Here is a 57671-nt window from a genome sequence, read left to right as displayed (position 1 = left end):
CGGGAACGCTCACTCCGTGGCACACGGTGGATCTGGCGGGCATCTGGCTCGAGACCGCGCGCGAGATCGACCCGGACGGCGCGCCGGACCTCGCCCAGCGGCTGCTGCGGGCCGACCGGGACCTGGCGGCCCGCTGCCGGGACACCCAGTGCTCGGCCACCCTCGACGAGGTGTTCCGCGCCGCGGAGGTGGTGCCGGACGGCACCGCGATCGCGGCCTACCGGCGGGCCTGGGAGGAGCACACCTATCTCGACCCGGAGGGGGCCGAACTGCTGCGCACGCTGCGCGAGCGGGACCTGGGCGTCGGCGTGCTGTCCAACACGCTGTGGTCGGCCGAATGGCACCACGAGATCTTCGAGCGGGACGGCGTCCATGACCTCATCGACGCCGCGGTGTACTCCAGCGAGGTGCCCTGGACCAAGCCCAACCCGCTCATCTTCGAGCTGATCGCCGAGCGGCTGGGCGCCGACAACCCCGGCGCGTGCGCCTTCGTCGGGGACCGGCTCTTCGAGGACATCTACGGTGCGCGGCAGGCCCGTATGCGCACGATCTGGGTGCCGCACAGCGAGATCCCCGACGAGGAGCTCGGGCCGGATTCGGCCGAGCCCGACGCCACCGCGCACACCCTCAAGGACGTGCTGACGGTGCTCGACTCCTGGGCGGCTCAGCAGCCGTCCCGCTGACCTCGTACGCCGTGTCCCACCCGGCTGGGACACGGCGGTTCGGGCCCGGCGGGGGCCCGAGGGGCGTCAGAGGTCCCACGCGCGGTCGGCGGCCCACTTCTCGAGGGTGTGCCAGCCCACTCCGGGGTGGTCGCGGTGCAGTCCGTCGATGTCCACGTCCAGCCCGGTCTCCTGGAAGTAGCGGAACATGGCGGCCAGGTCGTCCGAGTAGGTCTCGGCGACCGCCAGCGGCACCTCCTGGAAGCGGATCTGACGGCCGCTCGCGGCGCTGATCGCGGCGGCGATCTGTTCGGGGGTCCGCCACTGCGAGGCGATGTCGATCCGGCGCCCGGCGAACTCCGCCGGACGGGTCAGCGCCAGGGCCGCGAAGGCGCCGATGTCCCGCGCGGCGATCACCGGCAGCGGGCGCCCGGGCGGCATGGGCAGGGGGAAGACCCCCTCGCGGAGCGATCGCGTGGTCCAGCCGTTCGCGTAGTTCTCCATGAAGGCGCCCGGGCCGATCACCGTCCATGGCATATCGAGGGTGGCGAGGTGCCGCTCGATCCGCCACTTGCTCTCGAAGTGCGGGATGCCCGTGGACCGGTCGGCGTTGGCGGCCGAGGTGAAGACGGTGTGCCGCACCCCGGCGGCGGCAGCCGCGTCCAGCAGGGCGACCCCCTGGCGCACCTCGGCGGAGAGGTCGCTGCCGAACGGCGTGGACATCGCGAAGAGCACCGCGGTGCCGGCGAGCGCGGCCGCCAGCGAATCCTGGTCGTCGAAGTCGGCCCGGACCACATCCGCGCCGAGCGCCCGCAATTCGGCGGCGGCAGGCGAGGCGGGGTCGCGGGTGAGGGCGCGGACGGGGCGGCCGAGGCGGAGCAGCGCTCGGGCCGTGGCGCCGCCCTGGGCGCCGGTGGCACCGGTCACGGCCACCGGAAGCTGATCACTTATCTGTGTCACGCAGAGAAACATAGGACGCAGTGACTGCGTGACGCAAATAATTATGGCCTCGGCCCGGCCGTAAGATGTCTGCGCGGCGCAGCGGCCGCGCGGCGCATCCGTCCGCGGCCGGCACGAGACGCCCCATTTGGAGACGGAGAGGCGCGGGAGGCCCTGCCGATGGCACGCGAAGATCTGCTGGCGGAGCTGGGGCCGGAATCCCGGCGCTATATGGCCTCGTACATCCTGTTCAACCAGGCGGTGGCGGACCATCTGGGGATGCACCCCACCGATCTCCAGTGCCTCAACCTCCTCACGCTCGAGGACGGCCCGGTCACCACCGGGCGGATCGCCGAGCTGACCGGGCTGACCAGCGGCTCGGCCACCCGGCTGGTGGACCGGCTGGAGAAGGCCGGCCAGGTCACCCGCCGCCGGGACGAGAAGGACCGGCGGCGGGTCCTGGTGGAGGTGGTGCCGGGGGCGCTGGAGCGGTTCGGCGCCGTGTGGCGGGAGCTGGGCGCCGGCTGGGAGGAACTGTTCCACGAGGACGGCGAGGCCGATCTCGCCGTGCTGCTGCGGCATATGCGGCGGACCACCGAACTGGCGCGCCGCCAGATGACCCGGCTCGCCGAGCGGCCGCCCGTGACCTGACCCGACGGGGCCGCGGACTCTACTACAAACACCCCGTTGTTTCGGAGCATTGCCGGATTTCCCTCCCCAAGGCTGAACGGTGCGTAACCTCGTCGTCACTGGCGAAACGCCGCCGGTGCGACTCGGGCCACGCTGGAGGGGAGCCGCATGCCCGGAATCGACGAGTGTCTGCTCGAGGCCATGACCGTGCACGGCGCGCGGGGAGCGGCCGTGATCGAGTGGACCAGCGGGCTCGCGCTCGGCATGGTCGGCGAGACCCGGGGCGGCGACCCCGAGGCCACCGCCGCGGAGACCGCGGAACTGGCCCGCATGGCCGCCGAACAGACCGCGTTCGCCTCGCTCATGGCAGACAACACAGGCACAGACACGGACACGGACACGGAGGACGAGGCGGCCGGGGCGGCGCCCGTGGAAGACGTCATCGTCACCACCCGCACCTGCTACCACCTGCTGCGCTTCGTCGACACGGCCTTCGACAGCGGTGTCTTCCTCTATCTGTGGCTCGACCGCCAGGAGGGAAACCTGGCGTTCGCCCGGATGCGGCTGCGCGATCTGGCCCGGCGTCTGGCGCTCATATGACCTCCGGCAGAGCCCATCGCGCGCCCGGCCTCGCCGAACTCGCCGCCGAGCGGGCCAGTGGCGCCCTGCTGTGCGACGCGGGCACGGTGTATCTGACCGAGGGCCGGGTGATGCACGCCGAGAGCGCCGCGGCCCCCGGCATCGATGTGCTGCTGACCGTCTGCGGGCGGCTCACCGCCGACTCCTGGCGGGAGGCGGTGGACCGGAGGGAGGCGTTCGGCGGCGTCGGCCGGTGCCTCGTCGACACCGGCCGGCTGTCGCTCGCGGAGCTGGAGATCTGCCACCTGGGCGCGCTGTTCGACGCCGCGTACTTCGCGCTGGGCCCCGACAGCCGTCCGCGCGGCTTCTACCGGGGCGCGGCCCACTGGCTGGGCCCGGTGCGCCCGGTGGACGCGGGCGCCGTCGAGCGGGAGACCCTTCGCCGCCAGGAACTGCTCGCCGATCTGTGGCCGTATCCGCAGGTCGACCAGGAGCCCGTGGCGGCCCGCCGCTCCGACGCCCACGCCCCGCCGGTCACCCGCCGCCAGCGCGCGGTGCTGGCGCTCGCCGACGGCGTCCGCACCCCCGCCGCCATCGCCCGGGCCCTGGGGCGCCCCGCCTTCCACACCCTCATCGACATCCGGCGGCTGGCGGCCGCGGGACACGTCGAGACACCCCGGCCCCGCACTCCCCCGCCACCGACCCCGGGCCGCGGCCCCGCCGCGGCCGTCTTCGCCGACCCCGACATCACCCTGCTGCGCCGGCTCCGTGACGCCTTGGAGGCACACCTGTGATTCCCCCGACCGCCCGGCCCGCCCGGTGACCGGCCTCATGAGACGCACCCTGCGGCAGCGCACGGAGCGGCAGCGCACGGAAAGGAAGCAGCTGATGGCCGCCGAGCCCGAGGTGCTGGAGGAGCTCAGGCGGCTGCGGGCGCGCGTCGCCGATGTGACCGGGGCCCTGGCCGCCACCAGCGACGGCCTGGTGCTGGCGCACGACACGGCCGCCATCGAGCCCGAGGGGGTCGCCGCGCTGACCGCCGCGGCCCTCGGGGTGGCGCGGTCGATGGCGGAGGCCACCGGCCGGGGGGCCTTCCGCGAGCTGCTGGTACGGGGCGAGGACGGCTATGTCGCCACCTACGCCGCGGGTCCCGCGGCCGTCCTGACCGTGCTGGCGGACGGGCGCACCAACGTCGGCCGGCTCCATCTGGAGGCCCGTAGGGCGGGCGCGCGCGTCGCCGAACTGGTCGGCGACGCACTCGGCCAGGCCGAGCAGGCCTGACCACACGGTCCCCTCCCACCTTGGTTTCCCCCACCGCCGCGACAGCGGCACCATCCGGACACCACCCATCGAAAGGAACTGCCACGATCATGGCGAACACCCAGACCGCGCTCAAAGAGGCGATGACGAGCATCGAGGGCGCGCTCGGCGTCGCGCTGGTCGACTACTCCAGCGGTATGGCCCTGGGCACCCTGGGCGGAGGGAAGGAGCTCGACCTGACGGTGGCCGCCGCGGGCAACACGGATGTGGTGCGCGCCAAGGTGCGCACCATGGAGCAGCTCGGTCTCAAGGACAGCATCGAGGACATCCTGATCACCCTCGGCAGCCAGTACCACCTGATCCGGCTGTTGAAGGGGCGGGACAGCCAGGGGCTCTTCCTCTATCTGGCGCTGGACAAGAACCGGGCCAACCTGGCGATGGCCCGTCATCAACTGCGTAAGATCGAGGGCGACCTGGAGGTCTGACCCGAAAGCCCACCCGGCCTCCGGCCCGGAACCCGTCCCTCGGGCCGGCTGCCGGGTGGGTGGCCCGCCGAGGAGGAACACGCGTGAGCCGACAGCCCCAGGACGACCAGGTCGCCGCGGCCGCCGCCGCGCTCAAGGCCGCGGGGGTCGCCGACGCGGACGCCGCGCACTGCACACCCCTGACCGGCGGGACGTACAACACCGTGGTGCGCGTCGACCTCGACGACCGCCGGCAGTGGGTGGTGAAGGTCCCCCCGCCCGCACAGACCCCCGCACTCGGCTACGAGCGGGACATCCTGCGGGGCGAAGTGGTCTTCTACACCTCGGCGGCCCTGGCGGCGGACATCCCGGTGCCGGAGATCGTGCACAGCGAACTCGACCCGCACGCGGCCTGCGGGCCCTATCTGATCAGCACCCTCCGCCCCGGCGCACCGTGGCACCAGCTCTCCGGGGCGATCGGGGACGACGAGCGCCGCCGCCTCAGGGAGGAGCTCGGACGGCTGGTGGCCCGACTCCACACCGTGACGGGAACCGCCTTCGGCTACCCCGCCGAGCCGTTCGGCCCCCTGTCCGCGAGCTGGCGGGAGGCGTTCATCGCGATGACGGACGCGGTACTCGACGACGCCGAGCGGTACCGGGCGCCGCTCCCCGTGCCACCGGCCCAGGTCAGAAAGCTGTTCGCCGCGGCGGCGGGCGCACTCGACGACGTGGCCCGGCCCGCCCTGGTCCACTTCGACCTGTGGGACGGAAACCTGCTGCTCGACGGCGAGGCGGGGGCCCGGACCCTCAGCGGTGTCATCGACGGCGAGCGGATGTTCTGGGGCGACCCCGTGGCCGACTTCGTCTCGTTGGCGCTGCTCGGAAACCTGGAGGAGGACGCGGACTTCGTGGCCGGTTACGCGGAGGTCGCCGGCCCTCCGCGCTTCGACGCCTCCGTGCGGCTGCGGCTGGCGCTCTACCGCGCCTATCTCTATCTGATCATGCTGGTGGAGACGGTGCCCCGGGGATATCCCCCGGAGCAGTCGGCCCGCACCCACCGGCATGTGACACCACAACTCCTCGCGGCCCTGCGGGACATGGAGACGATCCGCGCCTGACGCCCGTACCGCCCCCGCGCCGCGTCGGCCCCGTGGCGCCGCCGTCACCGTCGGTGTCCGCCGCCACCGCATACCGCGGCGCCGTCCCAGGTGCGAGGCTGAGAGGAGACGCCTCTCCTTGGAGACCACCGCACCCGGGAGGAGGGCCCGGAGATGACGCACCACACCACCGAACACGAGGCCGGAACCCGCCCGAGCACCTTGGGCACGCAGAGTGAGGAGGACCGGCTGCGGCTGCTGGAGACGCATGTGCAGACCCTGGCCGACGCGGTCCGGGCGCTCGCCCAGGGCCTGGAGAACATCCCGACGCAGGACACCGCCGCCGCGGAGGCGGCGTCCCGCGGCGCCCGGCTGGCCCACGAGCTGCTGCTCTCGCAGAGCCTGTAGCCCCCCGTCCACCGCCGGGGTGTCCCCCGCGGGGCGCCCCGGCCCCTGGGGCGGCAACCTATCCGGCCGGAGCGGCGACGTAGAGCCGGGAGCCAGGACGGACCGGTGAAGGGATGGGCCCAGGTGAAGGTCAACAAAGCCGTGACGGTGCTGCTCGGCGCGGTGTCGATGGCGGCGGTGAGCGCGCCGCAGGCGTTATCCGCGACATCCCCGACATCCGCGGCGCCCGCGGCCGACGCGCGGCTGATCGTCGTGGCCGTCGGCGGGCACGACACGGGCGCGGGCACCCTCGAGGACCCGCTGGCCACCATTCAGGCGGCGGTGGACAGCAGCGGCCCCGGCGACACCATCGCGGTGCGTGGCGGCACCTACGAGCTGACCGACAACATCACCATCGCCACCTCCGGCAAGGCGGGCAGCCCCATCACGCTGACCAACTACTCCGGGGAGCACGTCGTCATCGACGGCGAGCGGCTGCCCGCCAGCCACACCCCCGTGGGCGGCTCCATCCCCCGGGCCGAGCGCGGCGCGATCCACCAGGAGGCGTCGTACTGGCGGATCCAGGGCCTGGAGATCATCCGCGGGCCGTACGGGATCTACTGCGCGGGCTGCAACGACAACGAGTTCACCGGGCTGACCACGCGCGACAACTACGAGTCCGGTTTCCAGCTCCAGGGCGCCTCCAGCCGCAACCTGATCACCAACCTCGACTCGTACGGCAACCACGACCCGCGCAAGAACGGCGAGAGCGCCGACGGCCTGGCCATCAAGGAGGGTCAGGGCGAGAGCAATCGGGTCCGCGGCGCCCGGCTGTGGAACAACGCGGACGACGGCTTCGACGCCTGGCAGTTCACCTCCGCGATCAGCATCGAGAACACGATCGCCTACGGAAACGGGTTCAACCGGTGGAACTTCCCCGACTTCACCGGTGACGGCAACGGCTTCAAGATGGGCGGCGGTGGCGACGTGGACCCGGCGGCCGACCACTCCCTGCGCAACTCCCTCGCCTTCCGCAACGCGGCGCACGGCATCACCGACAACGGCAACCCGGGCAACCTCGCCATCTCCCGCACCACCACCTACCGCAACGGCGGCAGCGGCTTCCGGACGGACCGGTCGCACGCCACGCTCGACGCGAACCTCTCCCTCCTGGACACCGAGCCGGTCCACCTCGGCAGCTCCACCTCCAAGGGCAACTCCTGGGATCTGGGCGGGGTGTGGAACGAGAGCTCGGTGCGGAGCACCGACCCGGCGACGATCACCGGTCCGCGCGCGGCGGACGGTTCGATCCCGTCCTCGCCCTTCCTCGTCCCCCGCGACGGCTCGGCCCTCGGCGCCCGCTTCTGACGCCGCGCGGACACCGGGCTTCGGCAATGCGTTAATCCGGCCCGCCACGGGGGACGAGTGTCCTTGGGGACGGACGGACCGGCCGGAGGCGGGGGGGGGACGGATGGAACACGGGGCGCGCAAGATCGAGCGGTCGGCGGACCCCGACGGAGCCTCCGACTGCCCGGTGCGGCGGGGCCCCGACGGGGTCTGGCAGGTGCGCGGATACCCGGAGGCGCGCGCCGTGTTGCGCGCCACCGGCACCGTGCAGGCCGGTCTCGGCATCGAGACCGTGGAGAACCTGCCGTCGGGGCTCCGGCGGCCGGTGCTCTACCGGGACGGCCCGGAACACCGTGAGCACCGACGGCAGACCGCCCGGTTCTTCACGCCCCGCCGCGTCGACGAGCGGTACCGCGAGGTCATGGTCCGGGCCGCGGAGGTGCAGATCGGCAGGGTCCGCGCCGCGGGGCGGGCCCATCTGGCCGATCTGAGCTTCCATCTGTCGATCGAAGTGGCCGCGTCCGTGATCGGTCTGACGGAGAGCCGGCCCGGCATCCGGCACCGGCTGGAGCGCTTCTTCCCCGAGAAGTTCGGGCGGCCGGGGCTGACCAGCCTGCACGGGATCTACTGGCTGCTGCGCCAGACCGCGAACTGGCTGCGGGTCTATCTGGCCGATGTGCGCCCGGCCGTGCGGGCCCGCCGCCGGCGGCGCCGGGACGACCTGATCTCCCATCTGCTGGACGAGGGGTGCTCGGCGGCCGAGATCCTCGGCGAGTGCCTCACCTTCGCCGCCGCGGGGATGGTCACCACCCGGGAGTTCATCAATGCGGCCGCCTGGCATCTGTTCACCGACGGCGCGCTGCTCGCGCGCTACCGGGGCGCGGACGAGGCCGGCCGGCTCGCGATCCTGCACGAGATCCTCCGGCTGGAGCCGGTCATCGGCCGGCTCCGCCGCCGTACTACCGCCCCGCTGGAGCTGGACGGCGGCGACAGCCCGGTGACGCTGCCGGCCGGGGCGCTGGTGGACGTGGACATCGAGCGCGCCAATGTCGACGCGCGCGCGATGGGCGGGCGGCCTGAGCGGATCTGCCCCGGCCGCCCCGTGTCCGAGGGCTCCGGTGCGGCCGGGCTGTCGTTCGGGGACGGCCCGCACAAGTGTCCCGGCGCCCATATCGCGATCCTGGAGACGGACATCTTCCTCAGCCGTCTGTTCGCCCTGCCGGGAATCCGGATGGCGGCCCCGCCGAAGGTCGGCTTCAAGGACGAGATCGCCGGCTACGAGCTGCGCGGCTGCGCCGTCGAGTGCCGAGTGTGAGACCGGCCCCGGCCCCGCCCCCACCTGAGCGTTTGCACTCAGATCGCCCCTCCGCCCACGCCTTGATCCAGAGCCTCCGGTGCCCTTGCCAATGTTTTGGCAAGCGTTGACAAGGTTGCGCAAGGGTGACGACCATGAAACATGTCGTTCACCTCCCCCACTCCGTCGCACCAGGAGCGGAGTCCCCATGACCCCCACCCTCACTGATGTGGCCAAGCGCGCCAATGTCGCGCTGTCCACGGCCTCCCGCGCGTTCAGCGACCCCAACCGGCTCGGACCGCAGACCCTGCGCAAGGTACTGACCGTCGCGCAGGAGCTGGGCTACGAGCCACCCGTGGCGCGCACGGCCGAGCCGACCGCCGACGCGGGCACCGCCACGGTCGCCGTCGTCGTACCCGACATCGCCAACCCCGTGTTCGGCGCCTTTGTGAAGGCCGCGCAGGGTGCGGGCTGGCGCCGCGGGCAGACCGTCGTGCTCGCCGACACCGACTTCGACCCGGACCACGAGCGCGAAGTCCTCGCCCATCTGCGCGAGCAGGCGGACGGGCTGATCGTGTGCTCGCCCCGGCTCGACGGCGAAGAGGTCCTCGACATCTGCGGCCGTACGCCCGCCGTGCTGGTCAACCGTGAGACCCCTGGCGCGGACTGTGTGCTGGCCGACGCCACCCAGGGCATGCGCCAGGCCGTCGAGTACCTGGCCGCGCTCGGCCATCGTCACATCGGCTACGTCCAGGGCATGCAGCGCTCCTGGTCCAACGCGCAGCGCGTGGAGCTGATCCGCGCGGAGAGCGAGCGGGCCGGGCTGGAGCTGACGCTGCTCGGCTGGCAGTCCGAGACGGTGGCGGGCGGGACCGCCGCCGCTGCCGGTGTGCTGGCCTCGGGCGCCTCCGCGGTGATCGCGCACAACGACCTGGTGGCGCTCGGGGTGGTCTCCGGCGCCCGGGCGCTGGGGGTGAGCGTCCCCGAGGAGCTGAGCGTGATCGGCGTCGACGACATCCCGTTCGCGGAGGTGTCGCAGCCGTCCCTGACCAGCATCGCGGTGCCGATGGTGCGGGCCGGTGCGCTCGCCCTGGAGCTGCTGGGCAAGGTCATCGGGGGCGAGCGGCAGACCCCGCGCACCCTGCGGCTGCCGACCCAGCTCATCGTGCGCGGCTCGACCGGCGCGGCCCGTACCCGGCCCGACGGGCACGGTGCCGTGGCGGGCCGCGCGAAAGCGGAAAGGAGCGGATCATGACCGCCGACACACTGACCGTGGTGGTCGTCGACCCCAATCTCGACCCGCTGCGCGCCGAGTTCGAGGCCGCGCTCCCGGACGGGGTGTCCGTCAGCTGGCCGGACGTCCGGGACGGCGCCGCGGTCGAGGCCGCCCTGAAGGCGGCGGATGTGCTGGTGTCGGGGAAGTGCGACCGCCGGAGGGCCGAGATCGCCACCCGGCTCCGCCTGGTCCACGCGGCGGGCGCCGGAACGGACGGGATCGACATCGCCGCGCTGCCCCCGGGGACCCAGGTCGCGAACACCTTCCACCACGAGGACTCGATCGCCGAGTACGCCGTCTCGGCCGCCATCCTGCTGCGCCGCGGCTTTCTGCGGCAGCACGAGGCGCTGCGCCACGCGCGGTGGGACTCCCCCGCGTACGACCCGCGCTCCCCCTGGGTGGACACGCTGGGCGCGGCGACGGTCGGGTTCATCGGCTTCGGGCACATCGGCGCGCGCTGCTGGCAGCGGTTCCGGGCGTTCGGCGCGCGGGGCGTGGCGGTCACCCGGCGCGGCGAGGTGGACGCGGCGGCCGAGGGGCTGGACTGGTCCGGGACCATCTGCGACCTCGGCTCACTGCTGGAGGGCTCCGACCTGGTGGTGGTGTCGGCGCCGCTCGCTCCCGAGACGACGGGGCTGATCGGCGCGGCCGAGCTGTCCCGGATGCGCCCGTCGGCGGTGCTGGTCAACGTCGGCCGCGGCCCGGTCGTGGACGAGGACGCGCTCTACCGCGCCCTGAGCGACCGCGCGATCGGCGGGGCCGCGCTCGACGTCTGGTACCGCTACCCGGCCGATGGACACTCCGCGGCCCCCAGCAGCCATCCCTTCGAAACGCTGGACAACGTGCTGATGACACCCCACTCCTCGGGCCTCACCCGCGAGACCTTCGCGCGCCGGGCCGAAGACATCGCCGCCAACATCGGCCGGCTGGCCGCGGGCGAGCCGCTGCGCAACGTCGTGGCGGTGGCGCCGTGAACCGCCCGATGGAGGCCGGGACGCCCGGGAGCGACACCATCGTCGCGGTCGATGTGCTGGTGACGAGCCCGGGCCGCAACTTCGTCGCGCTCAAGATCACCACCGCGGAGGGCCTGGTCGGCTGGGGCGACGCCACGCTCAACGGCCGTGAGCTCGCGGTCGCCTCGTATCTGCGCGACCATGTGGCTCCCCTGCTGATCGGCCGGGACCCGGCGCGGATCGAGGACACCTGGCAGTACCTCTACCGCGGGGCGTACTGGCGGCGCGGCCCGGTGACGATGACGTCCATCGGCGCGGTGGACCTCGCGCTGTGGGACATCAAGGGGAAGGCCACCGGCCAGCCCGTGTACCAACTGCTCGGCGGCGCGGTGCGGGACCGGATCCTGACCTACACCCACGCCACCGGCTGGGACCTCCCCGAGCTGCTCGACTCGGTCGACGCACGGCGCGAGCAGGGCTTTCTCGCGGTGCGGGCGCAGAGCGGCGTCCCCGGTCTGGACACGGTGTACGGGGTGACCAGGGGTGGCCCGGGGTACGAGCCGGCCGGGCGTGGCGCGGCCCCGGTGGAGGAGGTCTGGGACACCGACTCCTACCTCCGGCACGCCCCGCGTGTGCTCGCGGGGGTCCGCGCGCATGTGGGCCCCGAGCTGGCGCTGCTGCACGACGCCCACCACCGGCTCACCCCGGGCCAGGCGGCCCGGCTCGGGCGCGCGCTGGAGGAGGTGGACCTCTACTGGCTGGAGGACGTCACCCCCGCGGAGAACCAGGAGGTGTTGCGGCACGTCCGGCTCCACACCACCGTGCCGCTGGCGATCGGCGAGGTGTTCAACACCGTCTGGGAGTGCCAGACGCTGATCACCGAGCAGCTGATCGACTTCGTCCGGACCTGTGTGACCCACGCGGGCGGGATCAGCCATCTGCGGCGGATCGCGGCGCTCGCCGAGATCTGGCAGGTGCGGCTCGGCCCGCACGGGCCGTCCGATGTCTCGCCGGTGGCCCTCGCGGCGTCGCTGCACGTGGGCCTCGCCACCCCGAACTTCGCCATTCAGGAGTACATGGGCTACGAGCCGGTCGTGCACGAGGTGTTCCGCCACGCGTGGAGCTATGCCGACGGCCATCTGCACCCCGGTGACCGGCCCGGGCTCGGGGTCGAGGTCGACGAGGAGCTGGCCGCCCGGTTCCCGTACGAGCCCGCCTACCTGCCCGTCGCGCGGCGCCGCGACGGCTCGATGACGGACTGGTGACGATGCGATCGACGACTCTGCCCCGCCTCGGCCGGGCGACGGTTCCCCCGGCCGCGCCGGTTCTCGCCCGGCCACCGGCCGAGACCGGCATCGTGCACCTGGGCCTGGGCAACTTCCACCGCGCCCACCAGGCCGTCCACACCGCGGCGGCGCTGGCCCAGGCCGACGGCCCCTGGGGCATCCTCGGCGTCGCCGGCCGTTCCACCGACGTGGTGCGGGCGATGCACGAGCAGGACCTGCGCTACGCGGTCGTGGAGATCTCCCCCGGCCGCACCCGGGTCACCGTCCCCGCCGTGCACACCGGGGCGCTGGTGGCCGCGGAGCAGCCGGACGCCGTGCTCGACGCCCTGGCCGCGCCCGGCACGGCCGTCATCACCATGACGGTCACCGAGCACGGGTACACCTTCTCCCCGCGCACCCACGGGCTGGATCTCGACGCGCCCGCGGTCCGCGCCGATCTGCGCGGTGACGCGCCACCGCGCACCACCATCGGGCGGATCGTGCGGGGGCTACAGCGCCGCAGCCGGGGCCACGCGCGGCCGGTGACCGTCCTGAGCTGCGACAACCTGGTGGGCAACGGCGAGTTGACGAGGCGGCTGGTGCGCGAGTTCACCGAGGCGCTCCCGGCCGCCGAACGCGACGAGCTGGTGCCGTGGCTGGAGAGCTCGGTGGCGTTCCCCGGCTCCATGGTGGACCGGATCGTGCCCGCCACCACCGACGCCTACCGCGACGCGGTCGCGGCCCACCTCGGTGTGCGCGACGCCGTGCCGGTGCCGGCCGAGCCGTTCTCCATGTGGGTGATGGAGGACCGGTTCGCCGCCGGTCGTCCGCGCTGGGAGGCGGCCGGGGCCCTGTTCACGGCGGACGTCGAGCCGTACGAGCTGCTCAAGCTGCGGCTGCTCAACGGCACGCACTCGCTCATCGCCTATCTGGGCGCCCTGGACGGGCGGGACACCATCCCGGACGCGGTCGCCAGGCCGTTCATCGCCGAGGCGGCGCGGAGCGTGCTGTACGAGGAGTACCTGCCGAGCCTCACCGTGCCCGCCGACATCGATCTCGACGGCTACGTGGGCCAGTTGTTCGACCGCTGGGCCAACTCCGCGCTGGGCCACCGCACCCGGCAGGTCGGCTCGGACGGCTCGGTCAAGCTCCGCCAGCGGGTGCCCGACCCGGCCCTGCTCCAGCTGCGCGCCGGGCGGATGCCGCACCATCTGGCGCTGACGGTTGCCGCCTATCTGTGCTGTGTGGCGCCCCCGGCCGGCTTCTCGCCGGGCCCGCACGCCACCGCGATGGTGGATCCGGCCCGGGAGTCGCTCGCCGCGACCGCCGAACGGGTCCGCGCCTCGTCCGGGGCAGCCTTCGTCGAGGCCGTTCTGGAGGGCGGGCTGCTCGGCGACGGGCTGCCCGAACACCCCGCGTTCGCGGCGCGCACCGCCGAACTCATCGACATCATCGTGCGATTCGGCCCGGCCCCCGCGGCGGCCGAGGCCCTGCGGGCCACCGCCAAGGCCGTGGCCCCCCTTCCCGTCGAATCCGCGGGCCGCCCCGGCGCCTGAGCGGCGTCCCGCGGATCCTGATCGCCAGGGCCGGTCTCGCGGCTGAGCCGCAGGCCGGAACAGCGGCCCACCCCGCCCGTTCCCGGCCGCCGGCCCCTGGCCGGCGCCCTCGGCGAACCCTCGCATCCCCCTTCTCCGGCTCCCCGGGCCCCCGGCCCGGGGCCCGTCCCTCCCCCGTCCCCCTCACCCCTGCTCTGCCCTGCCCTGAAACCGCTCCGGAATTCGATCCGTTCAAGGAGGCATGGATCATGGACAACACCCCGCGCACCACCGCGCCCCCGCCCACGACGACCACCACCGCCCCGCCCGAGGAGACGCCCGCCGACCCGGGCGCGGTACGTCGTGCCGCCTGGGCCGGTCTGATCGGCACCGCCCTGGAACAGTACGACTTCGTCATCTACGGCACCGCCTCGGCCCTGATCTTCAGCGATCTCTTCTTCCCGAATGTGTCGGCCTCCGTCGGCATCCTCGCCAGCTTCAGCACCTACGCGGTCGGCTTCGCCGCCCGGCCGCTCGGCGGGCTGTTCTTCTCCCGCTACGGGGACCGCCTCGGCCGCAAGTGGGTGCTGGTGGCGACGCTGCTGCTGATGGGCGGCTCCACCCTGGCGATCGGCCTGCTGCCGACGTACGGCCAAGTGGGCCTGCTCGCCCCGATCCTGCTGCTGCTCTGCCGCATGGCGCAGGGCTTCGGCGCGGGCGCCGAGCAGTCGGGAGGCGCCACCCTGCTCACCGAGACGGCGGCCACCGGACGGCGCGGCAGACTGGCCTCCCTGGTGATGACCGGGGCCGCGCTGGGCACCGCGCTCGGCGCCGTGGCCTGGATCCTCGCCCAGCGGCTGTCGGACGACGCTCTGATGAGCTGGGGCTGGCGACTCGTCTTCGGCAGCAGCCTGCTGGTCACCGTGGCCGCCATGGTCATCCGGCGCAAGCTGCACGAGAGCCCCGTCTTCAAGGAGCTGAAGCAGCAGCACGAGCGGCCCGCGTCACCGGTGAAGGAGGTCTTCCGGCACGGCCGGAAGCCGACCCTCCTGGTGCTCTTCATGAACTTCGGAATCAGCACCCAGTCGTACACGTACCAGGTGTTCATGGCCTCGTACCTGGTGTCCTCGGTGGGCGTGGACAAGGAGTTCGTCCCGGAAGTGCTGCTGCTGGGCGCCCTGTGCGGCGGCGTCGCGGCGGTCTGCTTCGGCACGCTCTCGGACCGCTTCGGGCGGCGCCCCGTGTACTCCCTGATCGTCGGCGCCCTGGTGCTGCTGCCGACCCCCACCTTCGTCGCGCTGAACTCCGGCTCCAAGGTCGCGATCACCGTGGCCATCGTCATCGGCTTCATCCTGGCCTGCCAGGGCGCCGTCGGTGTGCAGATGAGCTACTTCCCCGAGCTGTTCGGAAACCGCTACCGCTACGCGGGGGTCACCCTGGGCCGCGAGTTCTCCTCGGTGATCGGCGGCGGGGTCGCGCCCCTGATCTGCTCCGCGCTGGTCACCGCCTTCTCGGGGTCCTGGATCCCGGTGGCCGTCTATATGTCGCTGGTCGCCGTGGTCAGCCTCATCACCACCCGGATGGCCCCGGAGACCCTGGACCGGGACCTCAACACCCCGCTCGACAGCACCGATCCGGCCGGGTCCGCCCCGCACAGCGCGCGCACAGAAAGGACCCATCTCTCCGACAGCTTGGCCGACTAGCGTCGCGGCCATGTCGGAACACCACTCGGCAAGCCCCGCGGCCCGCGCGGCGGGCGGATCCCCGGCCGCGACGGACGACGCCCTGGCGCGGGCCGCCGTGCGGGCCCTGGTCGCGCAGGCGGAGCTGACGCCCAAGCCCGGCCTCGCCGACGCCCGCGATCTCCAGGCCCGTTCGACCGGCACGGACCTGCTGGCGCTGCGCTGGTCGGCCAAGGCGCTGGCGCCCGCGTTCGCCGCCATGGCGGCGGCCGCCCGCCGCCCCGGCACGCCGGCGCGGGCGCTCCGCGAGGAGTTGGGCGCGATCGGCCGGGGAGCCGAGTGGACGATGTCCCGGGCCTGCGGCGGCCCGGCCGCGGGCCCGCACCGCGGGGCGCTCTGGGTGACGGGGCTGCTGGTCGCGGCCGCCGCCCTGGAGCCCGGCGCCCCGCCCCGCGAACTGCCCGCCACCGCCAAGCGGATCGCGGCCCACCCGGACCGGCGCGCCCCGCGCAGGCCCTCGCCGGGCTCGCATGTCTCGGCCACCTATGGCGCGGCGGGCGCGCGGGGCGAGGCGCGGGCCGGTTTTCCGCATGTACGCCGCGCCCTGGACGCCCTGTCCAGGGCGCGGGGTGCGGGGGCCACCGAGCCCCAGGCCCGCCTCGACGCGCTGGTCACCGTGATGAGCACGCTCCAGGACACCGGGCCGCTGTACCGCGCGGGCCCGCCCGGGCTCAGGCGGGTGCAGGACGGGGCGCACGCCGTGCTGGAGGCGGGCGGCGCGGCGACGGCCGAGGGCACGGCCGCCCTGGCCGCGCTGGACGCCGAGCTGCGCCAGCTGGGCGTGGCGCCCCGGGGCAGCGCGGCGGTGCTCGCCGGGGCGCTGTTCCTCGACGGCCTCCCGGCGCCACTGGCCCATCCCTCCAACACCCCTGTCTGATCGGACCTTTCAACCACTCATCGCTGCTGCATCCCGTCACCTGCGAATTCACCGCCTCCCTGAATTGCAATAGGTCGGAGGTCTTCCCTACCGTCGAGCCAGCCTGCACTATGCCCGGTAGTTCACAACCAGGTATGGGAGGCATGTACGTGACCTCAGCGACGGGGAACGGAATCTCTCGGCGAGGTGTGATCGGCACGGCCGCCGCCGTCGGGGCCGGAGGCTGGCTGACCGGATCCGGCACGGCGTGGGCCGCGCCCGAAGAAGCCGCCGACCGGCCCGGAACCACGCATGAGCGGTTGGTGAGAGCCGCCGCCATGCGCTGGCGCCGACTGCCGGGCGACTGGAAGGACGGCCCCTTCCTCGGCAACGGCCTGCTCGGCGCGCAGGTCTACCGGGGCGCCGCGCCCAACTCCGTGAAAATCATGGTCAGCCACGGTCAGGTGCAGGATCAACGGCCGCAGTGGCGCGCCCCGTACGGCTTCTCGCGGCTGCCCATCGGCCACTTCGACCTCACGCTCGCCGGCGAGGTCACCGATATCGACTGGACCCTCGACCTCTGGGACGCCGAGCTGCGCGGCACCGTCACCACGACGCGGGGCAGCGTCCGCTTCTCCATGCTGGTGCACAACTCCCGTACCGCGCTGCTGATCTCCACCCGGCCGAGCGCGGGCGAGCGGTCCGCGGCCTGGACGTTCACCTGGATGCCCGCCATCTCGCCCCGGCAGAAGGACCGGCCCGCGGACTACACGGGCAACCCCGACGCCCGCACCGGCTCCGCGGGCGACACCCACTACGTCCAGCAGCCCCTGGTCGCGGGCGGCGGATGGGCCACCGCCTGGCGCGAGCGGCGGGTGGGCACCGGCCGGCTGCTCGCCGCGCACATCGTCTACCGCTTCCCGGACGACCTGGACGGGACCACCGAGCTGGCCGTCGCGGAGGTGGCCCGTACGCTGGCCGCCGACCCGGACGAGCTGGTGCGCGGCCACCGCGACTGGTGGCACCGCTTCTACCGGCGCAGCCTGCTGTCCGTGCCCGACAAGCGGCTTCAGGACTTCTACTGGATCCAGCTCTACAAGGCCGCCTGCGCCACCCGGGCGGGCGGGCCCTCGATGTCCGAGTGGGGGCCGTGGTACCCGGAGACCGGCGGCAGCTGGACCGCGGTCTGGTGGAACCTCAACGTCCAGATCGCCACCTGGCTGATCCAGGGGTCCAACCACCTCGAACTCGACTCCGTCACCTCCACCTTCAAGGACTTCGAGAAGAACCTGCCGCTCTCGGTGCCCCCGGAGTACCAGGACGGTCAGACCTACGCTCTGGCCCACCCCTCCGACTGGACGCTGCGCCCCGGCGCCAAGACCGTCGGCATCCCCGGCACCTCCACCAAGACCGACAACAACGGCAATCTGATCTGGGCCATGCACAACATCTGGCTCAGCTACCGCCACACCATGGATGTGCGGATCGTCCGGGACGTCCTGTACCCGATCCTCGTCAAGGCGGTGAACTTCTACGACCACTTCCTGCACGAGGGCGGCGACGGCAAGCTGCATCTGCCGCTGACCCGGTCGCCCGAGTGGGCGGACGCCGAGGACTGCACCTACGACCTCTCGCTGCTCCGCTGGGGCTGCGCCACCCTCCTGGACTGTCTGCGCGTGCTCCGGACCGACCACCCGCGCGCCGGGCGCTGGCGGGAGATCCTCCGCCGTCTGGTGGACTACCCGCGCGACGCGACCGGGATCATGATCGGCGCGGCCAAGCCGCTCACCGAGTCCCACCGCCACTTCTCGCACATGCTGTGGCTCTATCCGCTGGGCGAGCTGGACTGGGACCGGGCGGGCGACCGGGACATCATGCGCACCACCTTCGACCACTGGGTCAAGGACCGTGCGCTGTGGGCGGGTTACAGCTACGGCGTCGCCTCCTCCATGGCCTCCCGGATGGAACGGCCCGAGGAGGCCCTGGACTTCCTGACCTTCTTCACCGGCGGCAACGTCATCAACAACGCCTGGATGACTGCGAACACCATGTATGTGGAGGGCGGCAACCTCGGCACCGAGAGCCCGCTGACGGCGGCCCAGTCGATCCTCGACATGGCCGTGCAGAGCCATGGCGGCGTCGTACGGGTCTTCCCCTCCATATCGCGGCGCTGGCCGGACGCCTCCGTCCAGTCCCTGCGCACCCAGGGCGCGTTCCTGGTGGACGCGGACCGCTCGGGCGGCCGGACGCGGTGGGTGCGCGTCCACAGCGAGGCGGGCGCGCCGCTGGTGCTGGCGCACGGCATCGAGGGCGCGGTCGACGTACGGGACGGGCGCGGGCGGCGGCTGCGGTACCGGGAGACGGCGCCCGGCCGCGTCGAGATCCCGCTCGGCCGGGACGAGACGGCGGTCGTCGTCCCGCGCGGCACCCACCCCGACCTGGACCCGCGCGAGGTGCCGGCCGTCGGCGACGCCGAGCCGTGGGGGCTGCCCGACTGAGCCGTGACGCGGCCGGGCGGGTGCGACAACTTCCTCCTCGTTCGGGGCAGTTATTCCGGACAGTTATGCCCACCCCGTGAAGGCGCGGGGTGGGCGGGCGGCTTACGATCCTTGCGAAGACGCGGTGCCGCGTCGATCAGCGCCCTGAAGGCCCTGAAACGCCCTGAAATCGAGGAGAACACACGTGACCGCTCAAGGGGTAGCAGCCCAGACCGGAAGCGGACCGGAGCCCCCCAGCACCCCCCTCAACCAGGGCAAACCGCATAGCGCCCGGATGTACGACTACTTCCTGGGCGGCAAGGACAACTACCAGGCCGACCGCCAGGCCGCCGCCAAGGTGCTCACCATGTGGCCGGGCGTCATGACCGCAGCCCGCACCAACCGCGCCTTCATGCACCGCGCGATCCGGTACCTCGCCGCCGAACACGGCATCCGCCAGTTCCTCGACATCGGCACCGGCATTCCGACCAGCCCCAACCTCCACGAGGTCGCCCAGTCGGTCGCCCCGGAGTCCCGGATCGTCTACGCCGACAACGACCCGATCGTCCTCGCCCACGCCCAGACCCTGCTCAGCAGCCACCCGCAGGGGCGCACCGCCTACGTCGACGCGAACGTCGCCGAGCCGGACACCGTCCTCAACGCCCCCGAGGTCGGCGAGGTGCTGGATCTGTCCCAGCCCGTCGCCCTGAGCCTGTGCGCGCTGCTGCACTTCGTCCCGGACGAGTGGGACCCGTACGCGATCGTGCAGCGGCTGCTCGAACCGCTCGCCCCCGGCTCGTATCTGGTGCTGAGCCACATCACGCCGGACTTCGACCCCGAGGCCACCCAGCGGACCGTGCAGATCTACCACAGCGGTGGCATCCAGGGGAAAATCCGCACCAGGGCCGAGGTGGAACGGTTCTTCACGGGGCTCGAGCTGGTCGAGCCGGGCATCGAGGTGCCGCACCGCTGGCGCCCCGAGCTCGCGGCCCCGGACGCCGGGACGGGCACCGGCGACGTGACCGACGAAGAGGTGTCCTTCTGGGTGGGAGTCGCCCGCAAGCCCGCCTCCTGACCCGCCGGGTCACTTCCGGTTCGCACCCGGCCGCCGGGGCGGCCGGGGCGCTTGCCTTCTGAAGATCCCTGCGCGTCAATGAGCCCGATGACCGACCGGGCGTCCGAGACGTCCGGAGACGCCGACATGGATCGGACGGGACGAGCGATGAGACGTACCACTCCCGGGTTACGCGCCACGGCCACCGCCGCCGCCTGCGCCGCGCTCCTCGCGGGGGCCGTGGCGCTGGCGCCCACGGCGGTGGCCGTGTCGCCGGACACCGCCACGGCCCCGTACGACTGCGGCACGCTCGGCGCCGCGGAGGTCACCCTCCACGCCGCCCAGAACGGCACCAGGGCCACCATCACGCCGGGCTCTCCGGATCTGACCACCCCGGTCGCGATCCCGGCGAACGCCGTCTCCGCCACCCTCCGGTTCGAGAAGAACGGCGGCCCGGACACGACCACGTTCACAGGCGCCTCCAGCCCGGCCATCCCCGCGGGTTCCCCGATCCAGTTCACGCTCGTCGGCACGGTGGCGCCCGGTGACAGTCTGGATTCCTACCTGGGCAGCGGCTCGCTGCGCATGTCGATCGCGGGCGTCCTGATCACCTGCAACGCACTGGCCAAGCAGTCGCCGGGCCCGTTCGTCTTCGACTGACGCCCGGCCCCCATGACTTGCGGCTTACGGCTTACGGCTTACGGTTTGTGGCCGACCGCCTCCGCGTAGAACGAGCGGTCCACGACCCGGTCCTCGGGCAGCGGGTCGCCCTCGGTCACCCCGGCCGCGGCGTAGGCCTTCTGGAGGCGGTCCACCGTGCCGTCGCGGATCTCCCAGTCCATGCGCAGCGACGGCACGGCGGCCAGCGTGTCCGGCTCGGTCTTGAGCGCCTCGCCGAGCTCGTTCACAAACTCCTTGTCCTTCTTGTAGTCCCCGGCGAAGTACGTGTTCACGGTGCGGATGTAGGCACGCAGGAAGGCCACTCCCGCGTCCGGGTCCCCGGTCAGCAGGTCGGGGCCGAAGAGCAGGCCGCCGAGCGGCTCGCCCCTCGGCTGGCCGCCGAGGAAGGCGTAACCGGCGTCGCCGTCCACCTCGCGCCACACCGGGTCGAGCAGCCACGCCGCGTCCACACCGCCGTTCTTCAGCGAGGTGAGGACCTCGGCGGGGCCGAGCTGCTGGAAGCGGACGCTGTCCACGTCGGCCTGGTGCCGGGCCAGCACCTTCTCCATCGGGTACATGATGACCGAGCCCTTGCCGATCAGGGTGCCGACGGTTCGGTCCTTGAGGCTGACCTCGTCCGCCGACCGGCCCTGCCGCAGCCTGACCCAGAATCCGCTCTTGGAGCCGGGCGCGGGTGAGAAGTTCCCGGCGACCCAGCGGATGTCGAAACCCTGCCGGATGCCGTTGAGCACCCCGGCCTCCGGCGCCGCGTACTGGACGTCGATGTCGCCCTTGGCCAGCAGGGGCAGCGCGTCGGGGGTGGGCAGCAGCTTCACCTCGACGTCGAGGTTCTCCTTGGTGAACTCGCCCTTGGCCAGGGCGATCTGGAGCGGCGCCAGATACTCGGCGTTCAGGGTGCTGGCGGAGACGACGACCTTCGTCTTCTTCTTGAGCGGTCGCGGCGCGGGCGCGCCGGGTTCGCAGCGGGCGGGCGCACGGGCCTCGGACCTCTCGGAGGGGTCGGTCCAGCCCTTGGCGCAGCCGGCGACGGGGGTGACCGGCCGGGGCTTGCGCTCGGCGCCGGGGCGCGGCGAGTCGGAGGTCTGGACGTCGCAGGCGGTCAGGGAGGCGAGGACGCCCAGCAGGGTCACGGCCGTGGCCAGGGTGCGGGCGAGGAAGGGTCCGGGTGCTGCCATGGGTGTGCCGCCTTCCGGTTCCGGTGAGGCCGGGGTGAAGTGGGGGTCGGGAACGGGGATCGGGTCCGGCGGTCAGGACTGGGGGCGGCCGCGGTCCCGCGGGGCCCAGGGGGTGAGCCGGCGGCCGACAAGGCGTACCAGCTCGGAGAAGACCACGCCGAGGACGGCCACGCAGACGATGCCGACGAACATCACGTCGTTCTGGAACAGCGCCCGTGAGTCGAAGATGAGATGGCCGAGGCCGTCGTCGGCGGCGATCTGTTCGGAGGCGACGATCACCAGGACCGCCACCCCGGCCGCGACCCGCATGCCCACCAGCACCTGCGGCAGCGAGGCGGGCAGCAGGACATGGCGGAACATCTGCCATGGACCGGCGCCGAAGACCTGCCCGGCCTCCCGGTACCCCTCGGCCACGCCCATCACGGCCGCCATCGTGGAGATCCAGACGAAGAAGAAGACGGTGGTGGCGACGAGCGCGATCTGCGGGCCCTCGCCGAGGCCGAACATATTGAGGAACACCGGCAGCAGCGCGAGCTTGGGCACGACGTACAACGCGTCGAGGAGGGGTTCGAGCGCCGCGCGGACGACGCGCACCGCGCCCATCAGCAGCCCGAAGACATAGCCCGCGGCCGTGCCGACCGCATAGCCGGCGATCACCCGCTGGAGCGTGGCCCACACGTCCGGCCACAGCTTGCCGTCGGCGGCGCGCTGCCAGCCGTCGGCCGCGATGGTGGACGGCGCGGGGTAGACCCGGGGGTCGATCCAGTGCCGGTACGCGGCGAGCTGCCACAGCAGGATCAGTACCGTGGGCACGGCGACGGCCAGGGAGATCTCCAGGGCGAGGCGGCGCCGATGGGCCCGGACCGGGTCGCGCTCCCGGGGCCCGGGGCGCCGCACCAGCACGGTCTCGGCGGGCCCGCCCGAGGACTCACCGGCCCCGGCGGCGCTGTCCGCGCCGAGCGCGGTCTCGCTGTTCATGAGCGCTTGCCCGCCGCCACCGCCGGCCCGGCGGCCCCGGTGCCCGCCCGCTGGACCTCGCCGCGCAGCAGCTCCCACAGCTCGGACTGGAGCGCGGCGAACTCCGGGGAGCGGCGCAGCCGCCCGGTGCGCGGGCGCTCGAACGGCGGGCGCCGCTCGGCGATCACCCGGCCTGGCCTGGCCGACATCACCACCACCCGGTCCCCGAGCACGATCGCCTCCTCCAGGCTGTGGGTGACGAACAGCGCGGTGGTGCGGGTCGCCTGGCACACCGCGAGCAGCTCGTCCTGGAGGATGGTGCGCAGCTGGGCGTCGAGCGCGGCGAACGGCTCGTCCATGAGCAGCAGTTCCGGCTCCACGGCGAGCGCGCGGGCGATGGCGACACGCTGCCGCATGCCGCCGGACAGCGTGGCCGGGTAGGCGTCGGCGAAGTCGGCGAGGCCCAGCCGGTCCAGCCAGTCCCGGGCCCGCGCGTCGGCGGCCTTGCGCGGCACCCGCTGGACGTCGAGGCCGAAGCGGACGTTGGCGAGCACCGTCTTCCAGTCGTAGATCCCGTAGTCCTGCGGGATCATCGCGGCCGGGTGGCGCCGGCCCGCGCGCACCTCGACCTCGCCCGCGCTGGGGCGGACGAGCCCGGCGACGATGCGCAGCAAGGTGGACTTGCCGCAGCCGGACGGGCCGACGATGCAGCAGAACTCTCCGTGGCGGACATTCAGGTCGAGTGGCCCGAGCGCGTGCACCCGCTCGCCCGAGTGCCCGAACGTGCGGGTCACCGCGCGGGCGCGCACCTTCGGCGCGGCCGTGGGTGTGGTGTGCGGTTCCACCCCGTGTCTCCTCCCGCTGTTTCCCAAGAGAAGATATGACGGCCCGTCAGATTCAGACAAGAGCCGGGACGTCACCGTCCCGGCGCGATGACCAGAACCGGCTCGGTGACCGTGAGCGGCTCCGCCGGGATGATCACCTTCGCCGGCATGAGCGGCCCGGTGGCCGGGAGCGGCTCCGGGCGCGCCTGTGGGAGCGACTCCGGGGGCGGCGGCTCGGTGGCCGTCCGGTGCGCGGCGCGGGTGAGCAGCACCACGCCGCGCCCGGCCACCACGGCGCCCAGGCCGGCCAGGGCGACCCCGGCGGGGCCGCCGTGGACGCGCTCGTCGAGCAGGACGAGTCCGATGGCCGCGGCGGCGAGCGGGTTGGCGAGGGTCAGGACGGCCAGGGGCCCGCCGAGGCCGCCGGTGTAGGCGGTCTGGGACAGCAGCAGCCCGGCCACGGCGAAGCCCGCGACGAGCCCGCCCACGACCGCGAACCGCCAGGTCAGGGCCAGTCCCGCGACCGTCAGGGTCTGGGTGAGCGCCGACGCGGCCCCGGAGGTGAGCCCCGAGGCGGCCGCGTGGCCGAGCCCCCGGCCGCGACGGCCGAGGGTGAGCAGCGCGGCCAGGGCCAGCACGACGGCGGCGACGGCGAGCGCGGCGACGGTGCCGAGCGTGGCGTCGGGGGCGCTGCCGCGCGCGGTGAGCGGCAGCAGGGCGCCGAGGCCGACGAGGGTGAGCGCGGTGCCGCGCCACTCGTCCGGGGTGGGGCGCCGCCCGGCGGCCCGGGCGCCGAGCGGTACGGCGGCGACGAGCGTGAGCGCGCCGAGGGGCTGGACGAGGGTGAGCGGCCCGAACTTCAGCGCCGCCACATGGAGCAGGGCCGCGCCGGAGTTGAGTCCGACGGTCGACCACCAGGCGCCCTGTGCCAGCAGTCGCCGCAGGCCGCCGCGGCCGGTGCGGGCAGCCAGGCGCTCCTGCGCGACGGCCGCGGTCGCGTAGGCGACGGCCGACAGGAGTGCGAGCGCGACGGCTATGAGGGTGGCGTTCACGGCATTACCCGGGCCCTTTGGTGTTGACGTACGTGCGATACATCCGCGTATCGATACGCCAGTGTATCGGCACAGAGGCGTATCGATACGCTCGTGTACCGTGTGTTGTGCCGCACAGTCACAGCGGGAGGAGAGTGCCGGGCCCATGGCATCGCCCACGACGGCGGACACCTCACGCCGCTCCAAGATCAGCGCCGAGCGCCAGCAGGAGATCTTCGACGCCGTCCTCGCCCTGCTGACCGAGGGCGGCTATGAGGCCCTCACCTTCGAGGGGGTCGCGGCCAGGGCCCGGGCGAGCAGGTCCACCCTCTACCGCCAGTGGAAGAGCAAGCCGCAGCTGGTCGCCGCCGCGCTGCGCCGCTGCGACCGGCGCATGGCGCTGGACGGCATCGACACCGGCACCCTCGTCGGCGATCTGCGCGAGACGGCGGGCGTCGTCGGGCGGATGTGCCACTCGGACACCACCCTGCTGTACGCGCTGGGCCATGCCGCGCTCAACGACCCGAGCCTGCTCCAGGCGCTGCACGACGCCCTGTTCTCCCGGGAGGTCTCGGTGATCGCGGCCATGGTCCGGCGCGCGGTCGAGCGCGGCGAAATCCCGGCCGACTGCGCGGCGGCCGAGTTCGTCCCCGCCCAGCTGATCGGTGTGATGCGGGTCAGACCGCTGCTGGACGGGGAGCCCGTCGACCGCGACTACCTCCTCCGCTTCCTCGACGCGTCGGTCTTCCCCGCGCTCGGGCTGTCCTGACCTGCCCCGTCCTCACCTGCCCCGTCCTCACCCATGTCCTGCAGCTCGAACCAGTCGAAGTCCGCCACGGCCCGGGTGCCGCCCAGGTCCTGGACGCAGACTCCGACGAAAGCGCCGGTGAACCGCAGCCGTTTCCCGTAGTCGTCGGAGAGCCTGGTCGCCTCCAGCACCGGGCCGACGTCCTGCCAGGACACCCCGTCAGGCGAGGCGGCGAAGCGCAGCTCCGGGCCGTCGAAGCGGGCGCGCAGATGCACCAGCGGCCAGTCGTCCACATCGAGTTCGGAGTGGGGCAGCTCGCCGTACGCGCCGTCGTCGGTGAGGACGACGCCGACCACCCGGCCCCTGCCCTCCACATGGGTCAGCCGCAGGTAGTAGTGGGTGGTGGTGTCGTACCAGCAGATCAGGCCCGCGAGCTGGCTGAAGTGGGAGGGGCGGAAGTCGACGACCGTCGTGGCCTCGCAGCGCACCGAGGTCAGACGCCGGGCGAGCAGGCTCTGGTCGTAGCGGGAGTGCGGGCTCTGGCGGCCGCGCAGCCGCAGATGGCCGGGGCGTTCGGTCAGGCTCAGCCACTGGGGGTTCGCGGGGGCCCGCAGGGTGTTCCAGTACGGGGCGAGGGTGGGCGCGTCGAAGTCGTCGCGGGCGGGCGGGACGGGCACCGGGGCCGGTGCGGCGCCTCGGGGGGCGGCCACCTCCAGGCTCGGCAGACGGCCGCCGTCCGCGAGCCGCAGCCAGCCGTCGTCAGTCCACGCCACCCGCTGGAGGCAGGTCTCCCGGCCGAGCACACAGCGGTCCCCGTCGCGGGTGCGCACCGGGCGCGAGGCCAGGTGGGCGAGAAACCACTCCCCCTCCGCCGTGCGCACCAGCTCGCCATGGCCGGCCTTCTGAAGCGGCCACTCGGGGGCGTCGCGAGTGGTCATCAGGGAGCCCGCCGGGTCGAGCTCATACGGCCCGGCCAGCTCGCGCGAGCGGGCCATCAGAATCCCGTGGTTCCAGCCGGTGCCCCCCTCGGCGAGCATCAGGTAGTACCAGCCGTCGCGGCGGTAGACATTGGGCCCCTCGATCAGCACCTCGTGGGTGAGGATCGTGCGCGGGGCGCCGATCAGGGCCTGCTTCCCGGGGTCGTACTCCTGGAGCAGGATGCCCGCGAAGGCGGGGTGTCCGTCGCGCGGGTCCCACTGGATGTTGAGCAGCCAGGTGCGCCCGTCCTCGTCGTGGAAGAGGGAGGGGTCGAAGCCGGAGGAGTTGAGGAACACCGGCTCCGACCACGGGCCGGAGATGTCCGGGGCGGTGACGAGATAATTGTCGACGTCCTTGTAGGGGTGTCCGATGGTGCGCACGATGCTGTACACCAGCCAGAACCGGCCGTCGTGGTACGAGAGCGAGGGCGCCCACACCCCGGCCGAGTCCGGGATTCCGCGCAGGTCGAGGAGGTCGGCGCGGTCCAGGATGTGGCCGGCCGGCTCCCAGTGGACGAGGTCGGTGGAGCGGTGCACGGGCACGCCCGGGAACCACTCGAAGGTGGAGGTGGCGAGGAAGTAGTCCGCACCGACGCGCACGATGCTGGGGTCCGGGTGGAATCCGGGCAGCACGGGGTTGCGGATGTGGCCCGCGGTCATACAGGTCCTTTCGTACGGCTTCGGCGGCGCCCTGTCGGCGCCGCGGTGATCAGCCCTTGACGGCGCCCTGCATCACACCGGCGACGATCTGCCGGGACAGCAGGAGGAAGACGAACAGCAGGGGCAGCACGCCGATGGCGGCGCCGGACAGGATGAGCGTGTAGTCCAGGGCATAGCCGCTGGCCAGCGAGGACAGCGCGGTCTGCACGGTCGGGGTGACCGAGGGGTCCAGGACGATCAGCGGCCACATGAAGTCGTTCCAGGTGGCCATGAAGGTGAACATGGCGAGCACGGCGGCCTGCGGGCGGATCGCGGGGAGCGCCACATGCCAGAACACGCCGAGTGTGGAGCAGCCGTCGACGCGGGCGGCCTCGACCAGCTCGTACGGCACGGACTCGTCGCAGGCCTGCCGCATCCAGAAGACGGCGAAGGCGTTGACGAGGGCCGGGACGATGACGGCTTTAAGGGTGGCGATCCAGCCGAGCTCCCCCATCAGCATATAGAGCGGGATCATGCCCAGCTGGGTGGGGAGCATCGCGGTGATCACCACCGCGACGAAGAGGGCGTTGCGCCCCCGGAACGGCAGTTTGGCGAAGGCGAATCCGGCGAGCGAGGACAGCAGGACACAGCACACCGTGACCGTGGTGGAGATGATCAGCGAGTTGCGCAGGGCCAGCCAGAAGTCGACGGTGTCGTAGACGCGCTGGATGTTGTGGAGCAGGTTGCCACCGGGGGTGAGGGTGAGCAGCGAGTCGCCGATGGCCGAGTTGTCGCGGGTGGGCAGGGCGAAGGAGTAGTAGAGCGGGAAGACGGAGGCGGCGAGCACCGCCACGAGCGTGGCGTAGACGAGGAATCCGGGGCGCCGGCCGCCGTCGGAACCGGCGCGCCGGCGGCGGCCGGTCGTGGGGTGGGTGGCGAGGGCCATGACGGCATCAGTCCTTCGAGGCGATGCGCCGCGACAGCGCGTAGTTGATGCCGGAGACGACGGCGATGAGCAGGAACATCACCCAGGCGAGGGTGGCCGCGTAGCCCGCGTTGAACTCGCGGAAGCCCTTTTCGTAGAGGTACATCATCAGCGTCTGGAACTGCCGGTCGCTGCCGCCGGTGCCGTCGGTGCCCTGGACGTCGAAGAGCTGGGGCTCGGTGAAGGTCTGCATGGCGCCGATGGTCGACATGACGACGGAGAAGATGATGGTGGGGCGGATGGAGGGCACGGTGATCGACCAGAACACGCGCCGCGGGGAGGCGCCGTCGAGCATCGCGGCCTCGTTGAGTTCGCGCGGCACCCCTTGCATGGCGGCGAGGAAGATCAGCGCGTAGTAACCGGCCCAGCGCCAGATGATGATGGTGGCGACGGCGGGAATCGCGGTCCAGCGGTTGGCCTGCCAGTCGACCCGGTCGATGCCGACCAGGCTCAGCACATCGTTGACGATGCCCGTGTGGAAGCCGTAGAGCTGCGCGAACACCAGGCTGACGGCGACCACGGACACGATGTGCGGCAGCACCACCCCGGCCCGCCAGACGGCGCTGGCGTTCAGTTTCCGGTTGAGCACACTGGCCAGCCACAGCGCCACGGCCAGCTGTACACCGGTGCCGAGCACCAGCAGCAGAGCGGTGTTGAGCAGCGCGTTCCAGAAGTACTCGTCGGCGAACAGGGCCTGGTAGTTGTGGAGTCCGGTCCAGCCCTGGTCGCCCTCGATGATCGCCCACTTGTGGAAGGAGATCCAGCCGGTGTACAGCAGCGGCCAGACCGCGAAGGCACCGAAGATCACGAAGAACGGGGCGATGAAGAGATACGGGGTGTAGCGCAGGTCGAAGCGGGTCAGTCGGGATCGCCAGGTGCGGCGTGGGGGGCGGCGCCCCGGGGCGGCGGCCGTGGTGGCCTCCGCCCCCGGGCGGGTCTCGGTGACCGTCATCAGGTCAGTCCCCCGCGACCTTCTTCGCGTCGGAGACGGCCTGGTTCCAGGCGTCCTCCGGCTTCTGCTTGCCCTGTTCGACGCGGAGCAGCGCGTTCATGAAGGCGGTGGCCACGTCGCTGTCCTTGGTGCCGCGGTAGATGGGCTCCATCTTGTCGACGGCATCGGCGAAGATCTTGCCGGTGGGGGCGTCGGAGAAGTACGCGTCCTTCTTCGCCTGCACCGCGGGGTCGTTGTAGACCGAAGGGTGGCTGGAGAGATAGCCCTTGGAGAGGAAGAGCCTCTTCTGGACCTTGGACGAGGTCAGCCACCGGGCGAGCTCGACCGCTTCCTTGGTGTGCTTGGTCTGCTTGGGCACCAGCAGATAGGAGCCGCCCCAGTTGCCGCCCTGCGGGGCCGCGGCCACCGACCACGTGCCCGAGTTGTCGGCGCCGGAGGCCTCCTTGGTGCGGTCGAGCTTCCAGGCGGGACAGACAGCGGTTGCTGCCTTGCCGGTCTTCAGGGCGTTGGCCATTTCCGGGGTGAAGGGCGGATAGCCGCCGCTGACCTTGCGCACGGACATGTTCGCGGCGGTCAGGAAGTCCTGCTTGAGGGAGGTGTTCCGGTCGGCCATGAAAGAGTCGTCGGATTCCGCGAAGAACGTCTCCTTGTGCTGGTTCTCCATCCCGACCCAGATGTCCCCGGTATTGGCGGTGAAGGAGGCGTCCTTCACCTTGGACCGGAATTTGTCACCGGTTTCGGTGAACTTGGCCCAGGTGGGCCAGAGTTGGCCGACCTGCTCGGGGTCGGTGGGCAGCCCGGCCTTCTTGAACAGGTCGGTGCGGTAGCAGATGCCGAGCCCGCCGAGGTCGGTGCGCAGGCCCAGCACGTACTTGCCGTTCTCGACCGTGCCGTAGTCGTACGCCCACTGCACCCACGGGTCGTCGGTGTTGTTGACGCCGTGGTCGGCGAGGTTGACGAAGCGCTGGTGGCTGGGGATGAACTTGCCGATGGTGTCGTCGCCGAGGCCCACCACGTCGGAGGCGCCGCGGTTCGCCGCGAGCTGGGTGACCAGCTTCTTCGGCAGGTCGTCGACGAGCACCTCGCGGATCTTGATGCCGGGGTGGCTCTTCTCGTACTCCTTGTAGAGATCCCGGTATCCGTAGTCGACCTGGGTGGTCACGGTCAGCGTGATCTTGCCATCCGAGTCGCCCGCGCCGCTCCCGCAGCCCGAAGCCGTGAGGGCCATGACCGCGGCTGTGGCCGCCACCCAAACCCTCCGGCCGGCGTGGTACTTCATGCCCTCACCTCTCTGCTTCCGTGTTCGGCATTGCCGCCCTTGCGAGTTCGGTATTTCGAAAGTTTCGGCGCTCGGAAATTCCGTGGATTCTTCTGTCCGGCGCGCCGTGTCCAGGCGGGCTCAATGTAGGAACCGGTTGTCATGCGGTCAATGTTTCGGTCGCGTAAGCGGCGCTATTCGAAACTTTCGGTGCGCATGGACCGGCCGGAGAGCCATGACGGGCGGGCCCCGCGGGGAAGGTTTTCCTCACACGGATCTTCGTCGACAGATCGGAACGGTTCGTATGAGTGGCACGACTCGGTCGCAGCAGTGGTACGCGGGCGACTCCCGCGACGCCTTCATCCACCGCGCCTGGATGCGCCGCGGGCTCCCCGACCACGCCTTCGACGGGCGGCCGCAGATCGTCATCTGCAACACCTGGTCGGATCTCACCCCCTGCAACGGCCACTTCCGGGAGATAGCCGAGCACGTCAAACGGGGCGTATGGGAGTCCGGAGGGGTGCCGCTGGAGCTGCCGGTGCCATCACTTGGCGAGACCCTGCTGCGCCCGACCGCGATGTTCTTCCGGGACCTCGCCGCGATGGTGGTCGAGGAGCTCATCCGGGGCAACCCGGTGGACGGTGTCGTCCTGCTCGGCGGCTGCGACAAGACGGTACCCTCGCTGCTCCTGGGCGCCGCCTCGGTGGATCTGCCCACGCTGATGGTGACCGGCGGCCCCATGCTCAACGGCTCCTGGAAGGGGCGCGCGCTGGGCTGTGGCACCGGGGTCTGGGAGATGAGCGAGGAGGTACGGGCCGGCCGGATGCCGCGCTCGGACCTGCGGCGCGCGGAGTCGGCGATGATCCGCAGCCGCGGACACTGCAACACCATGGGGACCGCGTCCACGATGGCCTGCGTCGCCGAGGCGCTGGGCATGACGCTGCCCGGGAACGCGGGGCTCCCGGCGCCGGACAGCCGGCTGCTCGAGCTGTCGCACGCGGCGGGCAACCGCATCGTCGAGATGGTCGCCGAGGACCTCCGCCCCAGCGCCGTGCTGACCCGCGAGGCCCTGCTGAACGCGGTGCGCGCGGTGGCCGCCATCGGCGGGTCCACCAACGCCGTCGTCCATCTGCTGGCCCTCGCCCGCCGGGTCGGCGCGGACTTCGGACTGGACGACATCGACCGCGCGGGCCGCGACATCCCGCTGCTCGCCGATGTGCAGCCCGCCGGGTCCCACCTCATGGAGGACTTCCACCGGGCCGGCGGCCTGGACGCGGTGCTCGGGCAGATCAGGGACCATCTCGAGGAGAGCGTCACCGTCTCCGGGCGCCCCCTGACCGATCAGATCTCCGGCCGCGCCAGCACCGACCTGGACGTCATCCGCACCGCGGACGAGCCGATCGCGCCCCAGGCCGGGCTCGCCGTGCTCCGCGGCAACCTCTGTCCCGACGGCGCGGTCATCAAGCCGGCCGCCGCGACGCCGGAGTTGCTGCGCCACCGGGGCCGCGCCGTGGTGTTCGACGGCATCGAGGACTTCCACGCCCGGATCGACGACCCCGAGCTCGCGGTGGACGCGTCCGATGTGCTGGTCCTGCGGGGGTGCGGCCCCCGCGGCTACCCGGGCATGCCCGAGGTGGGGAACATGCCGCTGCCCCGGAAGGTGCTGGAGACCGGTGTGCGGGACATGGTCCGGATCAGCGACGCCCGGATGAGCGGCACCGCCTTCGGCACCGTGGTGCTGCACATCGCCCCGGAGTCCGCGGCGGGCGGGCCGCTGGGGCTGGTCCGCACGGGCGACTGGATCGAGCTGGACGCGGAGCGGCGCGTGCTGCGGCTGGACGTGCCGGACGAGGAGCTCGCCGCACGGCAGCCCGTGACGGCCGCCGCCCCGCCCGCGGAGAGCGGCTGGGAGCGCGTCTACCGCGAACACGTCGAACAGGCCGACCAGGGCGCCGGGCTGGACTTCCTCGCCGGAACCCGCGGTTCCTTCGTCGCGCGGGAGTCGCACTGACCACCCTCGCACCGCGGTGAGCACGGCCTGGCGCCGGCGGCCGGGACGGATTGTCAGTGGCATCCGCAAAGCTGTTTCCCGGATGTGAGCAACCGTCTCGGCGCAGGCGCCAGGCTGGAGGTCGATGGTCGTGTACGCGGACACAACGACGTGGGAGCGGAGCAGTACGGTCCGGGTGGTGCCCCCCGTACGGCCGCGCAAGCTGGCGAAGGTCCCCTTCGTCGAGCTGGCGGAGGGCCGGTTGCAGGGGGTGGTCTCCAGCGGGTCGGACATCGCCCGGGTGTATGTCTCGTCGATCGCGGCGCGCACCCATGACTACAGCTGTAGTACGAACAACAACCGGCCCTGCGGCGGGCTGAACGGCGGGCCGTGCAAGCATCTGCGGGCGCTGGCCGACGAGGCGGTGCTCCAGTACGGGCTCGACCGCGTGGCCCGCTATCTGCACGTCGAGGTGGGCGAAGAAAACGGGGCCGGCGGAGGCGCGGACCTGATGAGCCGTCTGTCGGGCTCGCGCGAGTCCGCGCCGGCGGCCGTGGTGTTCAGCCGCTTCCTGCGCCACCTGGCCTATCTGGAGCTGCCGGACACCACGGCACCCGTCCCCGAACTGCACTGGTTCCCGGCCACGGAGGCGGTCGGCTGATGCTCGGTGTGCAGCTCGCGGCACTGCTCGACGCCGACCCGCCGGGGGTCTCGGAGGCGCTCGACCTGGTGGCCGGCTTCGACGACACCCTCGTCCACGGGCTCGCCCGGCTCGGCGAGGAGCGCGTGGCGGCGCTGACCGCCCTGGCCGGCGCCGTGGCGGCGTCCCCCCTGGGTCCGGCGGTGGCCGAGGCGGCGGCGAAGGTCGCCGTCGGATCCGTCACGGACGACCATCTGGCGGCCCTCGCGGGCGCGCGCACCGCCCTCTTCGGCGCGGTGCACGACGCCCGGCTGGCCGACCTCGACACCGCCCTCGGGCGCACCAGAGAGGCCTGGCCGGAGCCGCCCGCGGCGGCCCCGGAGGGGCTGGGCCCGCTCGTCGGCGCTCGGTCCTGGCTCCGTGAGCTGGCCATCGCCGGATGGCGGGGCGTCGGCCACGACCTGATATCCGCGGCGGACCAGACCATCGAGGCCCTGCTGGCCGAGCCGGAGCTGCGGCGCCCGGCGGTGCTCCTGGACGGCCTGGCTGCGGAGTTGCGTGCCTCGTCCCCGATCGCGACGGCGGAGCGGCTGCCCGCGCGGCGCTGGGCCGACCTCTGGGCCCGCGCCCTCACGCTGTCCTGGGACGACGGGCGGGGCGGCCTCGCTCCGCCGGCGGAGTCGGTGTCGGGGCGTCTGCTGATCCTCGGGGTGGACGTCCACGAGCACGGCACCGCCGTACAGGCGCAGGTGCACGCGGTCCTGGAGCCCGTGGGCGGCGCTCCGGCGCGCCTGGTGCGCACGAGCGTGGTCGCCGCGAAGGTCGACACGATCGTCGGCCCGGCTGTGTGGCGTCTGCTGCACGGCCATCCCCAGCTGATGGCCGCGCTGGCGGAGCACCGCGCCCTGGAGGTCACCGATCTGCCCCTGCTGGCCGGTGGCGACCTGGTGTGGCACGACGACCGGGCCAGCGCGGGCGAGCCCGCCGACCCCTTCGCCACCGCCCGGATCCAGCTCGCCGACGCACTCGCGCCCCCGGTGCCGCCGCTGGAGCGCCATCCGGTGCGCATCGCCGAACCCGTGCTGCTGGAGGGGTACACCACGGACGGAAGCGTGCTGGAGCTGGACGGGCGCACCCTCCCGCTCGATCTGGACCGGCTGCCCGCCTGCGGGCCGCTCACGCCCGCGCTGGTGGCCGACTCCTCGGCCTGTGTCGGCCTGCTCCGGTGGGACGGCGGCCGCTGGGCGCTTCAGCCCCTGGCGGTCCGGGCGACGGTCAAGCGCAAGCCGGTCGAGGTGCACGGCGGCGACTGGGCGCTGGGGATCACGGATCCCAAGGTCGCCAAGGCGGAGGCCAGGGCCGGCGACGCGGTCGCCGTGCTGCGGGAGCGAGCGGGACGGCTGCTGCGGAAATGACCGACACCACGCAGAACACAGGGCTGGACACTCCGGCCGCCGCCGCCGAGAACCGGCGGCAGGTCCTCTACTGGCGGCTGCTGGCCCGCCTGTTCGACCCCGAGGAGCAGCCCGCTCTGGAGGCCGCGAGCGTGGCCGTCGTCGACGACATCGGGCTGCCGTCGGCGCTGCTGGACCCGTCCGTGTCGGTGGACAGCGTCGTCCAGCGCTTCCCGGACCTGGAACCCGAGTTCCGGGAGCTGATGGCGCCCTCCGGCGACGCCCCGGCCTCCCTGGACGGCGCCGGGGACGAGCCGGAGGACCCGCGGGAGCGGGTGCGCCGGGCCGCCCTGGTCTCCAAGCTCCTGCTCAATGTGTTCAACACCGGAGCCGGTGAGGTGACGGCCCAGCAGCTGGCCGACTGGCAGCGGGACGCGGGCTGGTGCAAGCAGGCCCTGGGCGCCGAGGGGGCGGGCGAGCTGAGCGGCACCCTGTCGGCCCTGGAGGGCGACCTGGTGCGGCGCATGCGGCTGCGCGAGGTGCTGGCCGACTCCAGGCTGGCCAGAGCGCTGACCCCCAGCATGTCGCTCATCGAGCAGCTGCTCCGCGACAAGGACAACCTCTCCGGCGTGGCGCTCGCCAACGCGAAGGCGCTGATCCGCCGGTACGTCGACGAGGTCGCGGAGGTGCTGCGCACCCAGGTCCAGCAGACGAGCGTGGGCACGCTCGACCGGTCGGTGCCGCCGAAGCGCACCTTCCGCAACCTCGACCTGGACCGCACGATCTGGAAGAACCTCACCAACTGGGACCCGGAGAGCCAGCGGCTCTATGTGGACCAGCTGTTCTACCGGCACACCGCCAAGCGGACCCTGCCCGCCCGGATGATCGTGGTCGTCGACCAGTCGGGGTCGATGGTCGACTCGATGGTCAACTGCACCATCCTCGCCTCCATCTTCGCGGGGCTGCCCAAGGTGGACGTCCATCTGGTCGCCTACGACACCCGGGCGCTGGATCTGACCCCCTGGGTGCACGACCCGTTCGAGGTGCTGCTGCGCACCAGGCTCGGCGGCGGCACGGACGGCACCGCCGCGATGTCCCGGGCCCGGCCGAAGATCGCCGATCCCCGTAACACCGTGCTGGTGTGGATCTCCGACTTCTTCGACAACCGAGCGCTGATGACCGACTTCGAGTCCGTGCACCGCTCCGGGGTGAAGCTGATCCCGGTCGGCTCGGTGAACAGCTCGGGGCGGCAGAGCGTGGACCCGTGGTTCCGCGAACGCCTCAAGGATCTCGGCGCGCCCGTGATCTCCGGACATATCCGCAAGCTCGTGTTCGAGCTCAAGAACTTCCTCGCCTAGGAGACCCACGAATGACCGACAACGACATGCTGCGCGCCCCGGCCGAGGTGAAGTACGCCGAGGAGCTCGACTGGCTGGAGTCGATCGACGACGGCCCCAAGCCGTTCTCGTGGCGGCTCAGCCCCCGGATGGTCCGGCTGTTCGTCCTCGGGTCCGAGCCCTCCGACGGGCTCGACCGCCCCATCCCGCAGAAGTGGTTCGGCGACCGCAGCTTTGTGGAGCGCAGCATCGTGACGCTGGCCTCGGACCGGGGGCTGCTGCTGATCGGCGACCCGGGCACCGGCAAGAGCTGGCTCGCCGAGCTGCTCTCGGCCGCCATCTGCCGCAACTCGACGCTGGTCGTCCAGGGCACCGCGGGTACCACCGAGGACCACATCAAGTACTCGTGGAACGTCTCGATGGTGATCGCCAAGGGACAGTCGCGGGAATCGATGATCCCCTCGCCGATCATGACGGCGATGGAGGGGGGCGTGATCGGCCGCTTCGAGGAGCTGACCAGGTCGACCAGCGATGTCCAGGACGCGCTGATCTCGATCCTGTCCGAGAAGTATGTGTCCATCCCGGAGCTCGACGACGACAACATCGTCTTCGCCAAGCCCGGATTCTCGATCATCGCCACGGCCAACAGCCGCGACCGGGGCGTGAACGACCTGTCGTCCGCGCTCAAGCGGCGGTTCAACTTCGTCCGCATCCCGGTGGTGACGAACAAGCGCAGCGAGGCGGAGATCGTCCGGTTCCGCACCGTTGAGCTGCTGCGCAGGCACCGGATCGAGCTGGAGGTGCCGCCCACCCTGCTGGACATCCTGCTGCGGAGCTTCGCCGATCTGCGCGCCGCGTCGGCCTCCGCCACCAGCGACGACGACAGGCTCGAATCCGCGCTGTCCACCGCCGAGCAGATCGGCGTGCTGGAGGACGCCATCCTGCACAGCCAGTTCTTCGGTGACCGCGTCCTCGGCGCGCGGACGCTCGCCGGTTCGCTGGTGAGTTCGCTGGCCCGGCGCAGCCCGGAGGACCTGGCCATCCTGAACAAGTTCTGGCACGGCGTCGTGGAGCCGCGCAGCAAGGACGAGGGCGGGCCCTGGCAGGACTTCCTGGAGGGCGGCCGCGAGACGATCGCGACCCTGTCATGACGACACCGAACCCCTTCGGCGCCCTCCGTGGGCAGCTGCGCGACGCGGCGAGCGCCTTCGCCGGTGACGCCGGCGCCGTCCCCGGCATCCTGTCGGGCATGGTCGACGACGTCGACCGGGCGCTGCGCGAGGAGCTCGAGATCTTCCCCGTGTGCCACCACTCCCCCGCCTCGGCCCTGGCCATGGTGCGGCGGCTGCGGGAGAAGCAGCCCAAGGTCATCTATCTGGAGCTGTGCGAGGATCTGCGGCCGCTCCTCGACGAGCTGCGCAACTGCCGCCTCCCGGTGGCGCTTCAGGCCTTCGCGACGGACATCGACGGCTTCCCGCTCGACTGGGCGCCGCTGAGCGTGGTGGCGCCCATCACCGAGGCCTCGGCCGAGTACCAGGCCATCGCCTACGCCCTGGACCGGCCGGACGTGGAGCTGGTGCTGGTCGACCGCTCCACCGACCATGTCTTCCAGTGGACGCCCCGCGACCCGGCCGAGCCTGGGGAGGCGAAAGCGGCGGACGGCGATGCTGACGAGGACGGCGCCCGCCATGACGAGGCCGCGCTGCACGGCGACGCGGTCGGCATCGAGATCGGCGATCTGCGGCCCCGCTTCGCCGAGTTGGAGGCGTATCTGCTCCACCACGGCAAGGTCCGGCACTGGTCCGAGTGGTGGGACCAGTATGTGGAGCAGCCCCTGGTCGGCGCGGACTACGACACCTACCGCCAGGTCATGGTGATGATCGGCAGCCTGTTCCGGCGGCTGCGCCCGGACCGGCAGGCGCGCGAGGACCGGGACGAGGACCGCGAGCGCTATATGTGGACGCGGATGCGCGAACACCTCGCGGCCTCGGGCGCCGAACCTGAGCGCTGTCTGTATGTGTGCGGCGCCTTCCACGCGGCCAGCCGGGTCGAGCAGTTCGGCCTGGCGGCCGAGGGCGAGCCGTACGAGATCACTCCCCGTACGGCCACCCGCTGGATGTACGGGCTCATCCCGTCCAGCCACTCCACCATCGAGGCGCAGTTCGGGCTGGCCCCGGGGGCGGTGTCGATCGCGTCGGCGACCTGGACCAAGGCGCTGAAGCGGGGCCGGGTCACGCCGTTCCGGCTGGCGGGGCAGCAGACCGCGGACCAGAAGCGGGCGGCCAAGCGCGCGGAGCGCGAGCGGGCCGACGCCGTGCCGGGCTCCCCCGAGGGGGTCGCCGACCGGCTGTCCGGGTTCCTGGCCACCCCGCCGGTGCTGGACGACCTCGACGAGGCCGAGCTGCTGGGGTGGTGTGTCGACATCGTCGGGCTGGCCCGCCGCAACGGCTATCTGGCCAGCACGGCCGACGCCATCGCGGTGTTCGAGACGTCCATCCTGCTGGCGGGAATGCGCGGCCGCGGCCGCCCCACCCCGTACGACTTCGAGGACGCCGCGGTCACCTGCATCGAGAAGGACACCGTGCCGGGCCGCCGCGATGTGCGCCGGCTGTGCGAGATCCTGCTGGGCGGTGACCGGATCGGCGCGGTGGGCTATGACTCGCTCCCGCCGCTGGCCCGCGATGTGCTGGACCGTCTGGAGCCGCTCGGGCTCAATCTGAGCGCCCGGACGAACCAGCGCGCGCTGCTCGACCTGGCCGCGGAACCGGCCCTCAATCCCTGCTCCGACCTGCTGTGGATCCTGCGCCGGCTGCTGGGGGACGTGGCCCGTCCGATCATGGGGGCCCGCAGGCTGGGCGAGCGGTCGATCCAGGAGAGCTGGGACCTGGCCATCGGCCGCAACCAGCGCTCCCTCGTCGAGCTCGGCTACGAGGGCGTCACCATCGAGCAGGTGCTGGAGCAGCGGCTGCGCCGCGACGCGTGGGCGCCCGAGGCCACCGCCGCGACCGCGCTGGAGGCTGTGGAGGAGGCCATCCTCTATCTGGGCAGCCGTCGGCTCGCCGACGAACTCGGGGCCCGGGCCGTGGAGTTGCTGACCGCGGAGCGCACCGTGGACGGGGCGCCCCGGGTGCTGCGCCAGATCCGCCGGCTGCTGGCCCACTACCGGGCCGCGGAGCCGGAGCTGCCGCGCTGGTGCGAACGGTTCGTCACCGCGGGCTACGCGCATTACTGCACCCTGCTGCCGACGGCCTTCGCGGACGAGTCCACCGGGCTGCGCCAGGTGGCCGCCATGCTGGGCTTCCTGTTCGAGATGGAGAGCTTCGCGCTCTCGCTCGGCTGCGACCACACCCAGCTCGAACTCGCCGTGCGCCAGTCCCATCCCGAGGCACCCGACAAGGTCGCGCTGGCGTGGGCGGCCCGGTCCCGGCTCGGCCTGATGACCTCGGCCGAGCTGCGCTCGCGCTGCGCCGAACTGCTGGCCAACCCGCTGGTCGTGCCCGCGTTCCCGCGCTATATGAGCGGTTTCGTGCAGGCCCTGGAGCCGGTGCCGACACTGGCGCCCTTCGTGGTCGAGCAGCTGTCCAAGGCGTTCGCGCAGCTGCCCGACTCCGTCCTGCTCCCGTGGCTGCCCAAGCTGATCACGGCCCTGCGCGACGGCGCGCGGGAGCTGGTGCCGGTGCTGGTGCGCGAGGCGGGCCGCACCTTCCCCGCAGCGCTGTCCGCGGTCGACGCGTGGGTGCCGCCGTGGTCGGCGCGGCCGGCGGCGTCGCAGGCGGAGACAGGCGCCGCTGAGGCGGCGCCGGGTGGGGCGGTCGCGCGGCTGCTGGCCGCCCACCCGGCGACCTGTGACGCCGTGGCCGAGACGCTCGGGTACGACGCGGGGTGGCAGGACACCGAGTCCGCTCTCGACCCGCAGGTCGGCGTAACCGGTCGGGGGGAGGTGGCCGGGCTGCTGACACGGCATCCGCGGACCGCGGACGCCGTGGCGCGACTGCTCGATCTCCAGCCGGTCGGATAGCCGGAGCGCGGGCGCGGCCGGTCGTGCGTCGGGGGACGCGACCGGCCGCGCTCGTCAGGCCCACTCCCGGGTCATCCCGCGGCGGTGCCCAGCGCGCCGGTCCACGCCCGGATGGCCTCGGCCGTGGTGCGCGCGTGTTCCTCCATCAGGCTCCAGTGGCTGCCGGGGACGTCCACGGTGTCGTGCGGGGCCGGCCAGGAGGGCCGCCGGTCGCCGCCCCGCTCCGCCTCACGGCCGCTGTGGGTCCGCGGCTCCGGCAGCGGATCGGTGGCCCGGACCAGCAGCGTGGGGACGTCCGTCGGCTCCGGACACCAGCCGCGGGCCATCCGGGTGTAGGCCCCCAGCGCGGCCATGGACATATCGTCCACCGCAGCGTCGAACCAATCGCCCATCTCCAGGGGGACGCGGGCGGGCATGGCGAGCAGCCAGGGCTCGTCCTCGCGCTCCGGTGTGACGTGGTAGGTGTCCACGACGACCAGCCCGGCCGGCGGGGTGCCGGTCGCCGCGAGCCGGGCGGCGACCGAGTGCGCCGGGTAGCCGCCCATGGAGTAGCCGAGGACGACGTACGGGCGGTCGCCCACGTGTTCGCGCACGGTGGCGGCGTGCAGCTCGACCAGCGTCTCCCAGTCGCGCGGTACCGCGTCCCCCCGCAGGACGCCGGGGTGTTGGATCTCGAAGACGTCGCGCTCGCGGTCGAAGCGGGACGCCAGCGTCCCGTACCAGGACCCGCCGGGAGTGGCGGAGAAGCCGGGGACGCAGACGAGCGCGGGGCCCTCGGCGCTTCCGGGTTCCCCGGCTTCGCCGACGCCTTCGGCTCGCTCGGCGGCCTCGGCCAGGCGCAGCGGAGCGACCGCGTGCCGCGCGGCGTCGGCGCGGTCGAACACCGGCGTGGCGAGTGAGGCGGTCACCAGCAGATGCATCGCCGCGACCACCTCGCCCGTCTCGCACACCCTCCGGTAGAGGGAGGCCAGCGTCTGCGCGGGCCGCCGCTCATGGGGCCGGGCCGGCACGGGGCCGGGCCGCCGGGGCTCGCGGGGCGCTTCCTCCGGGAGCGCGTCATCGCCCGGCGAGTCGCTGAGAAGCGCGTACAGGTGGTCGGCGAGCTGCTGGGCGCTCGGCCGGTCGAACACGACCGTGGCGGGCAGCGGTACGCCGGTGAACGTGCTCAGCCGGTTGCGCAGCAGCACTCCGGTCAGCGAGTCGAAGCCCAGCTCGGTGAAGGGTCGTGTCGCGCCCACGGCCGTCGCGTCCGCGTGGCCGAGCACCAGGGCGGCCGTCTCGCGGACCAGGCTCAGCAGCGCGGGCGCGCGGTCGGCGTCGGGCAGCGCCGCCAGCCGCTGCCGCCAGGAGCCCTCCGCGCCACCGGGGTCCTGGCCCAGATCCGACGTCGCACCGGCGCCGCCGTCCCCGGGCCGGGCGGCCGGGCGGCCCGGGCGCAGCAGTCCGCGCAGCGGTGGCGGGGCCGGCGGCCCGGCGGGCGTGGCCGGGCGGGAGCGGTCCAGCGGCAGCGGGGCGAGCACCGGCTCCCCGATGCTCAGCGCGGCGTCGAACAGCGCCAGGCCCTGCTCGGGGGAGACCGCGCGTACGGGGGTGTCCCGGGTCCGGCCGGCGTGGTCGGTGCGCGCCGCCATCCCGTCCTCGTCCGCCCATGGCCCCCAGGCCAGGGAGAGCGCGGGCAGGCCGAGGGCGGTGCGGTGGTGTGCGAGGGCGTCCAGGAAGGAGTTCGCGGCGGCGTAGTTGGCCTGGCCCGGGTTGCCCAGCAGCCCGGCGGCCGAGGAGAACAGCACGAAGCGGGACAGCGGCAGATCCCGCGTCAGCTCGTGCAGATGCCAGGCCGCGTCCGCCTTCGGCCGCAGCACCGCCGCCAGCCGCCGGGGCGTCAGCGTTTCCAGCACACCGTCGTCCAGGACCCCGGCGGCGTGGACGACGGCGGTCAGGCCGGGCGCGTACTTCTCGATCACGGCGGCCAGGGCGGGGCGGTCGGCGGTGTCGCAGGCGACCAGGTCCACCCGGGCTCCCGACCGCTCCAGCTCGGTCCGCAGCGGCCGCGCGCCCGGGGCCGCGGGGCCGCCGCGGCTGAGGAGCACGAGGTGCCGGACCCCGTGCCGGGCGACCAGGTGTCGCGCCAGCAGCCCGCCGAGCGATCCGGTGCCGCCGGTGAGCAGGACGGTGCCCTCGCCCGCGAAGCCGCCTGGGGCGGCGGGGGCGGCGGCGTGCGGCGCCGGTTCGAGCCGGGGGACGCGCACCGTGCCGTCGGCGATGGAGAGTTGGGGCTCGCCCGTGGCGATGGCGGCGGGCAGCAGGCGCGCGGACTCGGGCCGGTGGTCCAGGTCCACGATCGTCAGGCGCCCGGGGTACTCCGACTGCGCGGCGCGCACCAGGCCCCACACCGCCGCGGCCGGGAGGTCCGGGGTCGGGGACGCGGCGCCGCGGGTCACCACCACCAGACGCGCTCCGGGTGAGGCCGGATCGGCCAACCCGGTCCGCAACGCCTCCAGGGCACGCGCGGTCAGGGCGTGCGTGTCCGCGACCGGATCGGTGCCCGATCGCGGGCCGGCCAGCGAGACGACGACCGTCTCGGGACCGGCGCCGCCGGCGGTGGCGGTGAGTGCCGCGCTCAGCTCCAGGTCGTCCGGGCTCGCCACGGCCGGGGCCGGTACCGATGCCGGGTCCGGGCCGTCGGCCGGGACGCCGGTCCACCGCAGTCGGTACAACTCCCCGGCCCCCGCGCCGAAGCCCGCGTCTTCCGGAAGGGGCCGGGTGGTCAGCGAGGCCACCCGGGCCACCGGCCGGCCCGCCCCGTCGGCGAGGTCCAGGGCGATGGTGTCCGCGCCGAAGGGCCGGGAGCGTACGCGCAGTTCCGTGGCGCCGACGGCGTACAGGGTCAGGCCGCCGATGGCGAACGGCAGCCGGGCCGGGCCCTCGGACGGCGCGGCCAGCCGTCCGGCGTGCAGCGCGGCGTCCAGCAGCGCCGGGTGGATGCCGTACCGCCGGGCGTCCGGGCCCGCCGCCCCGGGCAGCCGCACCTCGGCGAAGAGCTCGCCGCCCCGTCGCCAGGCGGACATGACGCCCTGGAAGGCCGGGCCGTACGCGTAACCGGCGTCCGCCAGCCGCGCGTAGGCACCGGTGAGGTCCACGGGTTCGGCGCCCGCGGGCGGCCACGCGGCCAGGTCGTCGGCCAGAGCGGCGGGCGGGTCCGACGGTGTGACCGCCGGGCCGAGCCGCCCGGTCGCGTGGTGCGTCCAGGGGCCCAGCGCCCCGGACTCCTCGGGCCGGGAGTGGACGTCGGCGGTGCGCCGGCCGGAGGCGTCCGGTTCGCCGAGGGCCACCTGGATCTGGACCCGGGCGTCGTGGCCGGGCAGGAACAGCGGGGCCGTCAGGGCCAGGTCCTCCAGCTCGTCCAGTCCGCACGCGTCCCCCGCGTGGAGGACCAGTTCGGCGAGCGCGGCGGCGGGGACGAGCGGGTGCCCGGCGAGCGCGTGGTCGGCCAGCCACGGGTGGGCGGCGCCCGACAGGTGGCCGGTACACAACACGCGCTCGGTGCCGGGGACGGTGGTGGTCTGCGTCAGCAGCGGGTGGCCCCGGCCGTCGTCGGCGGGCGCGGCGGCGGTGGCGGGGGCGTCCGGTTCCGTGTCGGCCAGCCAGTAGCGCTGCCGCTGGAAGGGGTACGTGGGCAGGTCCACCCGCCGGGCGCCGCTGCCCGCGTACACCCGGCCCCAGTCCACCGGCAGTCCGTGCACATGGAGCCGGGCGAGCGCGGCCAGAACCGCCCCGGGCCCGGACCCCCGCGGGTCGGTGCCGGCCCTGGACACGGCCGCGAACACCAGGCGTTCGCTCTCCCCGTCGGCCAGGGCCGCCAGGGCGGACGCGGTGAGGTGTGCGTCGGGGCCGACCTCGGCGAAGGCCGTCACCCCTTCCTTGCGGACGAGCCGGTGGACGACGTCCCCGAAGCGCACGGCCTCGCGGGCGTGCCGTACCCAGTACCCGGCCGAGCGCAGATCCTCCCCGGTGGCCGGGCGCCCGGTCAGCGCGGATACGACGGGGATGCGCGGCTCTCCGTACTCAGGCCGCGCGGCCACCCGGCCGAACTCCTCGAGCATGGGCTCCACCAGCGGGGAGTGGAAGGCGTGGCCGACCCGCAGCCGTGTGGTGCGGCACCCGCGTGCGGCCAGGCGTTCCGCCACGGCGAGCACAGCCGCCTCGTCGCCCGAGAGGACCACCGACCGCGGGCCGTTGACCGCGGCGACCGCGACCCGGTCCGCCGGCGTTTCGGCGGCCCTCGCCAGTTCCTGGGCCACTTCTTCCTCGGAGGCCTCCACGGCCACCATGGCTCCGCCCGAGGGCAGCTCCCGCATCAACCGGCCCCGGGCCGCGACCAGTTCGACCGTGTCCCGCTCGGACAGGACGCCGGCCACGTGAGCCGCCGCCAGCTCACCGACGGAGTGTCCCGCCAGGAAGTCCGGCCGTATCCCCCAGGACTCCAGCAGCCGGAACACGGCCACCTCGAAGACGAAGAGCCCCGCCTGCGAGAAGTCCGTGCGGTCCAGCAGAGCGGCGTCCTCGGTGCCCTCGGCGGCCCACAGCACGGTGCGCAGCGGCCGCTCGAGGCGGGCGTCGAAGTGGTGGCAGAGTCCGTCGAAGGCCGTGGCGAACGCCGGGAAGGCGTCGTACAGCGCGCGCCCCATGCCCGGCCACTGGGCGCCCTGGCCGGTGAACAGCAGGGCCAGCCGCCCGGCGCGCCCCGGGGTGCCGGTGGTCTCGACGCCGGGTGGCAGGGAGGGATGGCGGTCGTCGTCATGTTCCGCCAGCGCGTCCAGGGCGGCCAGCAGCGCCTCGCGGTCCCCGGCGGGCACGGTGGCCCGGTGGGCGAGCGCGGGACGGGTGGTGGCGAGCGAGAAGGCGACGTCCAGCGGGGCGAGTTCGGGCCGATCCCGCAGCAGGGCGGCGATCCGCCGGGCCTGGGCGCGCAGGGCCCGCGGGCTCGCGCCGGAGAGCGGCAGCGGCGGCACGGCCTCCGCACGCCGCGGGCGGCCGGGTTGCGGCTCCAACGGCGCGCCGGTTCCGAGGTGTTCGGGCCTGGCTTCTTCGAGGATGACGTGGGCGTTGGTCCCGCCGATACCGAACGCCGACACCCCGGCCCGGCGCGGGTTGCCGGGCGCCGGCCGCCACGGCCGCTCCTGCGCCAGCAGCCGTACGGTGCCCGGGGACCAGTCCACGCGCGGGGACGGCTCCTCGGTGTGCAGGGTGCGGGGCAGCCGTCCGTGGCGCATGGCCATGACGGTCTTGATGACCCCGCCGACACCGGCTGCGGCCTGGGTGTGCCCGATGTTGGACTTGAGCGCGCCCAGCCACAGCGGCCGGTCCGCGGGCCGGTCGCGCCCGTAGGTGGCCAACAGCGCCTGGGCCTCGATGGGGTCGCCGAGCGCGGTGCCGGTGCCATGGGCCTCGACCGCGTCGATGTCGGCAGGCGACAGCCCGGCGGCGGCCAGCGCCTGCTGGATCACCTGTTGCTGGGCGGGTCCGTGGGGCGCGGTCAGCCCGTTGGAGGCGCCGTCGGAGTTGACGGCGGAGCCGCGGAGCAGGGCGAGCACCGGGTGGCCGTTGCGCCGGGCGTCGGAGAGCCGCTCCAGCAGCACCAGGCCGACGCCCTCGCCCCAGCCGGTGCCGTCGGCGGCGGCGGAGAACGGCTTGCAGCGGCCGTCCGGCGCCAGCCCGCGCAACCTGCTGAACACCACGAACGGCTTGGGGCCCGCCATCACGGTGACCCCGCCGGCCACGGCCAGCGAACACTCGCCGGCCCGCAGCGCCCGCGCGGCCCAGTGCATCGCCACCAGCGAGGACGAGCAGGCGGTGTCCACCGTCACGGCGGCCCCGCGCAGGCCCAGGGTGTAGGCGATACGGCCGGATGCCACGCTGCCCGCTCCGCCCAGCGCGAGATGCCCCTCCAACTCGTGGCGGTCGCGGTGCAGATGGCGGGAGGCGTAGTCGTCGTGCATCAGGCCGACGAAGACACCCGTGTCGCTGCCGCGCAGCGCCACCGGGTCAAGACCCGCGCGTTCGAAGACCTCCCACGCGGTCTCCAGCAACAGCCGGTGCTGCGGGTCGGTGGCCAGCGCCTCCCTCGGGGACATCCCGAAGAAGTCCGCGTCGAAGTCGGCCGCGCCCCGCAGAAAGGCGCCCCGGCGGGTCACCGAGGTGCCGAGACGGTCCGGGTCGGGGTCGTAAAGACGGGGCAGGTCCCAGCCGCGGTCGGCGGGGAAGTCCGAGGTGGCGTCGGTGCCGTCGGCGACCAGCCGCCACAGGTCCTCCGGAGTGGCCACCTCGCCCGGATAGCGGCAGGCCATGGCGACGATGGCCAGCGGCTCCCCGTCGGGCTCGGCCGGCCCGGGGCGGGCGGCGCGGGTGGTGGCCGCCGGGGTCGGGTCCCGGTCGCCGAGCAGCGCGATGCGCAGGTGTTCCGCCAGGGCGGCGGGCGTCGGGTGGTCGAACACCAGGGTCGCGGGGAGGGCGAGACCGGTGGCCGCCGCGAGCCGGTCGCGCAGCAGCACGCCGCCCAGGGAGGTGATCCCGGAGGCGGTGAAGGGCTGTTCGGGCCCCAGTTCGGGCCCGGGGACGTCACCGGTGCGCGCGGCCAGGTCGAGGACGAGGCGCAGCACGGTGTCCCGCCGGTGCGCCGCGGGCAGGGAGCGCAGCCGCTCGCGCAGCGCCTCCGAGGCGGTGTCGCGCGCCTGGGCCAGCCGTTCGGCCAGGTCGCGGGTGAGTTCGCGGCGGAGGATCTTGCCGGAGGGGGTGCGGGGCACGGACCCGGTCTCGTACACCTCGTCGGGCACTTTGAAGGCCGACAGCCGCTCCCGGCACAACGCGAGCAGCCGCGCGGTGTCGACACCGCCGGGGCCGGGGACGACCAGGGCGACCGGCACCTCGCCGAGCACATCGTGCGGCCGACCGACGACGGCCGCGTCGGCGACTCCGGGGCAGTCCAGCAGGGCGTGTTCCACCTCGGCCGGGTTGATGTTCTCGCCGCCGCGGATGATCAGCTCCTTGACCCGGCCGGTGACCTTGAGATGGCCGTGTGCCACGCGGCGGCCGAGGTCTCCGGTGCGGTACCAGCCGTCGCGCAACACGAGCGCGGTGGCCTCCGGGCGGTTGTGGTAACCGCTCATCAGGTTGGGCCCGTGGACCCAGATCTCGCCCTCCTCCCCCTCGGCCACCTCTTCGCCGGTGAACGGGTGGGTCAGCCGCACCGTGACCCCGGGGAGCGGCGGACCGCTGGTGTCGTCGGACCGGGGACCGTCGAGCCGGTTGACCGCGATCTTTCCGCAGGTCTCGGTGGAGCCGTAGCCGTCGAGCAGGGGCGTGCCCAGCAACTCCTCGACCTCGGCCCGCAGTCGCGGCGGACAGGGCGCGCCCGCGGTGAGGCACACCCGCAGTTCGGACACCGGCCGCGGTGTGCCGCGCAATGTTTCCACCAGCAGGTGGTAGGTGGTGGGCACCCCGGTCAGGACGGTGCACGACTGCTCGGCGAGGGCCTCGGCGAGGTTGGCGCCCCCGGCGCCCCGCTCAAGGAGATACGCGCTCGCTCCCACCGCGATCACGCCCAGCACGCACACGGAGTTCGCCAGCGCGTGGAACATCGGCAGGGGCCACAGCAACCGGTCGCGCGATTGAAGCCCGTACGCCGGGACGTAGGCCGCCGCCACCGACCACAGGGCGGCCCGCTGCGTGGTCACCACGCCCTTGCTCTCCCCGGAGGTGCCCGAGGTGTAGATGATCCAGGCCGGTTCGTCGAGGCCGAGGTCGTCCCGTGGCGCGAGGCCCGGATCCGTCCGGGCCAGCTCCTCGAAGGCCACCGCTCCGTCCGGCGCCGCCGCCGGGAGCCCGTCGGCGCCGACCACCAGGACGAGCAGCCCCGGCCGCCCGGCCGCGACCCGGGCGAGCCGGGGCAGCAGTGTCTCCTCGGTGACGATGGCCACCGCGCCGCTGTCGTCGAGGAAGTACTCCAACTCCCCTTCCGTCGCCGTCGAGTTGAGCGGCACCCCAACCGCCCCGGCCCGCAGGACCCCAAGACGGCTCTCCACCTGCTCCACCCGGTTGCCCAGATGCAGCGCCACCCGGTCCCCGGGCCGGACACCCAGCCGTGCCAGATGGCCCGCCACCCGCCCGGTCCGCGCCTCCAGGTCCGCGTAGCCGACGCCCCGGCGGGCGTCCTCGTACGCGATCTTGTCTCCGGTCCGTGCCACGTGCCGCTTGAGTAACTCCGGCAGCTCGCGGATCAACTCGCCGTGCTCTTCCGCCATTCCACACCCTCTCGACCGCGGGGCGCCTGGCTTCCGCCCCCGCCCGCTCACCGTAGGCGGCCGTCGGCGGCGAGGGAGCGAGGCGCGCGGAGCGCCACCCGCTCCAGGGGCGGCATGGCCGTGCGACACCGCGTTTCCGCTGGCTGTTAGGTTGGCACTCCTTGTTTTGCATACGGAGGAGAAGAAGTGCGCAAGGCGGCACACATGGTGGTCACGTCGGTCGTCGTGGGCCTTTTGGTCAGCGGCTGCGGTGGTGGCGACGACGACAAGACAGATGCGAAGCCCAAGGGCGCGACCACCACCGCCGAGCAGCAGTCGAAGAGCCCCGAGCCGTCGGCCCAGGGCTCGATGATCGAGCGTGCGGCCGGGTCCTGGAAGTCCATCGTCGAGGCGAAGGACACCGGCCTGGAGACCCTGACGATCGCGGACGGCAAGGTCACCGCCAAGGGGCCGAAGCTCGACTGCACCGGGACGTTGAAGTCGGGCGAGAAGGCGGGCAAGGAGGCGCCCACGCTGACGCTGACCTGCAAGGGCGGCGGTGACGGGGACCGGGGTGTGGGCACGGTCGGGATGAAGGACGACGACAAGCTCGCGATCGACTGGGCGGGCCCCGAAGGCGGCTTCGGCGGCCTCGTCGAGAGCTTCCGCAAGGTCGGCTGAGACACCCACGCTCCACCAACCTCGGCGGCGGACGCGGGCGTCCGCCGCCGAGGTGTTTCCGGCCCTTTCCACGTCGGCCACTCCGACACACCCCACGGCGGCCGTTCCGTGGGATAGGCTTTTTGATCTCCGGTCCTACAGGCGCCGACAACTGCAGAACGGACAGCAATGGACGCGATATCCCCCGTTCATCTCGCCCCCGAGCCGACCGACCTCCATGGTGTCGAAGGCGCGGCCCTGCGGGCCGCGGGCCCGGTCGCCACCGTGGCGCTTCCCGGCGGAGTGGTGGTCAAGGCGGTCACCACCCGCGAAGCAACTGCCCAGGTTCTGAACGACCCACGGTTCTCCAAGAGCCTCCGGCACTGGGGTGCCCACCGGCGCGGGGAGATCCCCGCCGAGTGGCCGCTGCTCTTCATCCTGGAGGGCGAGGGGCTGCTCAACTCCGACGGCGACCTCCACCGCCGACTGCGGCAGCCCATTCAGCGCGCCTTCTCCCCGCGCCGGGTGCGGGATCTGCGCCCGCGTATCGAGTCGGTCACCGACCGGCTGCTGGCCGCCCTGGACGATGTGGCACCGGGTCAGGAGACCGATCTGCAGTCCCGTTTCGCGCTGCCGCTTCCCCTGGACGTCATCTGCTATCTGCTCGGCGTGCCCGAGGAGGGCGGTCTGCGCGAGGAGCTGCACGTGCTGTCGGCGGCCGCGTTGAGCACCGACGACGGGGCCGAGGACCTCCAGCGCACGATGGCGGAGCGCTTCCCGGCCACCCTGATGACGATAATCGAGCGCAAGCGCGCCGCCGGCGACACCGACGACCTCACGATGGACCTGGTCGAGGCCATGGACCAGGGTGAGCTGACGGTGCCGGAGGTGATCGGCAACCTGGTGGTCACCGTCATCGGCGGCCACGAGACCACGGTGACCCTGATCTGCCACGCGGTGCGGGGGCTGTTGACGCACCCCGAGACCCTGGCCGCCGCCAAGGCCCGGCAGGCGGCGGGCGAGGACCCGTGGCCGGATGTGGTGGAGGAGGCCCTGCGCTGGGAGTCCCCGGTGCGCACCCTGCTGTTCCGCTACGCCACCGAGGATGTGTCCGTGGCGGGCGGCGGCATCGTCCGCGAGGGAGAGGCGGTGCTCCTCCCCCTCGCGACCATCAACCGCTGCCCCCACGCCTTCACCGAGCCCGACCGGTTCGACCCCGACCGGCCGGACGCCTCCCGCCATCTCTCCTTCGGCTACGGCGCCCACCGCTGCCCCGGGGCGTCCCTGGCCAAGGTGGAGGCCGAGATCGCCCTGCGGCGGCTGTTCGAGACCTTCCCGGATATCGCCCTCGCCCAAAGGCCCGCTCCGCGTGCCGCGTCGCTGGGCATGAACAGCTACCGGGAGCTGCCGGTCGTTCTGCGCCCCGCCACCAGCTGAGCGTCTTCGTACGTCACTTCTGGACCCGCTCGGTGTTCTCGAACCGCACCACCGAGACACCGAGCGGCGCCACCTCGAGGGTTGCCCCGGTCTTCGCCCCGGAGATCAGGTCGAGCCCGTCCGCCGCGAGCCGGACCTCGACGGGTTCCGTCTCGGAGTGGTTCAGGAGGAAGAGGTACTCGGCGTCGTCGCCGATACGCCGGGCCGCCTCCAGGTGTGCCGGGGCGGTGTCGAGCAGCGGGATGACCCCGGCCGCCGTCACCGCGTCGAGCAAGGTGTCGCGCAGCGCGGTGGGTTCGAGGCGCGTGCCGATGTACACGACACGGCCGCGCCCCACCGCGTTGCCGAGGATCGCGGGCCGTCCCTCCAGGTGGCCGGAGGTGTAGGAGGCGAGCACCTCCGCGGTCTCGGGGTGGATGCTGTCCTGCCACCAGTCGGCGGTCCGGGTTGTTCCGTCGGCGAAAGCCACTCCGAAGGTCTCGCCGGCGCGTGCGGGCCAGTACTCGTCGATGTACGCACCGATCAGCGCGCGGAAGGCCCCGGGGTAGGCGGGCTGCCTGACCTGGTTGTTCGCGTCGACGACCCCGGAGAAGAACGAGCAGACGACCGTCCCGCCGTCCTCGACGAAGCGCGTGAGGGCGTCGGTGAAACGGTCGTCGACGAGATAGGCGTTGGGCACCACGACGACCTTGTACGGGCTCAGGTCGGAACCGAAGTGCACCAGGTCCACCGCGTGATGTGCCTCCATCAGCGGCCGGTAGTGGTCGGTGGCCAGCTGGGTGTAGTCGAAGTCGTTGCGTGGCAGCCCGTGGGTCTCGGTCAGCCCCCACCAGGCGTTCCAGTCGAACAGCACCGCGATCTCGGCCCGCGACCCGGCGCCCACCGCCTCGGCGATCCTGGGCAGTTCCCCGCCGAGCGCCTCGATCTCCTTCCAGGTGCGCGAGGCGGTGCCGGAGTGCGGCAGCATCGCGGAGTGGAAGCGCTCGTGGCCGCCACGGCTGGCGCGCCACTGGAAGTACAGGACGCTGTCGGCGCCGTGCGCGATCGCCTGGTAGGAGCCCAGCCGCATCCGTCCGGGCCGCTTGACGTTGTTCACCTTCCACTGCGAGACACCACTGGCGGCCTGCTCCATGAGGACCCAGGGTTCGCCGCGCAGCGACCGCATGAGGTCGAAGTTCAGCGCGGCGGCGACATGGGAGTCGTCGTGGCCGGGGTCGGGATAGATGTCCAGCGCCACGGCATCCTGTTCGGGTGCCCAGATCCAGTAATTCGCATTCTTGTAGAAGCGCATGTAGTTGGTGAGGACCGGGATGTCGTCGCGGTAGGAGCGGACGATGTCACGCTCCATGACGAAGCACTCCAGGAGGGCGTCCGAGACGAAGCGCTTGAAGTCCAGCCGGCGGGTCGGGTTGGACCACGACCGCGGCACCTCCGGCGGGTTGACCTGGTCCCAGGAGGTGTAGACCTGGGACCAGAAGCGGGTGTACCAGGCGTCGTTGAGCGCGTCCAGGCTGCCGTACCTGCGCCGCAGCCACTCGCGGAAGGCGGCCACGCTGGCCTCCCCGTACGAGGGCTGCCCGTACTCGTTGCTGATGTGCCACATCGCGAGCGCCGGGTGGTGGGAGTACCGCTCGGCCAGCGCCGTGGTGATCTGGGCGGCGTGTTCCCGGTAGCGGGGGGAGGCGGGGTCGAACTGGAGCCGGTTGCCGAAGCCGAAGCGCTCCCCGTCCTCCATGACCGGCAGGACCTCGGGGTGTCCGTGGGTGAGCCAGACGGGTGGCGCCATGGTGGGGGTGGCCAGGTCCACGCTGATGCCACCGGCGTGGAGGAGGTCCATCACCTCGTCCATCCAGTCGAAGGTGAAGCGTCCCGGCTCGGGCTCCAGCGAGGCCCACGCGAACACGCCCAGGGTGACCAGGTTGACCCCGGCGCGCCGCATGAGTGCGATGTCCTCGTCCCACACCGCCCGGTCCCACTGCTCGGGGTTGTAGTCCCCGCCGAAGGCGAACCCGCCGAGGCGCGCGCGGAAGGCGTCCATACGACTGTTCATGGCTATTTGAGTGCTCCTGTCGTGATGCCGCTGCGCCAGTACCGTTGCAGCGTGAGGAAGAGGACGACGAGGGGGATGGTGCCCACCAGGGATCCGGAGATGACGATCCGGACGAGATCGGGCTCGCTCATCGCGTTCTTCTGCCAGGAGTAGAGCCCGAGGGTGACCGGCCAGAGCGACTGGTCGTTGAGGACCAGCAGCGGTAGGAGGAAGTTGTTCCAGATCGAGATGAAGGCGAAGAGGAACACGGTGACCAGGCTCGGGAGCAGGATCCGCAGGACCACCGTGAAGAAGATGCGGATGTCGTGGGCGCCGTCGATCCGGCCGGCCTCGAGCAGTTCGTCGGGGACGGCGGCGCTGGCGTAGATCCGCACCAGGAACACCCCGAAGGCGCTGGACAGGCTCGGCAGGATCACGGCCCAGTAGGTGTTGATGAGCCCGAAGGAGTTGAGGATCAGATAGGTCGGCAGGGCGAGCACCGTCCCGGGGATGAGCACGCCGCCGAAGATGAGGCCCGTGATGGCGTTGCGGCCGCGGAAACGGTACTTGGCCAGGGCAAACCCGCACAGGGCGGCCAGGAAGGTCGAGCCGAGGGCGCCGCCTCCCGAGTAGATGAGCGAGTTCACCAGCCACTGCCGGAAGACGCCGTCGCGGTAGGCGAACAGGTCCTGGAGGTTCTTGAAGAGGTCGAAGTCCGAGAACCAGAGCCCGAAGGTGGTGTTGAGGTCGGCCGTCGACTTGGTCGACGCGATCAGCATCCACGCGATCGGGATGAGGAAGTAGAGGGTCAGCGCGACGATCGTCGCGGTCAGGATGAAGCGGGTGGACAGCGGCGCGCGGTCCCGCCGTGCCCCGCTCGTCCGCGGCGCGCGGGGGCGGCCGCGGCGGGTGGTGGTGTCACTCATCGGGATTCCTTCTCTGGAGCATGCGCAGGAAGCCGAAGGACAGCAGGAACGCGCCGATGGCGATGATGACCGCGACGGCGGCTGAGTAGTACGGCTGGTTGGACCCGAACGCGAGGTTGTAGACGATCATGTTCGGTGTGTAGTTGTACGTCACGTTGTTGGTGATCGTGCGCAGTACCGTCGGCTCGGAGAACAGCTGGAGCGTGCCCACCACCGAGAACAGTCCGGTGATGAGGATGGCCGGGGCCACCAGCGGCACCTTGATCCGCCAGGCGATCTGCCAGTTGCTCGCGCCGTCGATGCGGGCCGCCTCGAACATGTCGCGCGGGATGGCCTGGAGCGCGGCGAAGATGATGATCATGTTGTAGCCGGTCCACTGCCAGGTGGCCACGTTCGCGATGGACCACAGGACGTTGTCCTTGGAGAGGAAGTCCACATGGGCGCCGGCACCGTCGAAGAAGTCCACGACCGGACTCACCCCGGGCAGATACAGGAAGGCCCAGACGATGGACGCGATGATCCCCGGCACCGCGTAGGGCAGGAACGCGGCGAGCTGGAACAGGCCGCGCATCCGGATGACCGCCGTGTCGAAGATGAGCGCCATCACCAGCGCGAGGCCCAGCATGACGGGCACCTGGACGAGGCCGTAGAGCAGGACGCGTCCGACCGACTCGAGGAAGTCGCGGTCGGTGAGGGCCTGGGTGTAGTTGTCCAGGCCGACGAAGATGACGTTGGGGGTGTCGAATCCCAGTCCGCCCGACTTCTCGACGCCGTGGAAGCTCTGCCACAGCGCGTAGAACACCGGCACCAGGTGGAAGACCACGAAGAAGGCCAGGAACGGGACCACGAACGCCCACGCCGTTTTCCAGTCGGCGCCGAAGCGGCGTTTGTTGCGGCGCGACGCCGAGAGGCGGGGCGGGTCCCCCGCCTGCTCGGCCCCGTTCCCCGGGCCCCGGGTGGCCGGGTCGAGGGTTGGCGCGGTCATCGGACGGACAGGCCCTTCCGCTTCAGCTGCGACCGGGTCTCGCCGTCGACCTTCTTCATCGCGTCGGGCAGTGTCGTCGACTTGTTGATGACGGACTGCATCGCGTCATTGAGGTAGTTGGTGGTGTCGGTCATCGTCGGGCCCCAGGTCCAGGGGGTGGACTGGGCGCTGCGCACCGTGAACACCTCGCTGGGCACCTGGCCGCCGAAGTAGGGGTCGGGCTTCTTCAGCTCCTGGATCTGCTGCCCGGTGTCGGACGCGGGGAGGACGTCGACCGCCAGAAGCTTGGCGCTCTCCTTGCTGGTGTTCAGCCAGGTGATGAACTTCATCGCCGCGTCGGCCTTGTCGGTGACGCTGGTCAGGGCCGTCAGGGAGCCGCCCCAGTACACCGGGGCGGTGTCGCTCTCCGACCACTGCGGCAGCGGGGCGACGGCCCACTTGCCGGAGAGGTCGGGGGCGTTCTCCTTGAGCGCCGAGCCGCCCCAGGCCGGGCCGATCCAGGTCAGGTACTTGCCCTGGGCGAGCCCCTTGAACCAGGTGGGCTGCCAGTGCTGATCGCCCTTGGCGTAGCCCTTGTCCAGCATCTTCTGCCAGTACTCGGCGACCTTGAGGGTGGGCTGGTCGTCGAGGTCCACCTTCCAGGCGTCCTTGTCCGTGCCGAACCACTGGGCCTTGGCGTTCCACGCCAGGGAGGCCAGCCAGGCGCCGCCGTTGGCGGGGAAGGCCGTGGTGTAGGCCTTGGGGTGGGCCCGCTTGAGCTTCTCGGCGGCCGTCATGTACTCGTCCCAGGTCTTGGGGGCGGCCAGGCCCGCCTCCTTGAAGACGTCGGACCGGTAGTAGAGCACCTGGGTGCCGATGTCCTGCGGCACCCCGTACACCTTGTCGTTGACCTTGACCTGGTCCCATACGGCGGGCTTGAACCGCGACTCGACGTCATCGGTTTGGTCCGTGATGTCCTTGAGGTCGCCCGCGATGATCGTCGAGGTGAGGTTGGGGTAGTCCACCTGGGTGATGTCCGGCGCCCCGTCCTTTCCCTTGATCGCGGCCTGGAGCTTCGGATAGAAGTCCGAGGTGATCGACTGGAACTTGACGTGGATGTCGGGATGGGTCTTGTTCCAGAGGGCGACCGGCTTGGACATGTCCGACCACCCCCAGAAGACGATGGTCTGCTTGCCGGAGGAGCCGCTGTCGGAGGATCCGGACGAGCAGCCGGTGAGGACGAGGGCCAGGGCGGCGGCCGCCGCGGCGAGGCCACGGGGGCGGAGGCGTGCTGCTGAGTGCGACATGATGACAACTCTTCATTGAGTGTTCGCGGACGGGTGGACTGTGCCGGGGAGGTCAGGCACCGGTGGGGGGCGGCGGGTTCGGGGAGATGTCGGCCGTGCTGAGCCGGGGCTCGGCGCCGGTCACCAGGTGGGTGTCCCCGACCAGGCGCACGGTGTGTTCGAGGATCACGTCGCCCGCGTCGCGCCGGACGCTGACGCCGATGTCGCCGGGCTCGACGATCCGCACCCGGTGGCGGTCGGTGAACGCCAGCAGCCGGGTGGGGACCGTGAAGTGGACCCGCGCCGACTCCCCGGGCCCGAGGGGGACCCGGGCGAAGGCGACGAGCTGTGCCAGCGGGCGGGTGACCGAGGCCACGGGGTCGCTCGCGTACAGCTGGACGACCTCGGCGCCCTCCCGGTCCCCGGCGTTGCGCACGGTGACGGCGCAGCCGATGGCGTCGGCGACGTCGACGGTCTCCGAGTCGACCGTGAGGTTCTCGTAGTCGAACCGGGTGTAGCCGAGGCCGAATCCGTACCGGACGGGCGGCGCGGTGTCGATGTTGGTCACCGAGCTGGCGGCGCCGAGCGGGGGGTGCAGATAGCTGTAGGGCTGGGCGCCCGCGCCGCGCGGCAGGCTCATGGGCATCCGGCCGCTCGGGTTGACCCGGCCGCTCACCACCCCGGCGATGGCGCCCGCGCCCTCCTCGCCGGGGAAGAAGGCCTGCACGACGGCGGCGGCCGAGTCCAGGAGCCATTCGATCGCGTAGCCGCGCCCGGTGAGCAGGACCACGACGGTCGGTGTGCCCGTGGCGAGGACCGCCTCGACGAGGGTCCGCTGGGCGCCGGGGAGTTCCAGGTCGTCGGCGTCGCAGCCCTCTCCGCTGGTCCCGCGTCCGAAGAGGCCGGAGCGGTCGCCGACCACGACCACGGCCACATCGGCTCCGGCCGCGGCTCCGGCCGCGGCGGGGATGCCGTCGGTGGTCCCGTCGTCGACGCCGGTGCCCTGCTCGGTGACGATGTCGGCGGTGGCGAACTCGCGGCGGAGGGCGTCCTCGACGGTCTCGACGCGGAGCCCGGCGTCGTGGTCCGGGTGGTGCGGCATGACGTGGTTGATGAACGAGTAGCAGCCGAACATGGCGGACACGGACCGGGCGTTCGGGCCGATGAGGGCGATGCGCCCCGGGGTGGCCCCGGCGCCGCCCAGCGGCAGGACGCCGTCGTTGCGCAGCAGCACCACGGAGCGTTCGGCGAGGGTCGCGGCCAGCGCGCGGTCCTCTTCGGTGTCCACGTCGGCGGCCGGCCCGGGCCCGGGGTGCCAGTCGGGGTCGAGCAGGCCCAGCTCGGCCTTCTGGCGCAGCACCCGCTCCAGCGCGCGGTCCACGACGTCCATGCCGAGCCGGCCGTCCGCGATGCGCTGCTTCAGGGGTTCCAAGTAGGTGACGCCGGTGGGGAGTTCGATGTCGATCCCCGCGGTGATGGCCTGGGCCGCGGCGTCCCCGCCGTCCTCGGCCACCCGGTGCAGGGTCTGGAGGAACGCCACGGCGAAGTAGTCGGCGACCACGGTGCCGGTGAAGCCCCACTCCTCACGGAGCGTCCCGGTGAGGTGGTCGGCGCTCGCGGCGACGGGCACTCCGTCGATCTCGGCGTACGAGTTCATCACGGAGCGCGCTCCGGCGTCCCGTACGGCCACTTCGAAGGGGAACTCCAGGATGTCGCGGACCTCGCGCGGACCGGCGTGCACCGGTGCGAGGTTGCGGCCGGCGCGCGAGTCGGAGTAGCCGACGAAGTGTTTGAGGGTGGCGGCGACCCCGGCGCTCTGGAGGCCCCGCACATACGCGGCGCCGGTGACCGCGACATGGTAGGGGTCCTCGGATATGCACTCCTCGACCCGGCCCCAGCGCATGTCGCGGATCACGTCGAGGACCGGCGCGAGGCCCTGGTGGATGCCCAGGCCCGCCATGGTGCGGCCGATCCGCGCCGCCATGCGCTCGACGAGCGGCGGATCGAAGGTGGCGCCCCAGGCCGGTGGGACGGGGTAGGTGGCCGCCTGCCACGCGGCGAGCCCGGTCAGGCACTCCTCGTGCACGATCGCGGGGATCCCGAGCCTGGTGTTCTCCCTCAGCCACCGCTGCTTGGCGGCCAGGGTGGCCAGGCCCTCCCGCGGGTCCAGCGGCCTGGTCCCGTAGTGCCGGGTGATCTGGCCGAGGCCGTGTGCGGCGAAGTCGGCGAAGCTCTGCTCGACGGTGTCCATGGCGTCCTGCAACGGGGCCACGGCGCCGCCCTCTCGGTCGACTCCCTGCCAGAGACCGACGAGTTGGGCGAGCTTCTCGTCCAGCGTCATGTCCGCGATCAGCTCGCGGACTTCGGGTCGGCCGTGGCCGGCCCCGATCGTGTCGTCATCGATGGCGGACACCCATCACATCCCCCCTGCTCGGCGGGCGAACCCGCGGCTCTCATCAAGATGGCCCCGCAATTACCCGCAAAACTTTGCGGAACTTCTGCGACCGAGACGCTAAGGCGGGGTAAAAACGACTGTCAATACAGGTGGATCGAAAGCGCGGACCACAGGCCGTTTGCATGGGGTCCTCGCGGAATATTCCAACAAATATTGCGGGAATTTGCGGCAGGGCAGTACTGTCGCGATGCCCTACGGGAGGGAAAGGCAGCATG

44 protein-coding genes (2 of these 44 cut by a window edge) are annotated in these 57671 nt (G+C 72.5%); 29 read left to right on the top strand and 15 right to left on the bottom strand.

Translation table 11 applies throughout. The annotated features are described in order from the left end of the window. Window positions 1–683 carry the 3' portion of an HAD family hydrolase gene (locus ACH4S9_RS20895; protein ID WP_311728931.1) on the top strand. 31 nt of this gene lie to the left of the window's left edge, so the window shows 683 of its 714 coding nt (coding positions 32–714); its start codon lies beyond the left edge, outside the window; its stop codon occupies window positions 681–683. 66 nt (window positions 684–749) lie between these two features. On the opposite strand, the gene ACH4S9_RS20890 is transcribed toward ACH4S9_RS20895, so the two are convergent. Then, window positions 750–1622 carry an NmrA/HSCARG family protein gene (locus ACH4S9_RS20890; protein WP_398373507.1) on the bottom strand — a complete coding sequence of 291 codons (873 nt, stop codon included), beginning with the start codon at window positions 1620–1622 and terminating at the stop codon, window positions 750–752. 159 nt (window positions 1623–1781) lie between these two features. Here ACH4S9_RS20890 and ACH4S9_RS20885 point away from each other — a divergent pair, with 159 nt between their 5' ends. The 18 genes from ACH4S9_RS20885 (at window position 1782) to ACH4S9_RS20800 (ending at window position 20477) form a co-directional block, all read left to right on the top strand. After that, window positions 1782–2252 (top strand): MarR family winged helix-turn-helix transcriptional regulator, encoded by a 471-nt coding sequence (locus ACH4S9_RS20885; protein WP_398373506.1) that lies wholly within the window; start codon window positions 1782–1784, stop codon window positions 2250–2252. A gap of 147 nt (window positions 2253–2399) precedes the next feature. Further along, window positions 2400–2831 (top strand): hypothetical protein, encoded by a 432-nt coding sequence (locus tag ACH4S9_RS20880; protein WP_398373505.1) that lies wholly within the window; start codon window positions 2400–2402, stop codon window positions 2829–2831. Continuing rightward, window positions 2828–3604, top strand: coding sequence for a transcriptional regulator (locus ACH4S9_RS20875; protein WP_398373504.1), 777 nt, complete (start codon window positions 2828–2830; stop codon window positions 3602–3604). Before ACH4S9_RS20880 ends, ACH4S9_RS20875 begins: the two co-directional genes overlap by 4 nt. Before the next feature lie 37 nt (window positions 3605–3641). After that, window positions 3642–4091 (top strand): roadblock/LC7 domain-containing protein, encoded by a 450-nt coding sequence (locus ACH4S9_RS20870; RefSeq protein WP_311728926.1) that lies wholly within the window; start codon window positions 3642–3644, stop codon window positions 4089–4091. An 89-nt stretch (window positions 4092–4180) separates the two neighbouring features. Then, entirely contained in the window at window positions 4181–4555 is a 375-nt protein-coding gene (locus ACH4S9_RS20865; RefSeq protein WP_311728925.1) for a hypothetical protein, read from the top strand. An 83-nt stretch (window positions 4556–4638) separates the two neighbouring features. After that, window positions 4639–5652, top strand: a complete 1014-nt coding sequence (locus tag ACH4S9_RS20860) for a phosphotransferase family protein (protein WP_385337130.1) — start codon at window positions 4639–4641, stop codon at window positions 5650–5652. 153 nt (window positions 5653–5805) lie between these two features. Further along, the gene (locus ACH4S9_RS20855) at window positions 5806–6039 is read left to right on the top strand and encodes a hypothetical protein (RefSeq protein WP_385337128.1); all 234 of its coding nucleotides are present in this window, start codon (window positions 5806–5808) and stop codon (window positions 6037–6039) included. Window positions 6040–6162: 123 nt separating this feature from the next. Beyond that, window positions 6163–7386, top strand: a complete 1224-nt coding sequence (locus ACH4S9_RS20850) for a right-handed parallel beta-helix repeat-containing protein (RefSeq protein ID WP_398373653.1) — start codon at window positions 6163–6165, stop codon at window positions 7384–7386. A gap of 103 nt (window positions 7387–7489) precedes the next feature. Continuing rightward, window positions 7490–8680 (top strand): cytochrome P450, encoded by a 1191-nt coding sequence (locus ACH4S9_RS20845; RefSeq protein WP_398373503.1) that lies wholly within the window; start codon window positions 7490–7492, stop codon window positions 8678–8680. Between the two features lie 187 nt (window positions 8681–8867). Then, complete coding sequence (locus ACH4S9_RS20840) at window positions 8868–9914, top strand: LacI family DNA-binding transcriptional regulator (protein ID WP_311728920.1); 1047 nt, start codon at window positions 8868–8870, stop codon at window positions 9912–9914. Next, entirely contained in the window at window positions 9911–10909 is a 999-nt protein-coding gene (locus ACH4S9_RS20835) for a 2-hydroxyacid dehydrogenase (RefSeq protein ID WP_398373502.1), read from the top strand. Before ACH4S9_RS20840 ends, ACH4S9_RS20835 begins: the two co-directional genes overlap by 4 nt. 8 nt (window positions 10910–10917) lie before the next feature. Continuing rightward, window positions 10918–12153: a D-mannonate dehydratase ManD gene (manD, locus tag ACH4S9_RS20830; protein WP_311729057.1), complete on the top strand. Its 1236-nt coding sequence runs from the start codon at window positions 10918–10920 to the stop codon at window positions 12151–12153. A 2-nt stretch (window positions 12154–12155) separates the two neighbouring features. Continuing rightward, window positions 12156–13709 carry a mannitol dehydrogenase family protein gene (locus tag ACH4S9_RS20825; RefSeq protein WP_398373501.1) on the top strand — a complete coding sequence of 518 codons (1554 nt, stop codon included), beginning with the start codon at window positions 12156–12158 and terminating at the stop codon, window positions 13707–13709. A 248-nt stretch (window positions 13710–13957) separates the two neighbouring features. Further along, window positions 13958–15391 carry an MFS transporter gene (locus tag ACH4S9_RS20820; RefSeq protein WP_358842583.1) on the top strand — a complete coding sequence of 478 codons (1434 nt, stop codon included), beginning with the start codon at window positions 13958–13960 and terminating at the stop codon, window positions 15389–15391. 10 nt (window positions 15392–15401) lie between these two features. Beyond that, complete coding sequence (locus tag ACH4S9_RS20815; protein WP_398373500.1) at window positions 15402–16307, top strand: triphosphoribosyl-dephospho-CoA synthase; 906 nt, start codon at window positions 15402–15404, stop codon at window positions 16305–16307. Between the two features lie 149 nt (window positions 16308–16456). Beyond that, window positions 16457–18784, top strand: coding sequence for a glycosyl hydrolase family 95 catalytic domain-containing protein (locus tag ACH4S9_RS20810; protein WP_361188436.1), 2328 nt, complete (start codon window positions 16457–16459; stop codon window positions 18782–18784). Between the two features lie 184 nt (window positions 18785–18968). Next, window positions 18969–19838: an SAM-dependent methyltransferase gene (locus tag ACH4S9_RS20805; RefSeq protein ID WP_311725591.1), complete on the top strand. Its 870-nt coding sequence runs from the start codon at window positions 18969–18971 to the stop codon at window positions 19836–19838. Window positions 19839–19985: 147 nt separating this feature from the next. Further along, window positions 19986–20477 (top strand): hypothetical protein, encoded by a 492-nt coding sequence (locus tag ACH4S9_RS20800; RefSeq protein ID WP_398373499.1) that lies wholly within the window; start codon window positions 19986–19988, stop codon window positions 20475–20477. 38 nt (window positions 20478–20515) lie between these two features. Here the strand turns inward: ACH4S9_RS20800 and ACH4S9_RS20795 are convergent, their stop codons facing one another. The 4 genes from ACH4S9_RS20795 to ACH4S9_RS20780 all read right to left on the bottom strand — a co-directional run bounded on the left by ACH4S9_RS20795 (window position 20516) and on the right by ACH4S9_RS20780 (window position 24506). Next, window positions 20516–21673, bottom strand: a complete 1158-nt coding sequence (locus ACH4S9_RS20795; RefSeq protein ID WP_358842587.1) for an ABC transporter substrate-binding protein — start codon at window positions 21671–21673, stop codon at window positions 20516–20518. Window positions 21674–21745: 72 nt separating this feature from the next. Then, a complete protein-coding gene (locus tag ACH4S9_RS20790) occupies window positions 21746–22651 on the bottom strand; it encodes an ABC transporter permease (RefSeq protein ID WP_358842588.1) in 906 nt (301 codons plus the stop codon). Next, window positions 22648–23475: an ABC transporter ATP-binding protein gene (locus ACH4S9_RS20785; protein WP_311725586.1), complete on the bottom strand. Its 828-nt coding sequence runs from the start codon at window positions 23473–23475 to the stop codon at window positions 22648–22650. The genes ACH4S9_RS20790 and ACH4S9_RS20785 overlap by 4 nt, the downstream gene beginning before the upstream one ends. A 71-nt stretch (window positions 23476–23546) precedes the next feature. Next, a complete protein-coding gene (locus ACH4S9_RS20780; RefSeq protein ID WP_311725585.1) occupies window positions 23547–24506 on the bottom strand; it encodes a hypothetical protein in 960 nt (319 codons plus the stop codon). A gap of 145 nt (window positions 24507–24651) precedes the next feature. Here ACH4S9_RS20780 and ACH4S9_RS20775 point away from each other — a divergent pair, with 145 nt between their 5' ends. Continuing rightward, the gene (locus tag ACH4S9_RS20775; RefSeq protein ID WP_398373498.1) at window positions 24652–25254 is read left to right on the top strand and encodes a TetR/AcrR family transcriptional regulator; all 603 of its coding nucleotides are present in this window, start codon (window positions 24652–24654) and stop codon (window positions 25252–25254) included. On the opposite strand, the gene ACH4S9_RS20770 is transcribed toward ACH4S9_RS20775, so the two are convergent. Genes ACH4S9_RS20770 through ACH4S9_RS20755 form a run of 4 tightly spaced genes read right to left on the bottom strand, consistent with a single transcriptional unit; the run spans window position 25200 to window position 30065 of the window. Then, window positions 25200–26870, bottom strand: coding sequence for a glycoside hydrolase family 43 protein (locus ACH4S9_RS20770; RefSeq protein ID WP_398373497.1), 1671 nt, complete (start codon window positions 26868–26870; stop codon window positions 25200–25202). The genes ACH4S9_RS20775 and ACH4S9_RS20770 overlap by 55 nt on opposite strands. Before the next feature lie 49 nt (window positions 26871–26919). Further along, window positions 26920–27795, bottom strand: coding sequence for a carbohydrate ABC transporter permease (locus ACH4S9_RS20765; protein ID WP_311725580.1), 876 nt, complete (start codon window positions 27793–27795; stop codon window positions 26920–26922). A gap of 7 nt (window positions 27796–27802) precedes the next feature. Beyond that, window positions 27803–28786 carry a sugar ABC transporter permease gene (locus ACH4S9_RS20760; protein WP_311725579.1) on the bottom strand — a complete coding sequence of 328 codons (984 nt, stop codon included), beginning with the start codon at window positions 28784–28786 and terminating at the stop codon, window positions 27803–27805. Between the two features lie 4 nt (window positions 28787–28790). Further along, window positions 28791–30065 carry an extracellular solute-binding protein gene (locus ACH4S9_RS20755; RefSeq protein WP_398373496.1) on the bottom strand — a complete coding sequence of 425 codons (1275 nt, stop codon included), beginning with the start codon at window positions 30063–30065 and terminating at the stop codon, window positions 28791–28793. Window positions 30066–30348: 283 nt separating this feature from the next. On the opposite strand from ACH4S9_RS20755, the gene ACH4S9_RS20750 reads away from it, so the two are divergent. From ACH4S9_RS20750 to ACH4S9_RS20725, 6 genes are all read left to right on the top strand, one after another. After that, the gene (locus ACH4S9_RS20750; protein ID WP_398373495.1) at window positions 30349–32055 is read left to right on the top strand and encodes an IlvD/Edd family dehydratase; all 1707 of its coding nucleotides are present in this window, start codon (window positions 30349–30351) and stop codon (window positions 32053–32055) included. 124 nt (window positions 32056–32179) lie between these two features. Further along, window positions 32180–32695 carry a hypothetical protein gene (locus ACH4S9_RS20745; RefSeq protein ID WP_398373494.1) on the top strand — a complete coding sequence of 172 codons (516 nt, stop codon included), beginning with the start codon at window positions 32180–32182 and terminating at the stop codon, window positions 32693–32695. Continuing rightward, complete coding sequence (locus ACH4S9_RS20740; protein WP_398373493.1) at window positions 32695–34089, top strand: hypothetical protein; 1395 nt, start codon at window positions 32695–32697, stop codon at window positions 34087–34089. Before ACH4S9_RS20745 ends, ACH4S9_RS20740 begins: the two co-directional genes overlap by 1 nt. Continuing rightward, a complete protein-coding gene (locus ACH4S9_RS20735; RefSeq protein ID WP_398373492.1) occupies window positions 34086–35426 on the top strand; it encodes a VWA domain-containing protein in 1341 nt (446 codons plus the stop codon). The genes ACH4S9_RS20740 and ACH4S9_RS20735 overlap by 4 nt, the downstream gene beginning before the upstream one ends. A gap of 11 nt (window positions 35427–35437) precedes the next feature. After that, window positions 35438–36556 carry an AAA family ATPase gene (locus ACH4S9_RS20730; RefSeq protein WP_311725573.1) on the top strand — a complete coding sequence of 373 codons (1119 nt, stop codon included), beginning with the start codon at window positions 35438–35440 and terminating at the stop codon, window positions 36554–36556. Next, window positions 36553–39423: a hypothetical protein gene (locus ACH4S9_RS20725; RefSeq protein ID WP_398373491.1), complete on the top strand. Its 2871-nt coding sequence runs from the start codon at window positions 36553–36555 to the stop codon at window positions 39421–39423. The genes ACH4S9_RS20730 and ACH4S9_RS20725 overlap by 4 nt, the downstream gene beginning before the upstream one ends. 71 nt (window positions 39424–39494) lie before the next feature. On the opposite strand, the gene ACH4S9_RS20720 is transcribed toward ACH4S9_RS20725, so the two are convergent. Then, the gene (locus ACH4S9_RS20720; protein ID WP_398373490.1) at window positions 39495–47720 is read right to left on the bottom strand and encodes a type I polyketide synthase; all 8226 of its coding nucleotides are present in this window, start codon (window positions 47718–47720) and stop codon (window positions 39495–39497) included. 186 nt (window positions 47721–47906) lie between these two features. Here ACH4S9_RS20720 and ACH4S9_RS20715 point away from each other — a divergent pair, with 186 nt between their 5' ends. Further along, on the top strand, window positions 47907–48380 hold the full coding sequence (locus ACH4S9_RS20715; protein ID WP_311725570.1) for a hypothetical protein: 474 nt from the start codon (window positions 47907–47909) through the stop codon (window positions 48378–48380). Between the two features lie 168 nt (window positions 48381–48548). Further along, window positions 48549–49796: a cytochrome P450 gene (locus ACH4S9_RS20710; protein WP_385337077.1), complete on the top strand. Its 1248-nt coding sequence runs from the start codon at window positions 48549–48551 to the stop codon at window positions 49794–49796. A 13-nt stretch (window positions 49797–49809) separates the two neighbouring features. On the opposite strand, the gene ACH4S9_RS20705 is transcribed toward ACH4S9_RS20710, so the two are convergent. Genes ACH4S9_RS20705 through ACH4S9_RS20685 form a run of 5 tightly spaced genes read right to left on the bottom strand, consistent with a single transcriptional unit; the run spans window position 49810 to window position 57414 of the window. After that, entirely contained in the window at window positions 49810–51846 is a 2037-nt protein-coding gene (locus ACH4S9_RS20705; protein ID WP_398373489.1) for a beta-galactosidase, read from the bottom strand. Window positions 51847–51848: 2 nt separating this feature from the next. Further along, window positions 51849–52751: a carbohydrate ABC transporter permease gene (locus ACH4S9_RS20700; protein WP_311725567.1), complete on the bottom strand. Its 903-nt coding sequence runs from the start codon at window positions 52749–52751 to the stop codon at window positions 51849–51851. After that, window positions 52744–53736, bottom strand: a complete 993-nt coding sequence (locus tag ACH4S9_RS20695; protein ID WP_385337068.1) for a carbohydrate ABC transporter permease — start codon at window positions 53734–53736, stop codon at window positions 52744–52746. The genes ACH4S9_RS20700 and ACH4S9_RS20695 overlap by 8 nt, the downstream gene beginning before the upstream one ends. After that, the gene (locus ACH4S9_RS20690; RefSeq protein ID WP_398373488.1) at window positions 53733–55022 is read right to left on the bottom strand and encodes an ABC transporter substrate-binding protein; all 1290 of its coding nucleotides are present in this window, start codon (window positions 55020–55022) and stop codon (window positions 53733–53735) included. The genes ACH4S9_RS20695 and ACH4S9_RS20690 overlap by 4 nt, the downstream gene beginning before the upstream one ends. Window positions 55023–55074: 52 nt before the next feature. Continuing rightward, window positions 55075–57414 carry a beta-glucosidase gene (locus ACH4S9_RS20685; RefSeq protein WP_398373487.1) on the bottom strand — a complete coding sequence of 780 codons (2340 nt, stop codon included), beginning with the start codon at window positions 57412–57414 and terminating at the stop codon, window positions 55075–55077. A 254-nt stretch (window positions 57415–57668) separates the two neighbouring features. Between ACH4S9_RS20685 and ACH4S9_RS20680 the strand changes: the two genes are divergently transcribed. Then, window positions 57669–57671 carry the start of a LacI family DNA-binding transcriptional regulator gene (locus tag ACH4S9_RS20680; RefSeq protein WP_311725563.1) on the top strand. Its footprint extends 1020 nt past the window's final position, so only the first 3 of its 1023 coding nucleotides appear in the window; its start codon is at window positions 57669–57671; its stop codon lies beyond the right edge, outside the window.

The sequence above is a fragment of the Streptomyces sp. NPDC021225 genome, from assembly GCF_044332865.1.
Classification (GTDB): domain Bacteria; phylum Actinomycetota; class Actinomycetes; order Streptomycetales; family Streptomycetaceae; genus Streptomyces.
Note: the sequence above shows the minus strand (reverse complement) of the source record. Positions and strands in the feature narration are given on the sequence as shown.

Coding starts and splice junctions, on each gene's coding strand:
- ACH4S9_RS20755 (WP_398373496.1), bottom strand. CDS start 30,065: ATGAAGTACCACGCCGGCCGGAGGGTTTGGGTGGCGGCCACAGCCGCG.
- ACH4S9_RS20880 (WP_398373505.1), top strand. CDS start 2,400: ATGCCCGGAATCGACGAGTGTCTGCTCGAGGCCATGACCGTGCACGGC.
- ACH4S9_RS20855 (WP_385337128.1), top strand. CDS start 5,806: ATGACGCACCACACCACCGAACACGAGGCCGGAACCCGCCCGAGCACC.
- ACH4S9_RS20690 (WP_398373488.1), bottom strand. CDS start 55,022: ATGTCGCACTCAGCAGCACGCCTCCGCCCCCGTGGCCTCGCCGCGGCG.
- ACH4S9_RS20795 (WP_358842587.1), bottom strand. CDS start 21,673: ATGGCAGCACCCGGACCCTTCCTCGCCCGCACCCTGGCCACGGCCGTG.
- ACH4S9_RS20770 (WP_398373497.1), bottom strand. CDS start 26,870: ATGACCGCGGGCCACATCCGCAACCCCGTGCTGCCCGGATTCCACCCG.
- ACH4S9_RS20885 (WP_398373506.1), top strand. CDS start 1,782: ATGGCACGCGAAGATCTGCTGGCGGAGCTGGGGCCGGAATCCCGGCGC.
- ACH4S9_RS20760 (WP_311725579.1), bottom strand. CDS start 28,786: ATGACGGTCACCGAGACCCGCCCGGGGGCGGAGGCCACCACGGCCGCC.
- ACH4S9_RS20745 (WP_398373494.1), top strand. CDS start 32,180: ATGGTCGTGTACGCGGACACAACGACGTGGGAGCGGAGCAGTACGGTC.
- ACH4S9_RS20735 (WP_398373492.1), top strand. CDS start 34,086: ATGACCGACACCACGCAGAACACAGGGCTGGACACTCCGGCCGCCGCC.
- ACH4S9_RS20825 (WP_398373501.1), top strand. CDS start 12,156: ATGCGATCGACGACTCTGCCCCGCCTCGGCCGGGCGACGGTTCCCCCG.
- ACH4S9_RS20765 (WP_311725580.1), bottom strand. CDS start 27,795: ATGGCCCTCGCCACCCACCCCACGACCGGCCGCCGCCGGCGCGCCGGT.
- ACH4S9_RS20815 (WP_398373500.1), top strand. CDS start 15,402: ATGTCGGAACACCACTCGGCAAGCCCCGCGGCCCGCGCGGCGGGCGGA.
- ACH4S9_RS20800 (WP_398373499.1), top strand. CDS start 19,986: ATGAGACGTACCACTCCCGGGTTACGCGCCACGGCCACCGCCGCCGCC.
- ACH4S9_RS20875 (WP_398373504.1), top strand. CDS start 2,828: ATGACCTCCGGCAGAGCCCATCGCGCGCCCGGCCTCGCCGAACTCGCC.
- ACH4S9_RS20835 (WP_398373502.1), top strand. CDS start 9,911: ATGACCGCCGACACACTGACCGTGGTGGTCGTCGACCCCAATCTCGAC.
- ACH4S9_RS20695 (WP_385337068.1), bottom strand. CDS start 53,736: ATGACCGCGCCAACCCTCGACCCGGCCACCCGGGGCCCGGGGAACGGG.
- ACH4S9_RS20740 (WP_398373493.1), top strand. CDS start 32,695: ATGCTCGGTGTGCAGCTCGCGGCACTGCTCGACGCCGACCCGCCGGGG.
- ACH4S9_RS20790 (WP_358842588.1), bottom strand. CDS start 22,651: ATGAACAGCGAGACCGCGCTCGGCGCGGACAGCGCCGCCGGGGCCGGT.
- ACH4S9_RS20710 (WP_385337077.1), top strand. CDS start 48,549: ATGGACGCGATATCCCCCGTTCATCTCGCCCCCGAGCCGACCGACCTC.
- ACH4S9_RS20700 (WP_311725567.1), bottom strand. CDS start 52,751: ATGAGTGACACCACCACCCGCCGCGGCCGCCCCCGCGCGCCGCGGACG.
- ACH4S9_RS20730 (WP_311725573.1), top strand. CDS start 35,438: ATGACCGACAACGACATGCTGCGCGCCCCGGCCGAGGTGAAGTACGCC.
- ACH4S9_RS20840 (WP_311728920.1), top strand. CDS start 8,868: ATGACCCCCACCCTCACTGATGTGGCCAAGCGCGCCAATGTCGCGCTG.
- ACH4S9_RS20870 (WP_311728926.1), top strand. CDS start 3,642: ATGAGACGCACCCTGCGGCAGCGCACGGAGCGGCAGCGCACGGAAAGG.
- ACH4S9_RS20725 (WP_398373491.1), top strand. CDS start 36,553: ATGACGACACCGAACCCCTTCGGCGCCCTCCGTGGGCAGCTGCGCGAC.
- ACH4S9_RS20865 (WP_311728925.1), top strand. CDS start 4,181: ATGGCGAACACCCAGACCGCGCTCAAAGAGGCGATGACGAGCATCGAG.
- ACH4S9_RS20750 (WP_398373495.1), top strand. CDS start 30,349: ATGAGTGGCACGACTCGGTCGCAGCAGTGGTACGCGGGCGACTCCCGC.
- ACH4S9_RS20845 (WP_398373503.1), top strand. CDS start 7,490: ATGGAACACGGGGCGCGCAAGATCGAGCGGTCGGCGGACCCCGACGGA.
- ACH4S9_RS20720 (WP_398373490.1), bottom strand. CDS start 47,720: ATGGCGGAAGAGCACGGCGAGTTGATCCGCGAGCTGCCGGAGTTACTC.
- ACH4S9_RS20775 (WP_398373498.1), top strand. CDS start 24,652: ATGGCATCGCCCACGACGGCGGACACCTCACGCCGCTCCAAGATCAGC.
- ACH4S9_RS20820 (WP_358842583.1), top strand. CDS start 13,958: ATGGACAACACCCCGCGCACCACCGCGCCCCCGCCCACGACGACCACC.
- manD (WP_311729057.1), top strand. CDS start 10,918: ATGGAGGCCGGGACGCCCGGGAGCGACACCATCGTCGCGGTCGATGTG.
- ACH4S9_RS20705 (WP_398373489.1), bottom strand. CDS start 51,846: ATGAACAGTCGTATGGACGCCTTCCGCGCGCGCCTCGGCGGGTTCGCC.